Here is a 57,671-nt window from a genome sequence, read left to right as displayed (position 1 = left end):
GACTGCATCAAAAAAAGCGGTAATTGCAAATGTAATCATGTAAAAAAACAACAATATTTTCCACAAATACTGTATGTTGGTGATGGTTCATCAGACTACTGTGTATCGCATAATGTTGATTTCGTGTTTGCCAAAGACAAACTGATTCACTATTGTGAAAAACATAAGATTGAGCACTGTGCCATCAAGAGTTTTGCTAATGTAACACAAGCCTTACAACAGGCTCAGGATTGGCTAATTCCGGTCATGATAGTCAAAGAATAAGGAATACTAATGAGTACAATTGAAGATTTATCGTACTTTCTACCAGGTAACAAAAATGGCGTACTATTAATCCATGGATTAACAGGAACGCCCAATGAAATGCGGATTTTAGCTAATGGTTTAAATAAAGCTGGATTTACGGTTTATGCCATCCAGTTAGCAGGGCATTGCGGTACAGAAGAAGATCTGTGTAAAACAACTTGGCAAGATTGGTATAAAAGCGTGCAAGATGGCGCTGATTATTTAGCGCAGCATGTGGATAATATCTTTGTTGCTGGACTATCAATGGGCGCACTACTTGCACTCAAATTGGCAGTAGACAGACCTGAACAAATCAAAGGAGTTGGCGTGTTAGCGCCCACATTTTGTTACGATGGTTGGAGTATGCCATTTTGGGCAAAAAAATTGTTTTTCTTACTTGTTTACTTTAAAAAATTGGGTATTTTTCAAAAACAAGTTTTCATTGAACAACCGCCTTATGGGCTTAAAGATGAACGCATTCGTGCGGTGGTCTCTGAAAGTATGTTAAGTGGTGATGCTGCATCAGCAGGCCTTGCAGGAAATCCATTCCCTGCGCTTGCCGAAATGCAGTTATTGGCAAAAGCAATGCGCAAGCAATTGCCCCAAGTAGTTTCGCCTTGTTTAATTATGCATTCAGGTAATGATGATATCGCCAATATAGAAACGAATGCCAAATTGGTCGAAAAGCAAGTATCAGGACCAACAAAGTTAGTGGTATTAAATGATAGCTATCATTTAATTACCATTGATAGCCAGCGCCGCGAAGTGATCAAGGAGTGTGCTTCTTTCTTTGATAATATAGCAGAAGGAATAAAAGCATAATGTCACCATTAGTTATTTTACTTTGGGTTAGTAACATTTGTTTCGATACTTTAGGGCAAGTCGCTTTTAAATTTGCCGCCATCGCACCCAACAATCGCGACGGTTGGTACTATTGGCTAGATTTAGCAAAAAATAAGTGGATTTGGATTGGCGTTACCTCGTATATTGCTGAATTTTTATTATGGTTAGCCTTTTTAACTTTAGTGCCTCTTTCTCAAGGGGTATTACTTGCCTCATTTAATATTATTACTATCATGCTAGTTGGCCGTATTATTTTCAAAGAATTACTAACTAGTTACCGCTTGATCGGAATGCTATTAATCACCGCCGGTGTTGTTTTTGTAGGGATGTCTTAATATGGCTAGATTTTACTTAATTGGTTTTTCTGTATTGCTCTTTTTTGACACAATTGCGCAATGTAGTTTTAAATTAACAGCGGTTGAAGCGCAACCTTTAGAGATGAGCCTTGAATGGTTAATTCGCGTATTTACTAATCCTTGGATTTATATTTCAATAGTGGGCTATATTCTGACTTTCTTCACTTGGATGACGTTATTAAAAAAAGCCCCTGTAGGTCCTGCTTTTGCGGCATCACACTTTGAAATTGTGACTGTCATGATTGTTTCGATCTGGTTATTTAATGAACCGATTACCTTATTGAAGTTAATTGGTACAATACTCATTGTTTCAGGCATTCTCTTTTTGGCGTTAGCAGAAAGCAAATTATCGAAACAAGATTCATACCATCATCAACGTTAATTTCCAATTACAATAAGGAAAGGTAGGTAAGGTTTTATACTTAAACGCCTACTTTCCTGAAAGTTTTTTACACCAATTTATACCGCTAATGCTTTTAATAATGTTAAATTAAGTTGATGTTGCTCTTGTTGCCAATTGATAAGGCTATTGGGTGATATGGTCGGTTGTTTATCAAGCGAACTGAGTAAACGTTTAAACCAATTTGCTGGCTGCCATATTGACAGTTCCCCCGTAATATCACTGCCGATAATTCTAGGTTTAATTGACGATATAGCATCAAGCAGATGATACGTTTGTAGCTTGCCTTGATCCCAATTGGTGTGAATCACCTCTTCGCTTAATACATCTTTATCAATCGATAAATAGACCGGTTGTGCGCTATGATATTGTTCGGATAAGAAGTTGGCAATAAGGTCATCTGGTGTGGCAAAATGCCTAAAAGCATGTCCTAAGCCAATTTTTTTTGCCCATGCGACATTGACATCTAGGCTCCAGTAAGTCAATTTTTTATGAAGCAGAGGTTTCCATCTATTTTCCCAAAAATGGGCTATACCAATATCATGGGAGGTAATGCCTAGCACATGTACATGACTCACAAAAGGTAAACTTGCCACATAACTAACCCATGATCCACAATGCACACCAAATAGATAGCGCATATTGTCTGGATGATTATCAAAAATCACAACTTGGATCGGATTATCTGCGGAATATTGCTTTGCTAAACGTTCAATAAGTAGTAATGAAATATGATGAAAATCACCACTGCCCATTAATACCGTGCCATGGCTTTCGGGTAAAGATTGCTGTAATACCTGTTTAAATTGGCTAAATTGTTTCTTAGTGCAACCAAAACGAATTGTATCTTGCCACTGCGTAACATCAACCGTTTGAGCATAACAAATATCACCCACGCTTCTATCAAAATTGAGAATAATAGGACAGGTCATGCTACTTTCTCCTTATCACTTTCAAAGAAACCAATCAATCTACGTAATATAATTCTGAATAATGGATTACGAATATAAACAAGATGCTTAGTAAAAGTAAATTTTGCACCTAGTGATGCTTTTACTTCAGGATCGGTCCAACCTGCAATATAATGACTAAATCCTTGCTGCAAAGCATATTCAAGATTAACAAACCAACTTACAAAATAAAGATTGAGCTCTCTTGCCTGTGGATAAACCATACCGATATACTTATCAACTAGCATATTGTTCACAACAAAACAAATATTGTACCCCACCAACTTATCATCATGGTGATAAGTCACAATATGCGCATTTTGGGTTTTGCTTTGTAACAACTGAGTAAAAAAGGGTTTAGTCAATAAGTCAAAATGGATTTCACTTTGCCGATAAACATTAAGATACAATTGATAATACTCATCTAAAACCGCTTGGTCATAAAAACACTCATCACCACTATGCAACACATTAATAGTTAATTTTTGGCGTGATTTTAGTTTTCGTCTAAAATTTTTACGCCGGCTATAAGAAAATCGTGAAAAAACCTCATCTATATTGGCAAAATCAATCGGTAGCCAAGCTAATGCCTGTCCTTCAACTTCAATAAACCCCTGTTTTTTTAATGACGTAATAAGATGCATTGAATAATCATTTTCTTTTTCGCTCAGTAAAGGCGATGCGACAGGTATATCTTTAACAATCACAAAAGGATATTGCTTAGCATAAGCCATTTTAAGATGTTGTGCTAATTGATTAGCATCCACTTTATCATTTAGTAACGCATATTCCGAAACAGTTGCACCAACAAAACAAGTATTAGGTTGTAAATAGCGCTGCCATTTATGGTAAAAAGGCAGTTTTTGAATTTTATGTCTGAAATCATCATCTGCAGTAGTAAGAAGATCAAACTTGGTAGAAAAAACAGGCACCCCATCTTCACTCAGCCATGCGGAAAATTCTTGTGGAGGATGGGCTAGAAAATTGTCTATTAATTCTTTTGGTTCTAACTGATTGATATATTTCATAACGTTAAATATAAGATTGGCTGTAACTCGTGGTCCCGCCAATAGACATTGACGGGAAAATAAAAATAAAACAATTAAAGCTCTTTTTTGGCTCGAGTAATTAATTGATCCAACAGTTCAATGCCCTGATCAATTTCTTGACGAGAGATGTGTAACGATGGTGCAAAGGTAATCACGTTTTTATAGTAACCACCAATATCAAGCACTAAGCCCATTTTGGTACCTTTCCAATCAAGATCACCTGACATACCAATATCAACCATTTTATCAACTAAGGCTTTATTAGCTGTAAAGCCATCTTCTGTACAGATTTCAGCACGAAGCGCTAAGCCTAAGCCATCAACTTCACCAATTTCTTTGTGTTTCTTCTCAAGTGTTTTTAAACCTTCGAGGAAATAAGCACCGCTTTCCATGACCATTTTTTCGTAATCAGTTTCAGAAGTCATTTTTAATACTTCAAGACCAACTGCTGTACCAAGTGGATTTGAGGCAAAAGTTGAGTGAGTTGAACCAACTGGGAATACTTGTGGATTAATTAATTCTTCACGTGCCCATAAACCACCTAGCGGATTAAGGCCATTAGTTAATGCTTTAGCAAAAACCACAACATCAGGTTTGACATCAAAGTGTTCAATTGACCAAAGTTTACCAGTACGGTAAAAGCCCATTTGGATTTCATCAACGACTAATAAAATACCATACTGATCTAACACTTTTTTAAGACCTTTAAAGTAATTACGAGGAGGCACAATATAACCGCCTGTTGCTTGTAAAGGTTCGGCATAAAACGCTGCATATTCCGCTTGTCCAACTTTTGGATCCCAAACACCGTGGTATTCGGTTTCAAATAAACGGGCAAATTCAGCCACCAAATGTTCACCATATTCTTCTGCTGTCATGCCTTTCGGACGACGGAAAGGATATGGGAATGGAACAAACATAGCACGATCGCCAAAATGACCATAGCGACGACGATAACGATAACTTGATGTAATGGATGATGCCCCTAAAGTACGGCCATGGTATCCACCTTGGAAAGCAAACATTAACGATTTACCGCCAGATGCATTACGAACCAATTTTAAAGAGTCTTCAATACATTGTGAACCACCCACATTGAAATGTACTCGTCCTTCATAACCAAAGCGTTTTTCCATGCCTTGGGCAATTGTTTTGGCTAATTCAATTTTAGTTGGATGCAAATATTGGCTAGCGCACTGTGGTAAGGTATCGATTTGCTTTTTAAGCACATTATTTAAACGTTCATTAGCATAACCAAAGTTACACGCAGAATACCACATTTGTAAGTCAAGGAAAGCTTTGCCTTCTTTGTCATACATGTAACTACCTTCACAACCATCAAAGATTTTTGGAGGTTCAACATAATGCACGGTATCGCCAAAAGAACAATATTTAGCTTCATCCGCTAACAATGTCGCATCATCAGGACGACTGTTAATCATTTCTATAGTTGGTTTACTCATAATTATCTCACTAATCCATATTCAAACACGATAAAATGTGGCATTATTATTCAAGAAATTGGTTTGTTACAATGTACAATTAATGTATAGATTGTGTGACGATAAGCGAAACAGCAAAATAAACGATAATAAAGTTTGTGTGACTAGCGACAGGAGATCACTTTTTATATATGGGTATAAAAAATGAAAAAAACAGCTTGTGCACTTTCTATTTTGTCAATCATTGTTTTAGGTGTCGCCAAAAGTGCGTTAGCTGATCCCTTGTCCATTGGTGCAGGTGTTGGTTGGGAACATTCACCTTATAAAAGTTACAGTGCTCGTTATTCCCCTATCCCTCATATTGATTATGATAATGGGCGATTTTTTATCGATGATTTATCGGCTGGGATTTATGTTTATCATGCCGATGATCAAAGTATTTCAATTGGTGCGCGCTACTTATCTAATGAATTTAAACCACACAATTCAGATAATCGCCAATTAAAACAACTTGATAGCCGTCACGCAACATTACTGACAGAAATAGAATATACCCTTGTAACCAACTGGGGTGGGTTTTCTAGTAGCGTTGGGACTGATATGCTAAATAAAAGTAAGAGTATTTTAATCAATGCTGATTATACTGTCCCATATATACAAGACAATTTAATTATCGCACCTACTATCGGTATAAATTGGGTCAACAGCAAACATAATGATTATTATTATGGTGTTTCCCATAAAGAATCAGCTCGATCAGGATTACCATATTTTAGTGCTGAAAACTCATTGACACCTTATGCTGAAATAGTAGCACAATACTCATTAACCAAAAACATGGCGACTTTTGGCGGTGTTCATATCGATAAATTAACCGGCGATGCGGCCGATAGCCCAATGGTTAGCAATAGTACTGTAACTTCGATTTATATGGGGGTATCTTATAACTTTTAATGAACCTATACTCATATTCAATAACAAATATCACGACTCATTCACTATAAGTGGTGACTTGTTGAAACAAAATAAAATCTTTATCACAAAAAATCAGGAAATAGAAAAGTATGCTTTGGTTTAAAAATGCCATCATTTATCAACTTAATAATGATACATTACTTAATAAAGATGCGATTGAAAAAGCAATAAAATCTCATCCTTTTACTCCCTGTGGTAATTTAGATATCACCAAAATGGGGTGGGTGTCGCCTTATCATGATAATAATGACAATGATTTTATTGTTGATATGCAAGGGCATTTATTATTACGCATCAAAAAAGAAACCAAAATCTTACCCGCTCCCGTAATTAAACAAGCGTTATTAGAGAAAATTGATAAGCAAGAACAAGCGCTGAGCAGAAAACTGACTAAAAACGAAAAAGCCACCTTAAAAGACGAAGTCATGATTGATCTAATGCCAAGAGCATTTAGTAAATATAATCACTATTGGTTATGGATCGATACACATAATAAACGTATTATTGTTGACTGTAGTAGCTTTAAACAAGCAGAAGATATCTTAGCTATTTTACGTAAAGAGCTTGGTTCACTTGCTTTAACGCCTTTATCAATTGATAAACCACTGGAGCAGGTCATGACCACATGGGCTAAAGAAAACTTGACATTCCCGCCATTTTTATTGGGTGACCAAGCCGAACTTAAAGATCCGCTAGAGGGTAATGGGATTATTAGTTGTAAAAATCAAGAAATCACCAGCGATGAAATGCGTGTTCATTTTGATTCTGGAAAATGGATCACTAAAATTAAAATTATTGATGAAAGAGGCGTCAGCTTTATCGTCAATAATGACTTAACATTTAAACGAATTAAATTTGATACGGTTATTTTAGACGAAAATGAAGATATCGGTTCAGATGAATTAGATCAAAGACTAGAAGCTGACTTCTTTATTATGGCTAATACATTAGCTAATACCATTCATGACTTTTACTTAACAATTAACAAAATCATCTGATAAAATTATTTAAATATTTTTTTATTGCAATAGCAATAATTATAGATTTGCCTATTATCTATGCTATACTAGGCACCAGATTATGGGTAACATAATTATATAAAAATAAGTCATAGTTCTTTTTATTTGAAGTAAATTTTAAACAATAAAGAAACTAAACATCGTCTATAACAACATATAAGTTGAGGCAATAAAATGAAAAAAACTACTATAGCTCTAGCAATTGCAGTTGCAAGTTTAACCGCTACTGCCGCTAACGCAGCATATGAAGACAACACTTTTTACGTTGGTGCTAAATTAGGCTGGTCAGAACTTTATAAACTAGATGCCAATAAAGTCCGTATATCAGATCGTTTTGGCATCAGCACTGCAGATCGTAGCAATGTTGCTGGCGGTGCTTTCCTTGGTTTCCAAGCAAACCCTTATTTAGGTTTTGAATTAGGATACGACTGGTTAGGATCTGCTAAATATAAAAGATCTTACCATTATGCAGGAAGAAGTTCTGATGTAGGTGATAGTAAAGTTTCCGCACAAGGCGTATCTTTAACTGGTAAATTAAGCTACCCTATCATTGACAATCTAGATATTTATGGTCGTGCAGGTGGTATGGTCACTATTTCTAAATGGAAAAACAGTGGTTTGGTCAAAAAGTATGATGCCCTTAATCATGGCACAAGAACCGAGCTATCTCCTGTTTATGCATTAGGTCTTGACTATCGTTTCGACGAAGACTTCTCTACTCGTTTAGAATACCAATATGTTGACCGTATTCATACTAAAACTAAGGCATCTCCTGATGCAGGAACTGTAAGTTTAGGTATTACTTATCGTTTAGGTGCCCCAGCTGTTCCAGCACCAGTTGAACTAAAAACGCAAGAAAACCGTTATGTATTAAATGAAGATGTGCTATTTGCTTATGCAAAAGCTGACTTAAAAGCTGAAGGCCGTCAAGCATTAGATAACTTACTTACAAACCTAGTTAAAATCAAACCGACTGAAAGCACTGTTGTAGTAATTGGTCATACTGACCGTATCGGTTCAGTTAGTTATAACCAAAAGCTATCAGAACAACGTGCTAACTCAGTCATGAAATACTTAATATCTAAAGGTGTTCCTGCTGACCTAATCAGTGCACGTGGTATGGGTAAATCTCAACCAGTTACTGGTACTAAATGTAATGCACTTCGTGGTGCTAACTTAAAAGCATGTTTAGCTCCAGATCGTCGTGTTGAAATTGAAGTTAAAGCACGTAACATTCAAGAAGTTCAAGTAACTGATTTAACAAATTAATTTTTGTTTTTTAAGTTGTTCATTAAGACCCGGTTAACAGCCGGGTTTTTTTATCTCTCTTTTTTGTTAACAACTAAATATATATCACCTTAGATCTACAAATTATCCACAAAAGGGATTATAATGCTTTACGGTATTGTTAGTAAGAAAAATTGAAGGAGTTGCCGTGCCTACCGCTATTTGGCAAGATTGCCTTTCTCAATTACAAGAAAAAATCCCAACAACGGAATTCAATTTATGGATTCGTCCGTTGCAAGCGGAAATGGTCGATAATAAACTCTATATTTATGCACCGAATAGATTTGTCTTAGATTGGGTAAAAAACAAATATTTAACGACTATATCCCAATTATTAAACCAACTTTTTAATGATGATTCTTTAAAATTATTTCTTGAAGTTGGTTCAACGGTATCTAGCGATAAAAAATTACAAAGTAGCCAACGCAAAACAGAAGTGGTACCTGCATGGAAAACAACAAAAGAAACAAATAGCAATCATGTCTACCATTCAGGCATTAATCATAAACACACTTTTAATAGCTTTGTTGAAGGTAAATCCAACCAACTTGCGGTTGCTGCGGCAAAACAAGTAGCTGAAAACCCAGGAAAAGCTTATAACCCATTGTTTTTATATGGTTCTACCGGTTTGGGTAAAACCCATTTATTACATGCGGTTGGCAATCAAATAATGGCAGAAAAAGCCAATGCCAAAGTTGTCTACATGCATTCAGAACGCTTTGTGCAAGATATGGTAAAAGCGCTACAAAATAATGCTATTGAAGAGTTTAAGAATTACTATCGTTCAGTTGATGCCTTGCTTATTGATGATATTCAATTTTTTGCCAATAAAGAGCGATCGCAAGAAGAATTTTTTCATACGTTCAATTCATTATTAGAAGGCAATCAGCAAATTATTTTAACCTCAGATCGCTATCCTAAAGAAATAAATGGCGTTGAAGATCGCTTAAAATCGCGTTTTGGTTGGGGATTAACCATTGCAATTGAACCCCCCGAACTGGAAACGCGGGTTGCAATTTTAATGAAAAAAGCCGAAGAAAATCATATTAAGCTACCTGAAGAAGTTGCTTTTTTTATTGCTAAGCGATTACGTTCCAATGTTCGTGAGTTAGAGGGGGCACTTAATCGAGTCATTGCTAATGCTAATTTTACTGGCAAAGCCATTACCATTGATTTTGTTAAAGATGCCTTAAAAGATTTACTGGCTTTACAAGAAAAGCTGGTTACCATTGAAAACATTCAAAAAACGGTGGCCGAATACTATAAAATTAAAGTATCAGATTTACTTTCTAAACGTCGTTCTCGTTCTGTTGCAAGACCAAGGCAAATGGCAATGGCACTTGCCAAAGAACTCACTAACAAAAGCCTTCCTGAAATTGGTGATGGCTTTGGTGGAAGAGATCATACAACGGTATTACATGCATGTAGAAAGATTGCAGAATTAAAAGAAGAAAGTAATAATATTAAAGAAGATTACTCCAATTTAATTCGAACTTTATCAACTTAAAAAAGAATCAATACTATGAAATTTATTATAGATCGTGAAAAACTGATTAAACCATTACAACTTGTCAGTGCGCCATTGAGTAGCCGCCCTACACTACCTATTTTGGGTAATTTACTATTACAGGTGAGCGATAACACGCTATCAATGACGGGAACTGATCTTGAAATAGAAATGATATCGCATTTACCATTAGTTGAACCAAGCGAACCAGGTGCAACAACGGTGCCCGCTAGGAAATTTCTTGATATCTGTCGAAACCTACCTAATAATGCCCAAATTTCGATAAGCGTTGATGATAATCGACTGATGATTCAATCAGGTCGTAGTAAATTTTCTTTATCCACACTGCCCGCTAGCGATTTTCCTAATTTAGAGAATTGGCAAAGTGAGGTTGATCTTTCCATTCCACAAAAAACCATTAAACGCTTGATTGATGCAGTGCAATTTTCAATGGCTAACCAAGATGTCAGATATTACTTAAATGGCATGTTATTTGAAATTGAAGATGGTTTATTAAAATCAGTTGCAACAGATGGACATCGATTAGCTTTATGTGCACAGCCTATTGAGCAAGATACTAAAACTTCTTGTTCGGTCATTTTACCAAGAAAAGGAGTACTTGAGCTTGCTAAACTGGTTAGTGATAACGACGAATTAATCAATATGCAAATTGGTAATAATAATTTGCGTGTTAATCTTGGTGATTTCACTTTCACATCAAAACTCATTGATGGAAGATTCCCTGACTACAAACGCGTATTACCACGCAACCCCGATAAACCACTTGAAGTATCTTGCGAAGAACTGAGAAACGCCCTATCACGTGTTGCGATCTTATCCAACGAAAAATTCCGTGGTATTCGACTTTATGTCCATAACAATCAGATAAAAATCACCGCAAATAACCCGGAACAGGAAGAGGCAGAAGAAGTTATTGACGTAAAATATCAATCAGCAGAGCTTGAAATCGGCTTCAATGTAACCTATTTACTTGATATATTAAATACATTGAAATGTGATAGCGTACAACTGCTCTTAACTGATGCAACATCAAGTGTACAAATAGAAGATATCAATAATCAGACCGCTACTTATGTTGTTATGCCAATGCGCTTATAATCAAATCTCATTTAATTGTCCGGCTTCGGCCGGCATCATTCAAGGCATATGACTCTTTCAAAAATCAACATTCATCATTTCCGTAATATTGATCATGCACAACTGTCTTTATCGCCACATTTCAACTTCATTGTTGGCGATAATGGCAGTGGAAAAACGAGCTTACTTGAAGCTATTTATATGCTTGGGCATGGTCGCGCTTTTAGACATACTCAGTCAAATCGAATTATTCAGCATGAACAACCAGAGCTTGTATTATTTAGTGAAATAAAAAATACCCATCAACAAGTCCATTCCATTGGTCTTGCAAAGTCACGTAATAGCGAAAATAAAATCAAAATCGACGGGGACGAAGGTTTTCGACTCGCCGATTTAGCCAAATTATTACCTATACAGTTAATTACACCTGAAGGGTTTGATTTATTGAGTGGTGGTCCCAAATATCGTCGCGCATTTATTGATTGGGGATGCTTCCATCATTATCCAGAATTTGTTCAGTTATGGAATAATTTAAAACGCTTATTTAAACAGCGCAATGCATTATTAAAGCAATCCAACAGTTATAATCAATTATTACCTTGGGATAAAGAACTTGCCCCCATTGCTGAAAAAATTAGCCACATTAGAGCAGATTATTCGCAACAGATTTTTCCTGAAATTATAAAAACTTGCCATGACTTTTTACCCGAATATCAGCTTAATTGCCAATATTATCAAGGTTGGGAACATGGCGCTAACTATGCTGAGATATTATATAAACAATATGATCGAGACAAACTCCTTAACTACACATCAGTCGGTCCACATAAAGCGGATATTCGATTACGTGTCAACAATATTCCGGTTGAAGATTTGTTATCACGTGGTCAATTAAAGCTATTAATGTGTGCTTTACGCCTATCTCAAGGTGAATATTACTCAAAGCAAAGTACCCAAGCCTGTGTTTACTTGATTGATGATTTTGCCTCTGAACTCGATAACAATAAACGAGAGCTATTAGCCAAACGTTTAAAATTAGCTAATTCACAAGTATTTATTACCGCAGTTAACCAAGCGCAAATTACCCATATGATCGATGAAAATGATAAGATTTTTCACATAAAATCTGGTATAATTTCGTAAATTTATAGAATGATATAAACAATAAAATAAGTCGAGAAATCCATGTCTAATTCTTATGATTCTTCCAGCATTAAAGTACTCAAAGGGCTTGATGCTGTCCGTAAACGTCCAGGTATGTATATTGGTGATACTGATGATGGAACAGGACTTCACCATATGGTTTTTGAAGTGGTCGATAATGCCATTGATGAAGCATTAGCCGGTTATTGTCACCATATCGAAGTGACGATTCACCCCGATAATTCTGTTTCTGTCCGTGACGATGGTCGCGGTATTCCAACCGGCATTCATGAGGAAGAAGGTATCTCAGCGGCTGAAGTTATTATGACCGTGCTACATGCAGGTGGTAAATTTGATGATAATTCTTACAAAGTATCCGGTGGCTTACACGGTGTTGGTGTTTCGGTTGTAAATGCCCTATCGGATAAATTAGAATTAGTGATTTATCGTGATGGTAAAATTCATCAACAAATTTATCACTTAGGTGTACCACAAGCACCACTCAAAGTGATTGACGAAACCACTGAATCAGGTACCTATGTTCGCTTCTGGCCAAGTCCTGAAACTTTTACCAATATTGAGTTTGTTTATGAAATTTTAGCAAAACGACTACGTGAACTCTCGTTCTTAAACTCAGGTGTATCTATCAGATTACTTGATGAACGAACTGGCAAAAGCGAACATTATCATTACGAAGGTGGTATCCAAGCTTTTGTTGAATATTTAAATAAAAATAAAAATCCTATTCATCCAAAAATATTTTATTTCAGCACAGAAAAAGACGATATTGGCGTCGAAGTGGCACTGCAGTGGAACGATGGCTATCAAGAAAATATCTATTGTTTTACTAACAACATCCCCCAACGAGACGGCGGTACACACTTAGCTGGTTTCCGTGGCGCAATGACGCGCACATTAAACAACTATATGGAAAACGAAGGATACAGCAAAAAAGCGAAAATCAGCGCTACAGGTGATGATGCGCGTGAAGGTCTAATTGCTGTTGTATCAGTTAAAGTCCCTGATCCTAAATTCTCATCACAAACCAAAGACAAATTAGTCTCGTCAGAAGTTAAATCGGCGGTTGAATCTGTCATGGGTGAAAAATTAACCGAGTATCTCCTTGAAAACCCAAGTGATGCCAAGATTGTCGTCGGCAAAATCATTGACGCAGCAAGAGCACGAGAAGCCGCTCGCAAAGCGCGAGAAATGACACGCCGTAAAGGCGCTTTAGATTTAGGTGGATTACCAGGTAAACTTGCCGATTGCCAAGAAAAAGACCCAGCGCTATCTGAACTCTACTTAGTGGAAGGGGACTCTGCGGGGGGCTCGGCAAAACAGGGGCGCAACCGCAAAAATCAGGCAATTTTACCGCTTAAAGGTAAGATTTTAAATGTCGAAAAAGCCCGTTTTGATAAAATGCTTTCATCGCAAGAAGTGGGAACGTTAATTACTGCGTTAGGCTGTGGTATTGGCCGTGATGAATATAATCCAGATAAAATGCGTTACCATAGCATTATTATCATGACCGATGCCGATGTCGATGGTTCACATATTCGTACTCTATTACTAACGTTCTTTTATCGCCAAATGCCAGAAATCATAGAACGTGGCTATGTTTATATCGCGCAGCCACCTTTATATAAAGTCAAAAAAGGCAAGCAAGAACAATATATCAAAGATGATGAAGCAATGACACAGTTTCAAATTGCTTTAGCCCTTGAGGATGCCTCTTTACATGTCAATGACCATGCACCCGCACTTGCAGGCGAAGCGTTAGAAAAACTAATTGCCGAATATCAAAAAGTCGAAAAACTGATTACCAAAATGGAGCGTCGCTATCCGAAAGCGCTACTTTCTGAATTGGTTTATCATGACGTATTAAACGAAAGTATTTTACAAAATCAACAGCAGGCTGAAAATTGGGCAAAAACCATTGTTGAAAAACTATCGAATAAAGAGCAACATGGTAGCAGCTATCTTTATTCGGCTGAATATAATGAAAAAGCACAACTGTATGTGCCAATTATCAAAATAAGAACCCATGGTGTTGATACAAATTATCCATTAGATCAGGTCTTTATCCATAGCAATGAATACCGTAATATCTGCCACCTTGGTGCACAATTAAAAGATTTACTGGAAGATAGTGCCTTTATTCAACGCGGTGAACGTAAACAACCAGTTAATTCTTTTGAAGAAGCTGTTGATTGGTTAATTAAAGAGTCTCGTCGTGGCTTAACTATTCAGCGTTATAAAGGTCTTGGCGAAATGAATCCAGAACAATTATGGGAAACCACTATGGATCCAACCAGTCGCCGTATGTTACAAGTCACCATCAAAGACGCCATTGAAGCAGATCAATTGTTTACAACCCTTATGGGCGACGAAGTTGAACCTCGACGATTATTCATTGAAGAAAATGCCCTTAAAGCAGCTAATTTAGATTTCTAAATATTACTGCTATAAAAAACAAGCAGAAAAACCAGACGTATGTCTGGTTTTTTTATCGAATAAAGGTATAACTAACGCTAAAAAAATATAACTATCACCTACATTATACTTTTGCTGAAAAAACTAAAATTTTTGTCAAAAAGTTTCAGGTAACTATGTGTTTGAGTATAATAATTAATATTTGGGGGAACTTGTTTTTATTTTGGGAAAGCGCTTTTGCTGTCCATTTGCAAAAACATAAACTTGCATGCTCTGCCAGCTCAAGGCCCCACTTAATGCGCAGTAGATTTGGTTCTTGGATGGATTGTTCTTTATTTGCACCATAAGCTTCGCACACTACTAAGGATTAAGGACTAGGCATCAAATACTAAGGAGTGGTGCAAAGCCCATAGTAATGAGTGTTATGCGGCAAAGTACTGTGGTTACGAATATAACCGCCGCCCATGAACACAGTGAACTGGTAGTCACCTCCAGCAGAGTCACTTGTCCAGTAGAAGTGGTTCTCAAAGCCCGCGCGGGTGTAAATCCCCGTATCTCCCCACTCCGCGGCAAAACCAGCCCCTATTTGACGCTGGTAATGATTACCAGTTGAGAGTGGTGTGGCGCTAATAACCCCTCTGCAATGGAGACCTGCGCTAGGACCACGACAGGCTGAATTAGTTAGGTCCTTAACCTGTACCATACGATAACCCAAACTACTACACCAAGATTCTTGATTTTGAAAAGTATCGAATTTACGTCCACGGTTGACAAACCACTTCTGTAACACAAATCCATATCTTACGATCTCTTCACCACTTCTATTTTTACCCACTAATTCAAAGGTATGAGGTAAGATAGGCGCGGTAATGCTACTAGGATGAGAGCTGTTTATTCGAGATCCTCCTGCATGTGGACCTTTTAGCGTAACGCGAAATTCTGCATCTCCATCGCTATTAAATATTGGTCTTCTCGCCACGGTGACCGCAATTCCATCATATTTAGGTGGCACCTCCCATGTCAAGTCGCTTTCTTCTCCGATTATGATTAAATCAAAATATAATCCATCAGCCCCCGTAGTTGGAAAATTAAGCGCGTATGATGCCGGATTGGTTGATTGGACTAAGAATCCATAATCTGGATTCCATATATCAGCGGGGCCGGCGTACTCGTCTGTGCCATATTTAATAACTGGCCTTACGAATTTGATGACTTCTAATGGTAACGACGGTAGTATTATGGCATCACTCCGATTGCTTACTCGCCTACTGTTAGCAGGTAATGCTGTCCCCCCCCATGAATACGACAATAATAACGATACCAACACCAGCGAGACTTTTCGGAATAATTTCGATAATAATTTATGAGATAACTTCGAAGATATAATCGAAATTCGTGTAAAAACTCGTCTAATGGGATTATTGGGTAAATTTAATGCATAGGTTTTCTGATGCTTGATATAGTAGTACATTACGGTTCACCTGCAAAGCATTTAATTGTTTTATTTAAACTTTTTACATATCCGTTTATTAAATGAGCTACTCCTTGAAATTGGCGAAATTATAACCTTTTAGAAAAAACTTAGCTAGTTCTTTGCCGAGTTTTGGTAAAAATTATTTAAGTGTGACTTTGATTAAGTTTCATGAAAAGCTTCAATGGATTGAAATATTTACTCTTTTATCAAAAATAAAATCAACTACATAACTAAAGTCCTTTAGAAAATACCTTAATGTTTAAGCAAAAAATAGACCTAAAAACACGATAACCCCCACATAATTATTATTCATAAACGCGCTAAAACATCTGTTTCGAACTCGATTTTTTATTAGCCATTGTTGGTAAATAAATAGTACTATAACCAGAAATAGAGCAATATAGAATATTTGTGATAATTGGTTGATTAAGCCAATAAATAATAAGCCAACACCCGAAACTATCTGCAATAATCCAATGATTAATTTATCATAACGTCCAAATAAGATAGCGGTGGATTTGATACCTATTTTTACATCGTCATTGCGATCGACCATGGCATATTCAGTGTCATAAGCAATTGTCCAACAAATGTTAGTAAAGAAAAGTAACCAGCAAGTTAAGGGAAACTGCTCAATGGTTGCTGCATATACCATCGGAATGCTCCAACTAAATGCAATGCCTAATATGATTTGCGGTAAATGCGTATAACGTTTCATGAAAGGATAAATCAGTGCGGTTAATAACGCAAAACAGGCAATCAACCATGACAGTTTATTTAAATTTAACAATAAGCAAAGTGCTATAAGCAATAATATAAATAAGGTCCATAATGCATTTTTTTCGGTCAATGCACCACGAGCAAGGGGGCGATTTTGTGTCCGTTCCACATGAGCATCAAAATGGCGATCGGCATAATCATTCACTACACAACCTGCCGAGCGCATTACAAATACACCGAGTATAAAAATAATTGTTATATAGGTAGAAGGATGACCGACAAGCCAAATAGCCCAAAGTGTAGGCCAGAGTAAAAGCAATGTACCAATGGGTTTATCTAAGCGCATGAGTTGTAAATAAGCTAACATCAATATTATTTACCTTGAAAAAGCATAGGATGGATTATACCGATTACGATAAAAGCTGCAATGTTACGATATGCAAGTTATCACCCATTACCGAATAAAAGAGTCATTTTTTGTGCTATAAGTATGCGCAATATGCAAATTAATGCATTTGTAAATATTGCTCAGCAATCACGGCTAAAGCTCGATAAAATGCGCTAATTTTGTTGTTCTTTAACTCTTTTAAATAAGCTGAAGACCAAATCATTAAGTGTTCATCAATAAGTTGTTTTGCCGCTGTATAATTATTATTTTCAAGCAATATGGCATAGGCCATTAGCATTAACCCAAATTGATCGTCGGGTTCGTTCATTCCTGTATTGAGCGTCAAACCATGTTGTTGCAAAAATCGGTGATAGCATGCTTGTGATTCACCTAACAATAGGTGTTCTGTATCTAGGTAAAATGAACCCCATGGTGGTGCTGGCATTGTTCCTTGCCCTTCAAATAGTAATGAAAATTGATAATCAAGATCGGGATTACCAATTTGATTCGCTAATATATTACACTGCTCATAAATAAGGGGGAGATTGGGCCACTTTGCTAGATGGTCAATATGTAATAATGCCTGCATTAATGGTGCAGTCACTTTACTATTGGGTGGATAATAAAAAAAAGCACCAAGTAGTTTTGCTAATGTGATAGAAGCGATTTTATTCAAAAAATATCTCCTCAAAACTATGTCATTTGTTAACTGTTCTAAAACCGTAAAAAAACACCAGTGGTAAGTTGCGCATATTGCTTATACCTCCTCAGGATTGAGCACTTTACCTAAAGTATCGCCAGACGCCTTGGCTTGTGCATGGGGCTTTATCACTATATTGGGTTTAGTCAGTTGCGAGCTCGGTAGTGGTGCAATATCACATTCATCGCCATAGTGCTGACGTAGTTTTTCAATTTCGTCAAAATCTAACGCTCTTTGAGGGCATGATTCAACACAAACAGGTTTTAATCCCTCGGCAACACGTTCATAGCAACCATCACATTTTGACATGACCTTTTTTTGATGATCAAATTGTGGTGCGCCATAAGGGCAATGGGTTTCACAATGTCGGCAACCGATGCAAATATCTTGATTAACAACAACTAAGCCGTCTTGTGATCGTTTATTCATTGCGCCTGTTGGGCAACCTTGCACACAAGCTGGCTCTTGGCAATGGTTACAGGAGATGGATAAATAGTAGGTAAAGGTATCGTTTTGCCACAGGCCATCAACTTGCTGCCAACTACCCCCTCCATATTCATAAACACGACGAAAATGAACACCTAATGCATTATCTTTTTCGTCTTTACAACTGAGTTGGCAGGTTTTGCAACCAGTACATTTTGAAGAATCAATATAAAATCCATATTGCATTTTTATTATTCGCTCTTTAATTTATAAAGCTCAATCCACCACCGATAATGGTTTAACTTCAACCAGATTGGTATGCTGTGGATTCGATTTTGCAAGCACCGTTGGGCGCAATGATGTTAAACGATTAATACAACCGCCAATATCAATCCCTGCCGCATTGGTTTTTGCCCACATCCCTTGCGGAATGGCAATCACACCCGGTAATATCCTTGGTGTGAGTTTAGCGGGAATATACAGCCGACCTCGGTCGTTATAAACCTCAACTAACTGACCATGTTTTATTTGTCTTTGCTCGGCATCAAATGGATTAATCCAAATACTGTTAGCGACAGCTTCGCGCAATTGCGGTAAATTACTGTAAGTGGAATGGCATTGCCCTTTGGTATGGAAACCAATCAGTTGTAGTGGGTATTTTGTGCGTTTGGGTTTATCTTCACTGCCTTCAATCGCCGGTAAATACGCCGGAATGGGGTAGAGTATATCTTCTGGATCAAGTTCCCATTCATTGGCTATGTTAGCTAGCGCTTCAGAATAGATCTCAATTTTCCCCGATGGTGTATTTAATGGGTTTTTAATTGGATCATCTCTAAAGGCTTTCAATCCAATTTGTGTATCACTATCAGCAAGTTTACGATCGATTACCCCCATACCGTCAGTATTGGCAAAAGGGGGTAAATGCGGTTCATGTTTTCGCAACTGCTCATAACAATACGCTATCCATTCATCTTGACTACGACCTTCGGTAAATTTATCTTTTACGCCCATTTTCTCGGAAAGTTCGGTTAACACATCATACGCTGCTCGGTTTTCCCAAAGTGGTTTAATTGCTCGTTGCATGCGGATAAGGTAGCTATACGCGCCAGATGAATAAGAATTATTAATCAAATCAGTATTTTCAACTGATGAAACGTCGGGTAACAGTAAATCGGCATATTTGGCTGATGCGGTCATATGCGTATCCCAAACAAGAATAAATTCACATTTAGACTCATCTTGTAAAATCTGATGGGTACAATTGAGGTCTGAATGCTGATTTCCCATTACATTACCGGCATAATTCCAGATAAATTTGATACCAACATCCAACTTATCTTTACCTTTAAGATAAGCATTTTGGGCGGTCATACTTGGACCATCTACAATTGCTTTTGTCCACAAAAAGAAAGGAATACTCGTTTTTATCGGATTGGGAAGTTTAAAGCTAGGTATTGGATAAACAACACTGCCACCCCACGTTCCTATATTGGTACCTGGCTTACCAAATTGACCGGTTATAATGGGTAAAATCATAATAGCGCGAGCGGTATGTTCACCATTTTGCCAACGCTGTACACCATAACCTTGCGAAATCCAAGCAGCTTTAGCATTAATAATATCCATCGCCAATGAGCGAATTTGTGCAGCGGCAATACCGGTTTTTTTAGCTGCCCATTCTGGGGTTTTAGGTGTTCTATCATAGCCTAAGCCTAAAAGGTAAGATTTATAATCACTATAAGGTGGTGCACTATCAGGCAAGGAATCGGCACTCCAACCGATACAATATTGATTAAGCATGTTTTCATCAATGCGATCTTGCTCAAGTAATGTATAGCCAATTGCGGCGACTAATGCAGCATCGGTACCGGGAACAATTGGGATCCACTCAGCATTATATGCCACCACGCTTTCGCTACGACGCGGATCAATAATAATCACCCGTGCCTTGCTCTGTTCTAATGCCTGAAAAAGCTCTGTAACTTGCCCTCCACCTGACATTCGGGTTTCGGCAATATTATGCCCAAACATCACAACTAAATCGGAATGCTTTATTTGATCAAGTAAAGATTCCTTAGCATTACCAAAAATATAAGGTCGAATAGCCGAAATCTGTCCACTTGAATAATCACCATGATAATTTAAAAAACCTCCAATTGTACTTAAAAAACGTTGGCACGCATTACGCCCTGAAAGATTAGCACCGGTTGTTCCTGAACCATATTGGTAATAAATCGCCTCGTTGCCATACCGATTAATAGTATATTTCAATTTATCTGCCAGTAAATTAATCGCCTCACTCCACGAAATACGTTTAAATTTACCTTCACCACGTTGACCAATGCGTATCATAGGATATTTTAAACGATCCGGATCATAAGTTCGCCAACGAACAGCGCGACCGCGAAGACAAGGACGGATTTGGTGCAAACCAAAAACGGCATCATTTACCCCATCTTCTGGTGCTATTTTAGTAATAACATCGTTTTTAACATGAACTTTTAAAGGACAGCGGCTACCACAGTTAACTAAACAGGCACTATAAACAATTTTTTCTTCATCGGTGGGATTTGAAATTGTATTATTAGCATTAGTACTTGGTTCAACGTAGGAAAAAGGTAATTGTATATTATTAGTCAGGGCAGCTACATCATCAATTGTTATCGGTTTTTGTAAAAAATCGCATTTGCTTGTTTTATTCTTTAATTTACTCACATCATTCCCTAATGTTGATATGAAATTATGTTGATAATAATACTAAAAGATGAATAAACAAACTAAAAACGAAAACTGTCATTAAATTAATTAAAATTCAATGGAGCGATGATTAAGTAGCTAGATTAGCAATAGACAATGCTCATATTGTTATCAACCACATTACAAATATTTTGGATATCATATCTTGAAAAAAATAAGGTACTATTTCAATCGTTGGTTAACAAGTCACTAGCAATTTAAATGAAAACTGAGTTTTTGATTAAGATTTGGTAAAGTTCTACTTTATAAGGTGCCATAAAATAATCTCACTGTAGGAATTACCCCTTAAAAAATCGTATTATTTAACTTACCTAGTTAATGGCTGATATCACTACTTGATGAAGTTCCTTTATCATTGACCTTGGTCTTATTATTCAAAGGTTGGTATAATAGCCGTCATTTATTCGAATAAATAGAAACATTATGTCGCAATCCACTTATAATGCCGTTGATATTGAAGTATTAAAAGGGCTTGATCCTGTTCGTCATCGCCCCGGAATGTACACTGACACAAGTCGCCCAAACCATTTAGGGCAGGAAGTCATTGATAACAGTGTCGACGAAGCCATCGCTGGTTATGCTCGTCAAATCAAGGTCACACTTTATGAAGATAATTCATTAGAAGTCATTGATAATGGGCGAGGAATGCCTGTTGATATTCACCCAGAAGAAGGTGTGCCAGCAATTGAGCTATTACTTTGCCGTTTACATGCTGGTGGTAAATTTTCCAACAAGAATTACCAATTTTCCGGTGGATTGCATGGGGTGGGTATTTCGGTGGTTAATGCGTTATCAAAACGCGTTGAAGTGACCGTTCATCGTGATGGTCAAGTGTATGAAATAGCTTTTGAAAACGGCAATAAGGTTGAGGATCTGCATGTTATAGGTACATGTGGGCGCCGTAATACAGGTACCAAAGTGCATTTTTGGCCAGACGAAAAATATTTTGATTCGCCCAGATTTTCTGTTCCACGTTTGGCTCATCTTCTTAAAGCCAAAGCGGTGCTTTGCCCAGGTCTTGAAATTATTTTTAAAGATAAAATTAACAAAACCGAACAAATCTGGTGTTATCAAGATGGTCTAAAAGACTATTTAATGGAGTCTGTCAGTGGTTACTCACTATTACCGGAAACCCCTTTTACTGGTAGCCATGTTGGTGAAACTGAAGCTGTAGAATGGGCTCTACTTTGGATGCCTGAAGGCGGCGAGTTATTAACCGAAAGTTACGTTAACTTAATCCCAACGGTACAAGGTGGTACGCATGTTAATGGCTTACGTCAAGGATTGTTAGAGGCGATACGTGAGTTTTGTGAGTTTCGCAATTTGTTACCGCGTGGCTTAAAACTAACGGCTGATGATATTTGGGAACGTTGTGCCTATGTTATTTCAGTCAAAATGCAAGAACCTCAATTTGCAGGTCAAACCAAAGAGCGCTTATCATCGCGTCAAAGTGCGGCATTTGTTTCAGCTATTGTGAAAGATGCGTTTAGTCTTTGGTTAAATCAACATGTACAAATAGCTGAACTACTAGCCGAAATGGTGATTTCTAGCGCGCAAAAGCGCTTAAAAGCGTCAAAAAAAGTTATCCGTAAAAAATTAACTAGTGGCCCTGCGTTACCGGGTAAGTTGGCCGATTGTTCATCGCAAGACTTAAGTCGTACTGAACTTTTTTTAGTGGAAGGGGATTCTGCCGGTGGCTCAGCCAAACAAGCTCGAGACCGTGAATTCCAAGCAATAATGCCGCTTAAAGGTAAAATTCTAAATACTTGGGAAGTGTCATCTGACGAAGTATTAGGATCACAAGAAATTCATGATATTTCAGTGGCAATTGGCATTGATCCCGATAGCGATGATTTGAGCCAATTACGTTATGGAAAAATTTGTATTTTAGCCGATGCTGACTCGGATGGATTACATATAGCTACTTTACTTTGTGCGTTATTTGTTCGTCATTTCCGCGCGATGGTTGAGCATGGGCATGTGTTTGTTGCAATGCCTCCTCTTTATCGTATCGATTTAGGCAAAGAGATCCATTACGCTCTCGATGAAGAAGAAAAAGAAGGTATTTTAGAGCAACTGAAGCGTAAAAAAGGCAAACCAAATGTACAGCGTTTTAAAGGTCTAGGGGAAATGAACCCGCTGCAACTACGCGAAACAACGATGGATCCTAATACGCGTCGTTTAGTGCAACTATCGCTTGATGATACTGAGCAAACAATGGCATTAATGGATATGCTACTTGCGAAAAAACGCTCAGAAGATCGCCGTGAATGGCTACAGGAAAAAGGCGATCAAGTTGAACTTGATGTCTAATAAACAGAATGATTTAGAGGAACAATAATGAGTGAGATAACTCATGACGGAGTAGAAGTCCAGTCGCTACGTACCTTTACCGAAAGCGCCTATTTAAACTACTCAATGTATGTCATTATGGATCGTGCGCTACCGTTTATTGGTGACGGTCTTAAGCCCGTGCAACGACGTATTGTCTATGCCATGTCAGAACTAGGTTTAAATGCACAAGCAAAATTTAAAAAATCAGCACGTACCGTAGGGGATGTGCTTGGTAAATATCATCCTCATGGTGATAGTGCTTGCTATGAAGCGATGGTACTGATGGCACAACCATTTTCATATCGTTATCCATTAGTTGATGGACAAGGTAACTGGGGGGCGCAAGATGATCCTAAATCATTTGCCGCCATGCGTTATACCGAATCACGCTTATCAAAATATGCTGAATTATTATTAGCTGAATTAGGGCAAGGAACGGTTGATTATACGCCTAACTTTGATGGTACACTGCAAGAGCCTAAAATGCTGCCAGCCAGATTGCCAAATATTTTATTAAATGGCACAACGGGGATTGCAGTTGGTATGGCAACTGATATTCCTCCACATAATATTCGTGAAGTGGCGAATGCGGCAATGATGTTGGCTGATAACCCAAATGCAACTTTAAGCGAAGTAATGGCTCACATACAAGGGCCTGATTTCCCAACGGAAGCTGAGATTATTACGCCGGCAGAAGACATTGCGAAAATTTATAAAACTGGGCGTGGCTCAATCCGTATGCGTGCAGTTTGGAAAAAAGAAGATGGAGATATTGTAATTACTGATCTCCCTCATCAAGTGTCGGGCGCTAAAATTTTAGAGCAAATTGCCTCTCAGATGCGCGCTAAAAAACTGCCGTTGATTGAAGATTTACGCGATGAGTCGGATCATGAAAATCCAACTCGTTTGGTGATTGTGCCACGTTCAAATCGAGTCGATTTAGAGCAAGTAATGAATCATTTATTTGCAACAACCGATCTTGAAAAAAGTTACCGCGTTAATATGAATATGATTGGGCTTGATAATCGCCCATCAGTCAAAGGTTTGGTTGAAATTCTTACTGAATGGCTAGCGTATCGCAAAAATACGGTCACTCGTCGCCTAAATTATCGTTTAGATAAAATTTTAAAAAGGCTACATATCCTTGATGGTTTATTAATTGCATTTTTAAATATTGATGAAGTGATCGAAATTATTCGTAACGAAGATGAACCAAAGCAGGAGTTAATCAGCCGTTTTGCATTAACCGATATTCAAGCCGAAGCAATTTTAGAATTAAAACTGCGTCATTTAGCCAAACTTGAAGAAGTGCGTATTAAAGGTGAACAACGTGATCTGGCAAAAGAGCGCGATCACTTACAAGCCTTATTATCTTCACCGAAAAAACTCAGTAATTTAATTAAAAAAGAGTTACAAGAAGATGCTGAAAAATATGGCGATAAGCGCCGCTCTCCGATTGTTGAGCGCAGTGAAGCAAAAGCAATTAGTGAACAAGCATTAACGCCATCTGAACCTGTGACTGTGATTTTATCGGAAATGGGTTGGGTAAGAACGGCAAAAGGTCATGATATTGATCCAGTTGGTTTAAGTTATAAAGCGGGCGATAGTTTTAAAGTTGCAGCTAAAGGTAAAAGTAACCAACCCGTTATTTTTATTGATTCAACCGGCCGTAGTTACGCAATAGAGCCAAATACATTACCATCTGCTCGAAGCCAAGGTGAACCATTAACCGGTAAATTGGCTCTTCCTGCTGGGGCAACGGTTGAACATGTGCTGATGAATCAAAATGAGAATCAAAAATTCCTACTTGCATCCAGTGCAGGTTATGGTTTTATTTGTCAATTCAGTGATTTAATTGCTCGCAACCGTAATGGTAAGGCGATTATTAATTTGCCAAATAATGCAAAAATACTTGTTCCTTTGGAAATCCTATCGGAAGAGAGTTTACTTCTAGCAATTACCCAAGTGGGTCGAATGCTCATTTTTCCGGTAAAAGATTTACCACAACTTGCCAAAGGTAAAGGAAATAAAATTGTGTCGCTCTCTGGTGCTGATGATAGTCTTTCTTATATGATATTAATTAACTCAGAAGCATCAGTGACTTTGTACGCAGGAAAACGCAAACTGACACTCAAACCTGCTGATTTACAAAAATTTAGAGCAGAGCGAGCACGCAAAGGTGCAACATTACCACGAGGTTTACAGAAGATAGATAAAATTGAGGTGAATGAATAATATGTCTTTTATCTGGGCAATAATTACGGGCTTTGTATTAAGTATTGTATTAAAAACAGGATGGGGGTTTATCCTTGGGCTATTTATTGGTCCAATGCTTTATCAAGCATTTTGCAATAAATTGACAGAACAAAAAACTAAAGCAAATCCAGAACTTTACTTAACGGTTGTTTTTGAAGTCCTTGGTCATTTAAGTAAAGCAAAAGGTGTTGTCACTCAAGATGACATCAATCTTGCTAGCCAATTTATGGACAGATTACAACTGGATCGAAATAGTCGAAAACTAGCACAAGACTCATTTAATCGAGGCAAAGCAAGTGACTACCCACTCCGATCTCGTTTGGCGGAGTTATATGCACAATATCGTTATCGACGCAATGTGTTAAATATTTTTTGTGAACAACTGATCCAAGCAGCATTAGTTGATGGCATTTTAGATGAAAAAGAGCAACAAATTCTTTTTATTGTGGCTGAAGAATTTAATATTCCACGTCAACAAATGGCAATATATGTTCAAATGATGATGGGTAGTTACCATTTTCGCCAAAATGGTTATCACAACCAACAAAATCAGCGAGGACAATATCAACATGGTAATCATTATGGTGGTTATCAAGGGCGATCAACACAGACCGATCTGCAAAATGCTTACAAAATTTTGGGTATTGACTCCTCTGCGGAAATCTCAGAAATCAAAAGGGCTTATCGTAAGTTGATGAACGAACACCATCCAGACAAATTAGTATCTAAAGGTTTACCGAAAGAAATGCTAGAGGCAGCCAAAAAACGCGCGCAAGAGATTCAAGCTGCTTATGATCTTATTAAATCAGCTCGTGGTTTTAAATAGAGACTATCATTATGATGCATTGGCGATCGATTCTGCGCATTATTGGGCTATTAATTTCCCTGTTATCAATATTTATGCTACTACCGGCGCTGATTGCCTTAATCTATCGTGATGGTGCAGGCGCAATCTTTGTTCGATCATTTTTTGCAGCATTGTTATTAGGCTGCTTATTATGGCTACCTAATCGCCACCATCGTCATGAACTGAGCACGCGTGAAGGCTTTTTTATTGTCGTACTATTTTGGGTTGTGCTTGGTACAATCGGAGCCTTTCCTTTTATTTTTGATACACATATTAATTTAAATTTAACCAATGCCTTTTTTGAATCATTCTCAAGCTTAACCACAACGGGCGCGACAACAATTGTTAAGTTAGATCACCTTCCTAAAGCTTTACTTTTTTACCGTCAATTACTGCAATGGCTGGGTGGTATGGGGATTATTGTTTTGGCTGTTGCCATCTTACCATTATTGGGGGTAGGGGGTATGCAGCTTTATCGTGCGGAAATCCCTGGTCCACAAAAAGATAGTAAAATGCGTCCTCGCATTGCCGAAACTGCAAAAACGCTTTGGTCAATTTATATTTTGCTAACAACACTTTGTGCCATTTGCCTATGGGTGGCTGGTATGAATGTATTTGATGCTGTATCACATAGCTTTTCAACGATATCAATGGGGGGATTTTCAACTCACGATGATAACCTTGCTTATTTTAATAGCGCTACAATCAATTACATTGTCACCCTCTTTTTAATTTTATCGGGTTGTAATTTTGCACTACATTTTGCCGCATTAAGCGGATTTTCAATTAAGGTTTACTGGCGAGATCAAGAATTTAGAACGTTCGTTTTTATTTTGGCTGCTTTAATTGCAATTTGTGCATTTGGCATTTATGTTTATCAACCAGAAAGAAAATTAAGTATCGATAAAATAGTACTGCAAGTTGTATCGATAACAGCAACGGTTGGTTTTACCGTTGATGATATTAACACATGGCCTTCATCATTACCCATTTTTTTACTGTGTGCTTCATTTATTGGTGGTTGTGCGGGGTCCACTGGTGGTGGTTTAAAAGTGGTTCGAGTCCTGCTTTTGTTTATGCAAGGCTCGCGTGAATTAAAGCGGTTAATTCATCCAAATGCTATTTATACCTTAAAATTAAACAATCGTGTGGTTCCTGAGCGCATTATCGAGGCCGTTTGGGGATTCTTTTCGGCCTATGCGTTAGTTTTTTTAGTCAGCTTATTTGTTATTATGGCAACCGGTATTGATGCGACTGATTCTTTTTACATTGTAGCCTCATCACTGAATAATTTAGGGGTTGGTCTTGGTAGTGTAAGCGATAATTTTGCGAGTGTTAGTGATGTAGTAAAATGGGTTATGGTGGTCGATATGCTATTTGGGCGCTTAGAAATATTTACTTTGCTGGTTTTATTTACGCCAACATTTTGGCAAAGCTAACTTTATATTCAAACATATACTTTTCTGAAAGTTTTTGACAACACCCACAATTTTTATAAATATTTTATTGATTATTTGCTCAATTACAGACAGAATTACAACGCAGCATGTGCTGTATTTATAAGAGGTAATCACCTGACATATGGAATGGATCATGGATCCTACAATTTGGATTGGCTTATCCACTCTGGTTGTACTTGAAATCGTCCTTGGTATTGATAACATTGTTTTTATTGCCATTCTTGCCGAGAAACTACCTCCCCAACAACGTGACAAAGCACGCATAACAGGCTTGGCCTTTGCATTAATTACACGAATATTGCTATTAATGTTTACAGGTTGGTTAGTCACCCTCACCACACCGCTATTTTCAATATCGGAAATCAGCTTTAATGCGCGCCAACTGATTATGTTAATTGGGGGTATATTTTTGCTATTCAAAGCTACCATGGAGCTTAATGAACGCCTTGAAGGCGCTACAAACGAAGATGGCAAACCTAAAAAAACCTCTCACTTTTGGACTGTTGTTGCTCAAATAGTCGTACTTGATGCGGTGTTCTCGCTCGATTCAGTCATTACGGCGGTGGGAATGGTTGAACATATTCCTGTGATGATTATTGCGGTATGTATTGCTATCGGTATTATGATGGTTGCGAGTAAACCACTGGCTAATTTTGTTAACGCTCATCCAACTATTGTTATCCTCTGTTTGAGTTTTTTATTGATGATCGGTTTTAGTCTGGTTGCCGAAGGATTTGATTTTATGATTCCGAAAGGCTATTTATATGCGGCTATTGGCTTTTCAATCATGATTGAGTTTTTCAATCAATTAGCTATTTTTAACCGTCGTAAAGCATTAAATAAAAAACCATTACGAGAACGCACAGCCGAAGCAATTTTACATCTATTAAAAGGTGATGCAGAAGAAGATCCCGATAATCACACCATTGATGTAGCATCAGATACTAATAAAAAATCGCCGGTATTTAATCATCAAGAACTGAGTATGGTTGAACGAGTTCTTGGACTGGCACAACGTTCAGTCAGCAGTATTATGACATCTCGACTTGACGTTGATATGGTCAATATTAATGACGATCGTGATGCTATTATAAAAGAGATTTTTGAAAACCCACATTCACGTTTAGTTGTTACCGATAATGTTTCAATTGATGAACCACTAGGAATCATCCAAGTTAATGATCTATTAAAAGATATACTACAAAGTAAAGAGCCTATTGATATTCACTCACTTATCAAACAACCCCTGATCTTCCCTGAGACTGTATCGTTACTAGTTGCATTAGATCAATTTAAAAAAGCCAAAACCCATTTTGCTTTTGTGGTGGACGAATTTGGCTCAATGCAAGGGGTTGTTTCGGTGACAGACATTATTGAAACCATTGCTGGCGATTTTCCAACTGAAGAAGAGGAAATTGATGCTAAACATGATATTCAATCTCTCGATGAAAATAGCTGGATGGCAAATGGCTATATTCCTGTTGAAGAGTTGGTGCGCTTTGTGCCAATTGCCATTGATGATAAGCGCGAGTATCACACCCTAGCAGGGCTATTAATGGAAAAAGCTCAGCATTTACTCAATGTTGGTGAAACCTTACAAATTGGCGATTACTTATTTGAAGTCACTGAAATAGAAAGCCATAGAATTCTTAAAGTAAAAATAACGTTAAACAAAGTTGATTCTGTCACATTATAGTATAGCGTAGCGAAATAACTAGAATAACGCTTGACCAAAAGAAATAACTAGCAATAATAATGCTGTAAAATTTCTGTTTATTTGAAGATGTAGGGCAATAGCTCTTCATCTTTTTTATTTTTACCTATGGGTAAAAATAGATAGCACTCTTTATAAATTTTTATTCTTGCTTATCAATCTAAATTAGGCCTTAACTTATGAATGCAATATGCGAAAAACTATTTCAATTGAAAGAGAAAAAAACAACTATCGGCACTGAGATTATCTCTGGTTGTACCACTTTTCTAACAATGGTTTATATCATTTTTGTCAATCCATCTATCTTATCTGCAACCGGAATGGATACTTCTGCTGTTTTTGTTTTAACTTGTGTGGTTACTGCCTTTGCGACAATTTTAATGGGGCTATTTGCCAATTTACCAATTGCCTTAGCACCGGCTATGGGACTTAATGTCTTTTTCGCTTATGGAATATGTGGTGCGATGGGCTATTCTTGGCAAGTGGGTATGGGGGCCATATTTTGGGGTTCATTAATCTTTTTTGCACTATCTCTATTTAAAGTCCGTCACTGGTTAATCGAACATATCCCACAATGTTTACGTGTGGGGATTAGTGCCGGTATTGGATTATTTATTGCTTTTATGGGGTTTCAAAATATGGGCCTTGTGGTTGCTTCTCCTTCCACACTCTTAACGATGGGTAATATCTTATCGCTGAAAGTGTTATTAGGATCACTAGGCTTTTTCATCATTGTTATTTTAGCGGCTCGTAACTTTCATGCAGCAGTATTAGTTTCGATTTTAGTGGTTACATTACTGGCGCTATGGCTTGATCCTAATATTAGTTACCAAGGTATTGTGTCTATGCCACCAAGTGTTACCAGCGTTGTTGGTCATGTTGATCTAGCTGGCTCACTTAATATCGGTATTATGGGCGTTATTTTTTCGGTAATGATTGTCAGCTTATTTGACTCATCAGGCACTATTTTAGCATTAACCGATAAAGCTGGCATTAGTGACGAAAAAGGTCGATTTCCTAAAATGCGCCAAGCGCTATTAATTGATAGCTTTAGCTCTTCTTTAGGTGGATTATTTGGCACATCCTCAGTGTTAACCTATATCGAAAGTTCAGCCGGTATTTCAGTGGGGGGGCGCACAGGGTTAACAGCGGTTGTTGTCGGTCTATTATTCTTAATCGTGACTTTTTTATCGCCTCTTGCCCATTTAGTACCAAGTTATGCAACATCTGGCGCACTTATCTTTGTTGGAATTTTAATGGTTTCAAGCTTAGTGAAAGTTAACTGGTCTGACTTAACAGAGGCAACACCTGCTTTTATTACCGCAATTATGATGCCATTTGCCTTTGCCATTACTGAAGGTGTCGCACTTGGTTTTATCTCTTATGTGGTATTAAAAACCTTTACGGGTAAATTTAAGCAATTAAATCTATGTGTGATTATTTTTGCTTTACTATTCGCTTTAAAATTTATTTTTATCGATCATCACTAAAAACAATCCCCCCCATTGTTACTTGCGGTGGGGGATGAATATAGCTTTTAGCAAAACAGCTAGCACATGCATTGATATATTCATGCATCAGTTTTAAATTTAAAATTTACCGATTTTCCTTATTAAAATTGCGCCCATTTTCTATCAATAATTAATACCAAGATCAAGCACTTATTGATAGCAAAAACTTGACATTATTGCCCCTGGGGTCTAGAATCTTGCGACCCAAAACTTATATACATAGGTTTTGGTCTACAGTTATTAATTACGTATCTAAACAGCAATTTTAAATTTATTTTAATTAATCAGGAGCTTATTAATGGCAACAATTAATCAGCTGGTACGCAAACCAAGAGCACTAAAGGAAGCAAAAAGTAACGTTCCTGCCCTTGAAGCATGCCCGCAAAAACGCGGTGTTTGTACTCGTGTTTACACAACTACACCGAAAAAACCAAACTCAGCATTACGTAAAGTTTGTCGTGTACGTTTAACTAACGGTTTTGAAGTTACTTCTTACATCGGTGGTGAAGGTCATAACCTACAAGAACATAGCGTGATTTTAATCCGTGGTGGTCGTGTTAAAGACTTACCGGGTGTTCGTTATCACACTGTTCGTGGTGCATTAGATTGCGCAGGTGTTAAAGATCGCAAACAAAGCCGTTCTAAATACGGTGTTAAACGACCTAAAGCTTAATGGAACTCCGTTAAGTAAGGCCAAACTATTATAATTCCATTTAACTCATTTGAGTTTTGGGTAAACCTGAAAAATTTATAACATATAAACGGAGTATTCCAATGCCACGTCGTCATGTTGTCGGTCAAAGAAAAATTCTTCCTGATCCGAAGTTCGGTTCAGAGTTACTGGCGAAATTTGTAAATATTTTAATGATAGATGGTAAAAAATCTATCGCAGAATCAATCGTATATTCAGCTCTTGATAAATTAGCTGAGCGTAGTGGAAAAGACCACTTAGCAGCTTTCGAAGTTGCATTAGATAACGTAAGACCAACTGTAGAAGTTAAGTCTCGTCGCGTTGGTGGTTCTACATACCAAGTTCCAGTTGAAGTGCGTCCAGTTCGTCGTAATGCACTTGCAATGCGTTGGATTGTAGATGCTGCACGTAAACGTGGCGATAAATCAATGGCTTTACGCCTAGCGAATGAACTTATGGATGCTTTTGAAAATAAAGGTACCGCTGTGAAAAAACGCGAAGATGTTCATCGTATGGCTGAAGCTAATAGAGCGTTTGCACACTATCGTTGGTAATATTCACACTTGTCTTTGTATAAGTGACTTGAATTAGGACTGATAGCCCTTATCTGCTATCAGTCAACCAAAATGATGTTTTATTAAGCAAACGATTCTAAACAGAGGATTAATATGGCTCGTACAACCCCTATAGCACGCTATCGTAATATCGGTATCAGTGCACATATTGACGCAGGTAAAACAACCACGACTGAACGTATTTTGTTTTATACTGGTGTAAGTCACAAAATTGGTGAAGTTCATGATGGCGCAGCTACCATGGACTGGATGGAACAAGAACAAGAACGTGGTATTACTATCACATCTGCTGCAACAACTGCATTCTGGTCTGGTATGGGTCAACAATTTGAACCACACCGTATCAACATCATCGACACCCCGGGACACGTTGACTTTACAATCGAAGTTGAACGTTCTATGCGTGTTCTTGATGGTGCAGTAATGGTTTATTGTGCAGTTGGTGGTGTTCAACCACAATCTGAAACTGTATGGCGTCAAGCAAACAAATATAAAGTTCCACGTATTGCATTTGTCAACAAAATGGACCGTATGGGTGCTAACTTCTTACGTGTTGTTGATCAAATCAAAACTCGTTTAGCAGCAGTTCCTGTTCCTTTAGTTTTACCTATCGGTGCAGAAGAAGGATTCACTGGAGTTGTTGATTTACTTAAACGTAAAGCAATTAACTGGAATGATGCCGATCAAGGTGTAACATTCACTTATGAAGATGTACCAGCCGAGATGGTTGACCAAGTTGAAGAATGGCGTTCTTTCTTAATTGAAACCGCTGCTGAAGCAAGTGAAGAGTTAATGGAAAAATACCTTGGTGGTGAAGAGTTAACTGAAGAAGAAGTGAAAGCAGCATTACGTGAACGCGTACTTGCTAATGAAATTATCTTAGTCACTTGTGGTAGTGCCTTTAAAAATAAAGGCGTACAGTTCATGCTTGATGCGGTTATTGAATATTTACCAGCACCAACTGATGTACCTGCAATCAAAGGTGAATTACCAAATGGTGAAGATGCTGAACGTCATTCAAGTGATGATGAACCATTCTCATCATTAGCATTTAAAATTGCAACAGACCCATTTGTGGGTAACTTAACATTCTTCCGTGTTTACTCTGGTGTGGTTAACTCTGGTGATACTGTTCTTAACTCTGTTAAAGATAAAAAAGAACGTTTTGGTCGTATCGTTCAGATGCACGCTAACAAACGTGAAGAAATTAAAGAAGTTCGCGCTGGAGACATCGCTGCTGCAATCGGTCTTAAAGATGTAACTACAGGTGATACGCTTTGTGCTGAAAGTGCACCAATCATTCTTGAGAGAATGGAATTTCCAGAGCCAGTAATTTCGGTTGCTGTTGAACCAAAAACCAAAGCTGACCAAGAAAAAATGGGTCTTGCTTTAGGTCGACTAGCACAAGAAGATCCTTCATTCCGTGTTCACACCGATGAAGAATCAGGTCAAACCATTATTTCTGGTATGGGTGAGCTTCACTTAGAAATCATCGTTGACCGTATGAAACGTGAATTTAAAGTGGAAGCAAATGTAGGTAAACCTCAAGTTGCTTACCGTGAAACAATTCGCAATGAAGTAGAACAAGAAGGTAAATTTGTTCGTCAGTCTGGTGGTCGTGGTCAATATGGTCATGTATGGTTAAAAATCAAACCATTGGAAGCAGGTGGTGAAGGCTACAAATTCAACAATGAAATCGTTGGTGGTGTGGTTCCTAAAGAATACATTCCTGCAGTTGATAAAGGCTGTCAAGAACAGATGAAAAACGGTGTTCTTGCTGGTTACCCAATTGTTGATGTTGAAGTTACTATCTTTGATGGTTCTTACCATGATGTTGACTCATCAGAAATGGCATTTAAAATTGCCGGTTCAATGGCATTTAAAGATGGCTTCATGAAAGCTAAACCTGTGCTTTTAGAACCGATTATGAAAGTAGAAGTTGAAACTCCAGAAGATTATATGGGTGATGTTATCGGTGACTTAAACCGTCGTCGCGGTATGATCGAAGGAATGGAAGATACTGCAACTGGTAAAACAGTCAAAGCACAAGTTCCACTTTCAGAAATGTTTGGTTATGCAACAGACCTTCGTTCGCAAACACAAGGTCGTGCTTCTTACTCTATGGAGTTCTTGAAGTACAATGAAGCACCAACAAATATTGCAACAGCAATTATTGAAGCTCGTAAAGCGAAATAATTTTTATCTAAATAAAGTAACACTTCCCTTCGTTTATTAAGGGAAGTGATTTAATAAAGGAACATTAAGATGTCTAAAGAAAAATTTGAACGTACAAAACCCCACGTTAACGTTGGTACAATCGGCCACGTTGACCATGGTAAAACAACTTTAACTGCGGCAATTACTTCTGTACTAGCTAAAAAATTTGGCGGTCAAGCACGTGCATTCGATCAAATCGATAATGCACCAGAAGAAAAAGCACGTGGTATCACCATTAACACTTCACACGTTGAATACGATACACCAACTCGTCACTACGCACACGTAGACTGCCCGGGCCATGCTGACTATGTTAAAAACATGATCACAGGTGCGGCACAAATGGATGGTGCTATCTTAGTAGTAGCAGCAACTGATGGTCCTATGCCACAAACTCGTGAGCACATTCTTTTAGGTCGTCAAGTAGGTGTTCCTTACATCATCGTATTTTTAAACAAATGTGATATGGTTGATGACGAAGAGTTATTAGAATTAGTAGAAATGGAAGTCCGTGAACTTCTATCTCAATATGATTTCCCAGGTGATGATACACCAGTTATTCGTGGTTCAGCGCTTAAAGCGTTAGAAGGCGAAGCAGCATGGGAAGACAAAATTGTTGAATTAGCTGAAGCATTAGACAGCTACATTCCAGAACCAGAGCGTGATATTGATAAACCATTCCTATTACCAATTGAAGATGTATTCTCAATTTCTGGTCGTGGTACAGTAGTAACAGGTCGTGTTGAACGCGGTGTTATCAAAGTTGGTGAAGAAGTTGAAATCGTGGGTATCAAACCGACAACTAAAACAACGTGTACTGGTGTTGAAATGTTCCGTAAATTACTTGACGAAGGTCGTGCGGGTGAAAACGTTGGTGTATTACTACGTGGTACAAAACGTGAAGAAATCGAACGTGGTCAAGTACTTGCAAAACCAGGTTCAATTACTCCACATACTGATTTTGAATCAGAAGTGTATATCTTAAGCAAAGATGAAGGTGGTCGTCATACTCCATTCTTTAAAGGTTACCGTCCACAGTTCTACTTCCGTACAACTGACGTAACAGGTACTATCGAATTACCAGAAGGCGTAGAAATGGTAATGCCTGGTGATAACATCAAAATGACAGTATCATTAATTCACCCAATTGCGATGGCAGAAGGTTTACGTTTTGCGATTCGTGAAGGTGGTCGTACTGTTGGTGCAGGTGTTGTTGCTAAAGTTATTAAGTAATTTAACTTGCTATCATAAAGAGCAACTATTGATGCTCTTTATTATCAGTAAAAAAGGTGCACGCTGTGCGCCTTTTTTATTTTCTCATCAATAAGCTCATCTATTTTTAAATTAGCTAGCTCAATTATTACTTTGTTCAAGTCTTGTGAAATGTCCATATTTCTGACCTACCACTAAAAAATCTATCAATATGACTGCTGAGTTATCTGTCCTTACATTGAGTTCGTTGATTGATGATCAAAAGTAATTTTATAACTTAAAATTATGCATAATCTTGCTATTAATGAATTTAATTCATGAGACTATCAACTCATACCTTATTTCTCTCAGCGAATATAGCGTTTATAATAAACTCAGCAATAGTGGGTTATCGGCTTATTAGAAGTATAAAGTTTATTCAAATTCATTTATTAGAAAGAGAGGCGGTTATGGAATATCTACAACTTGGCAATTCTAATATTCAAGTATCTCGTATTTGTTTAGGGTGTATGAGTTTTGGTGATCCTGCCAGTAAAATGCATGCATGGACACTTAATCCTGATGAAAGTGAAGCAATTATCAAACATGCGTTAGATTTAGGCATTAATTTTATTGATACAGCTAACACCTATTCAGCTGGTACAAGCGAAGAATATTTAGGGCGAGCAATTAAAAAAAACATACCCCGCGAAAAAGTGGTCCTTGCAACTAAAGTCTATTTTAATGAGGGGCATCTTTCCAAAGCGGCTATTGAAAGAGAAATCAATGGTTCGCTTAAACGGCTTGGCACGGACTATATAGATTTATATATCATTCATCGTTTTGACTATACAACACCAATAGAAGAGACAATGGAGGCATTACATAATCTTGTCAAGGCAGGCAAAGTGAGAGCATTAGGCGCTTCGGCTATGTATGGATATCAATTTCATAATATGCAACTCACAGCTATCGAAAACGGTTGGACGCCTTTTGTGTCGATGCAAAATCACTATAACTTACTGTATCGAGAAGATGAGCGTGAGTTAATTCCTATCTGCCGACAATTCAATGTTTCACTAACTCCCTACAGCGCTTTGGCTGCTGGTAGACTTGCTCGGTTAGCGTGGCAAACCAATACATTGCGTAGTAAAACCGATCAGGTTGCTATTGCCAAATATGATAGCACCCAAAAAACGGATACCAATATTGTGCAAAGAGTCAATGAACTTGCCGAAAAATATGGCGTGACTATGACACAAATAGCATTAGCTTGGCAATTTGCTAAAGGTATCACCTCACCAATTATTGGCGCTACTAAAACCGAGTATTTAGATGATGCTGCTGGTTCACTGAAGGTCTCATTATCGAAAGAAGATATCACATATTTAGAAGAGCAATATATGCCACATCGTATTGTTGGTGCAATTTGATTTGTGAGATGGGAGGAAAGTTGTGCTTTTGCAAAAAGTAGATATAAAAAATATAATTAAATCAATATATTTATTAATTTTTCCCAACAATGGGCTATTTTTTTGATTAAATAGATTTGGTTGGTTTGGTTTCTAACATTTTCGCCTTTTGGCGAGGATCAATGGTTCTTATATTCGAGTTGGGGATTTTTATGTAAAATCCTCCAACTTTACTCGCATAAACCATGATACTCGCTTCTTCGGGATCACCTTTGCTTTGCTCTGATATGTAAATTTTTCCCAAAATTTGTGCTCGGTCTTGTAAATAATGCGAGTAATTACTACACATTATTAGCATAAAAGCATCACTATTCAGCACCAACTTGCGAAGTCATTTTTATCTCTCGATTATCGGTAATTTCTAAATTCGATAGCACCACTAATTGAGGAAAGTTAGGTCTTAAAAATTGCGATAACATCGGTCTTAATGCATGATTAACTAATAATACCGGTGGAGCGCCGATGGCATCTTGTTGATTAATGGCTTGTCTGATTTGTTCAATAATGTGTTCGGCAAGTCCCGGTTCAAAATTGCTGGTATTTTGCAGTGCTTGTAATAACAAACGTTCTAAATTGATATTTAATCCTATGACATTAATTGGATCAGAGCCAGGGAACCATTGTTGTGTAATCACTCTGCCTAAAGCTATTCTTACCATACTAAGTAGCTGATAAGCATCATTTTGAGTTGGCGCATGCTCACAGATTGTTTCAATAATAGTTCGCATATCTCGAATTGACACTTTTTCGGCGATTAAATTTTGCAGTATTTTATGAAAAGTAGTTAATGTCACAACGCCTGGAATAAAGTCTTCTACTAATTTTGGAATATCCTGTTTTATTCTATCGAGTAGTTCTTGGGTTTCTAAGCGTCCTAATAAGTCACTGGCAAATTGTTGTAATAAATGGTTGAAGTGTGTTGCGATCATAGTACTGGTATCCACAACGGTATAACCTAATATTTGTGCATTTTCTTTATCGCTTGCATCTATCCATACTGCTGGTAACCCAAAGGCTGGCTCGGTTGTTGGCGTGCCTTCAATCATTTCGATGACATTGCCGGGATTAATGGCTAGCCATTTATTATTCACAATTTCACCTTTGCCAATTTCACCGCCTTTGATAAATATTTTATATTGATAAGGTGCTAACGAAAGATTGTCTCTTATATGCACCTGAGGGGGTAAAAAACCCAATGTTTGCGCAAATTTTTTGCGTAAACTACGAATTCGCCCTAACAACTCTCCATTTTGAGTTTGATCGACCATTGGTATTAATCCATAACCAACTTCCATGGCTAATATATCTTCAATATTGACATCAGACCATGTCGCTTCAATATTGGCTGGCGTGGTTGCTTGCACATTAGCTTGTTTAGGCGCGGCTGTCTGTTCTGTTTTTTTCTGTTTAGTTAGCCACCAAGAGATAATGGATAAGATAGCAGTAAAGAGTAAAAAAACTAAATTTGGCATGCCCGGAATTAGCCCAAGTAAACCAATTACAACAGCGGTTAAAATTAATACTTGCGGATTGTTAAAAAGCTGGGTAATCATTTGATTACTAATGTTATCTTGCGATGTAACTCGCGTAACAATAACCCCTGCTGCTGTTGAAATAATCAGGGACGGTATTTGTGCAACCAAGCCATCACCAATGGTCAGTAACACATAGGTTTTACTTGCATCAGATAGCGCCATATCATGTTGCACAACCCCAACGAGCAAGCCGCCAATAATGGTAATGGCCATTATTAATAATCCGGCAATTGCATCACCACGTACAAATTTACTGGCACCATCCATCGAACCATAAAAATCTGCTTCTTGGGATACTTCGGCTCGACGTGCTTTGGCTTCATCTTCACCAATTAAGCCGGCATTGAGATCGGCGTCAATGGCCATTTGTTTGCCTGGCATGCCGTCTAATGCAAAGCGTGCACCCACTTCAGCTATTCTACCTGCCCCTTTGGTGATAACCATAAAGTTGATGATAACCAAAATGATAAATACGACGATACCAATAGCAAAATTACCGCCTACTAAAAAGTGTCCAAAAGCTTCAATCACCCGTCCAGCCGCAGCGCTACCGGTGTGACCTTTTAGTAAAACGACTCGTGTTGAGGCAACGTTTAATGATAATCTTAATAACGTTGCAAATAATAAGACGGTTGGAAATGCTGCAAAATCAAGCACTCGTTTAGTAAATAATGCCACAATTAATATAATAATTGATAACGCAATATTAAACGTAAAAAACAGATCCAAAATAAAGGCAGGAAGTGGTAATACCATCATTGAAAGAATCAATAAGATTAGCATTGGACCTGCCAATATCTGATAATGGCCATTTTTTAACGTATTAAGCGATAATAATGTAAGTAGTTTAGATTTAATCATAAGATGAGTAATTGCCTTTATTTATTTACGGATAATGACTCAGGAATGGGTAAATTATCGGGTGCGATTGGTTTATTGCCACCATATTTATGCCAATGTTTTAATTGATATACCCAAGCTAAAATTTGTGCAACTGCGGTATATAATTCTGTTGGAATCGTTTCACCTATTTCACCATGGCGGTATAACGCTCTAGCTAAAGGTGGTGCTTCTAATAGCGGTATATTATATTCAGTGGCAATTTCTCTAATGCGTAGCGCAATGTTATCTGTTCCTTTTGCCAGTAATTTTGGTGCAATCATGGTTTTTTCATCATATTGTAAAGCAACCGCATAATGGGTTGGATTGGTCACAATGACATTGGCTTTTGGCACATCTTTCATCATTCGACGTCTGGCAATCGCTTGTTGCATTTGGCGAATACGCCCTTTAATTTGCGGGTTTCCTTCTTGTTCTTTAAACTCATCTTTAATTTCTTGTTTTGACATTTTCAATTTTTTCAAATTGCTCCATATTTGATAAAAAATATCAAAACCAACCATGGGTATTAACGATATAACGCTTAACATTCCACAAAAAATCACTAACTGTATGGCTTTAGCTAATGCATTATTTAAATACATATGGGGTAACGCAAGCAGGTCAGAAAAATGGTGCATTAAAAACCACGCTGATGCGATAGAAATTAAAATAACTTTAAGTAGACTTTTTAGTAATTCAGAAAAGATTTTAGTACTAAATAATCTGCCAAAACCAGCGATAGGATTTAATTTATTAAAGTTGGGTTTAATTGATTGCAGACTAAATAGTAGTCCTCCCACACAAAGTGGTGCGAATATGGCAATAATAACTAAACCAAAAAAAATTGGCACAATTGACCAAAAGCCATGGGTTAACAAGTTAATTAAATTAAAGACGATCAATTTATCATCGCTTGTTTTATACGAAAACATCATTGCTGATTTTATGATGGTGATTAACTGGTTAACTAAATGTGACCCCATTAATCCAAACAAAGAGATGCCTATTAATAAGATTATCAACGAAGTTAACTCGCGAGATCGAGGGATCTGTCCCTTTTCTCTAGCCTTTTTTATTTTGCTATCGGTGGGATGTTCGCTTTTATCTAGATCATTATCGTCAGCCATGAGGAATCAAATAAAATTTCATCGTTTAATTAGAGTTTACACGCCTAACAGTATGACCTAATTACTCACAAATTATTGGCTTAATAAGAGGGCATTTTTGGCGGTATTTATCGCCTTTACCATCAACAAATATTAATTCTCCGTTAAACTTTGGCTCGTTTTGATGAGATTACATCGGCTTGTTGGTAGCCATTATTGGTATAAACAACTGGACTGTTTATGCCTTTAAGATAGTTAATTGATTGCTGGGTAATATTCATGCGATTTTGGATGATTAATCCATTATCACGATTTATATTAGCTAATAATTTTGTTGTGTCTGTGATAGATAGCCAATGCGCTGCAATGGTTGGATTGTCGTTATAGGGGGGATGAATACCTAATTGTTTACTTAATGTTACGCGTTTTTCATCCAGTAACTTTAATTGAATCAATAACTGGCTTTTTTTATTAATAATTTCATTTAACTGATTTGTTGAACTATTATCAATTAATATTTGTTGTTCTGTTTGTAGAATTCCTGAGAGTGTTTGTAACATTTCGGTTATTTGGTTTAGGATGTCATCGAGCTCTAACATTTATATATCCCTGTAATTCTGACTTATTCTAAATATGTTGCAGTAATTGATTAATTAATTTATCTGCAATTTTATGGGTATCAATAACTAATGTACCGTTGGTAATGGCTTGTTTTATTTTATCAATTTTTTCTATATCAATATCTTTATCAGTTGAATGCAACAGATTCATTGAGTTTTGAGTGATACTCACGGTAGTGCTTGCATTAGTACTGTTTTGGGTTGGTACAGATGCTGTTTGATTTTTTTGTTGTTCATTCACTACATCACGGTTAAGTAGTCCTGATATGCTTGTCACGGATTTTGTTGCATCGATACTCATAAAATACCTTTAATCAAATTGACGATTTAAGTGATTTGTTTAGTTTTATTATCGGCAATAATAAAAAAATCATTAATATTATTTGTTGAAAATAATAACCCCTTGGTGAGTCAATGTTCCTTCAACAATATTGTTAGAATTTAGTTTAACTCTAATGTTATCATTTAATACACCATTGCTAAGAGTCTTGCCATTCGTTTCTATTTGATAACCTTCACCATTAATTATCACCTTGGTTATTTGTCCTGCTTTTACCAGCCAATTTTTTTGAAGCATTGTGGTTTTGATTGACTCATCAAGATTAATATTGCGTAAAGCTATATGATTAAGTACGTCAGCTTCATTTAAAATGACAGCGGAAGGTAGCTTATCTAACCAACCTGATTGTATACGTATGTGATCTTTGTTGATGATAGTACCAGCGCTTATTGCTTGCTTAGCTACAATATAGTTCCCCATCACAGCCACATTAATCTGGATAAATTTTTTCTGATTATCACATTGAGCACAAATGGTCATGTTGCCCCACTGTTTTTTTTTATTTAATAACGAAAGTATAGGCGTATTGCAACTTAATTGTGGTTTGGCGGTCAGGTAAGTAATCGAAATATCATCTACTTTATGGCTAAATTGCTGAGAGATTAAATTGTAAATCTGCTTATCAAAAGAACTTGCCACAACAGGATACCCGCTAAATAGTATAAAAATAGCGAGTATTAATTTTGCGATTTTAATCATGTTTATCTGTTTCAAATTATGCATAAACTGATTGTACTTTATGATTGCATAAAACAAATCTTGAAATAAGGGCTATTTTTATCGTTATTTACTCAATGACTTTTTTTTTATTCGCTTAAAATCCTCACTATCAAAAAAAGTGAGATGATTTTATGTTTGATAAATTGGATACATGGGTTAATTTTCACCAGCAAGCATTAAATATACGAGAAATGCGACAAAATATATTAGCCGCAAATATTGCAAACAGCGATACGCCTAACTATCAGGCGCGAGATATTGATTTTAATGCTGAGTTAAGTAAGGCGCTTAATAAGCACAGTAACATTAATCACGTTGGACTTAATATTACCTCAGATCATCATATTCAGGTAAAAGCGCCTGTCACACTTAATCAAAATGTACTTTATCGTATTCCGTATCAGGCATCAGCTGATGGTAATACGGTAGAAATGGATCAAGAGCGTACAGCCTTTATTGACAATAGCATTCATTACCAAAGTAATTTAACGTTTTTAGGTGAGCAATTTAAAAATGTTATGTCGGTATTACAGCAAGGATAATAAAGATGAGTTTTTCAATTTTTGCAATTTCAGGGTCAGCATTAATGGCGCAAACCCAACGCATGAATGTCAGTGCCAGTAATTTAGCTAATGCTGATAGCGTAACAAGTACCTCTGGAGAAGCTTATCGAGCCAAGCAAGTTATTTTTCAAGTGGATGATAATGGTCAAACCAATTCAATTGCGGGCGTTAAAGTGTCGCAAGTGGTTGAAGATCCCTCGCCAATGAATTTGGTTTATCAACCCCATCATCCGTTGGCTGATGCTAAAGGCTACATTCAAAAACCGAATGTTGATGTGGTTGCCGAAATGGTCAATACGATTTCAGCTTCACGTAGTTATCAGGCGAATGTCGAAGTGATTAATACGGCAAAAAGTTTAATGCTAAAAACACTGACATTAGGCCAGTAATAAGGAGAAGCTTATGGGCGTGAGTAATGTTGCTGTTTCAGCATCAGGGGTAAAAAATCCGCAAACGATTCAAAAAAATTCATCAGATGGTAATTCAAGTAGGGAGCTGCAAGATAATTTTTTAACACTACTTATTGCTCAGATGAAAAACCAAGATCCGACCAATCCAATGGATAATAGTCAGTTAACATCACAACTGGCACAAATTAATACCTTAGCTGGTATCGAAAGACTAAATACAACATTGGGAATGGTTTCAGGACAGATCGATGACAGCTTATCAGTTAATGCGAGCAACATGATCGGCAAGGGTGTCATGGTGCCTGGCGATAAAATTTTAGTCGCTACCTCTGAACTAGAAAGCTCAGATGCAGGTAAAGAAACGGTTACTACTCCATTTGGCTTTGAGTTAGTGCGAGATGCCGATTCAGTGATTATCACCATTCAAGATGCAAATGGTAATGTGGTGCGAGAAGTTGATTTGGGTGCAATCCCTGCTGGCGTAAGTTCCTTTACTTGGGATGGTGTGCTAAATGATGGGACAATTGCGCCTGATGGTAGTTATACCTTTTCAGTCAATGCAAGTTCAGATGGGCAAAAAGTATCATCCACATCATTAGCCTATTCAGTGGTCTATGGTGTTATCAATAGTAAAGTTAATAATAAAGTATTACTCGATTTAGGAATACTTGGTTCAATTGGTATTGACGAAGTACGTCAAATTCTTTAAAGAGGATAAAATTCAGATGGGATTTTCTCAAGCAGTGAGTGGCATGAATGCTGCATCAAAGCAGTTAGATGTGATCGGTAATAATATTGCCAACTCAGCAACGGTGGGTTTTAAAAGCGCCAGCATTTCATTTGCCGATATCTATGCCGGTTCAAAAGTCGGTATGGGGGTAAAAGTAGCTGCGGTTATGCAAAATTTTAATGATGGAACCGCCACAACCACTAACAACAGTCTAGATGTGGCAATCTCAGGTAATGGATTTTTTCGTTTAGTGGATAGTAATGGACAAGCTTACTATACTCGTAACGGACAATTTCAATTAGATGCTGAGCGAAATATTATTTCTGCTGATGGTCTTTACCTGACTGGCTATCTTGCAACTGGTACGCCGCCTCAAGTGCAGCAAGGTGCAGCACCTGGTCCATTAAAAATTTCGCAAGAAATGTTAAATGCATCAGCAACAACCAAGGCTTCTTTGCAAACAAACTTAAATGCCAATAGTAAAGTGCCTGCTAAACAACCGGTCAATGCCCTTGATGCCGATACATTTAATTATTCTACAACCATTACCACCTATGACTCGCTTGGTAATCAACGAAATGTTCAACTCTTTTATGTTAAAACTGGCGATAACCAATGGGATGTTCATTATCTTGATAGTAGTGATCCTAATGGAAGTTTACAAAAAGTGGGACAAATGGAATTTGACTCTTCCGGTAAATTAATTAGTGATCCTGAAATGACCATTAATATTAATGGGTTAAATGGATCTGCCGACAATACTTTTATTTTATCATTAGCCAATAGTTCTCAGCAAAACATGGGTAAAGAAGTAGGTAGTATCAAAACGCCAATTATTAATGGTTATGCACCAGGTAATTTAGTAGGTTATAGCATTAATGATGATGGTTCTATTTATGGCGTTTATTCTAACCAACAAACGATGTTATTAGGTCAAATTGCCATGGCTGATTTTGCTAATGTTAACGGTCTAGAATCAGCAGGGAATAATAATTGGCGTTCGACAATTAAGTCTGGCACAGAAGTATTGGGTGTGGCAAATTCTGGTACATTTGGCGCATTAGCCAGTGGCGCACTTGAATCTTCAAATGTTGATATGAGTCAAGAGTTAGTGAATATGATAGTTGCTCAGCGCAATTACCAATCTAATTCACAAACCATTAAAACCCAGGACCAAATTTTAAATACATTAGTTAATTTGCGCTAATTTAAAGGTTATTTATGGATCGTGTTATTTATACAGCAATGTCAGCAGCTAGCCAGACACTAAATCGGCAGTCAGTGACAAGTAATAACCTAGCTAATGTATCTACAGTGGGGTTTCGTGCACAGTTAACGGCAATGAAAGCAGTTCCTGTTGTGGGCAATGATATACCGACACGGACTATGGTAACAGCAACAACGCCCACGTTTGACTCAACGATGGGTGCATTTAACTATACGGGTAGAAATTTAGATGTTGCTTTGACCGAAGATCACTGGTTGGCGGTGCAATTAGCTGATGGTAGCGAAGCTTATACACGTAATGGTGCTATTGATATTGACGAAAATGGTACGCTTAATATACAAGGCTATCCATTAATTGGTGATAGTGGCGTTTTAACTGTGCCCCAACGATCTCAAATCACTATTAGCAGCGATGGAACACTTTCTGCATTGGGTGCGGGCAATAAACCAACCACCATTGCCCAAGTGGGTAAAATAAAAAAAGTACATCTTGAGCGTAACGAGATTGTCCGTGGTGATAGTGGTTTTTTTCAACTAACTGACCAAGTACGTAATGAACGAGGTGCAGTTATGCCAGATAATCCAAAAGCTAAACTTATGTCCGGTGTGTTAGAAGGAAGTAATGTTAATCCTGTTACTGCTATGGTGGATTTAATTAGCCATGCTCGCCAGTTTGAAATGCAGATGAAAGAAATTATAACCGCAGATGAAAATGCACAAAAAGCGAACCAAATTTTGTCGCTGACTTAAATTTATCAATATATTAAGTAGGAATAACTATGATTAAATCATTATGGATTGCCAAAACGGGCTTAACGGCGCAACAAATGAACATGGATATTATTTCAAATAATTTAGCGAATGTGAGTACCAGTGGGTTTAAAAGACAAAGAGCTGTATTTGAAGATTTATTGTATCAAACAGTTCGCCAACCCGGCGCGCAGTCTTCTGAGCAAACCACATTACCGTCAGGTTTACAGATTGGTACCGGCGTTCGTCCGGTTGCGACAGAACGTATTCATAGCCAAGGCAATTTAGAGGCAACAGATAACAGTAGTGATATTGCTATTAACGGACAAGGTTTTTTCCAAGTTTTATTGCCCGATGGCACACAAGCTTATACTCGTAGTGGCGCTTTTCAAGTTAATCAAAATGGGCAATTGGTGACTGCGGCGGGATATGAAATTCAACCAGCTATTACTATTCCATCCAACGCAATCAAAATGACTGTCGCGCGTGATGGTGTAGTGAATGTGACATTAGCGAATCAATCAACACAAGTTCAAGTTGGTCAACTTACTTTACATACTTTCATTAATGATGCGGGTCTTGAAAGCGTGGGCGAAAACCTTTATTTAGAAACCGAAAGTTCAGGTTCTCCGACCGAAAATACCCCCGGATTAAATGGTGCAGGATTGCTATATCAAGGTTATACCGAAACGTCTAATGTCAATGTTGCTGAAGAGCTGGTAAATATGATTCAAGTACAACGCGCTTACGAAATTAATAGCAAGGCGATTTCAACATCCGATCAAATGCTACAACGTTTAAATCAGCTTTAACATTAACAATATGATAAGTCTATTGAGATATTTTTATATTCCAATTGCCTTCTTTTTGTTTAGTTGCTTATTTAGTTGCGCACAATTACCTAAGCAAGCTTTAGTTGAAGGCAAAACGAGCATTGTTCCGCAAATGCCCACCATTGTAAATACTAGCGGCTCTATTTATCAAGCCGCTCAGCCAAGCAGTTTTGGGTATCAACCCATGTTTGAAGATCGCCGTCCGCGTAATATTGGTGATGTATTGACCATTGTTTTACAGGAAAACGTCAGTGCCAGCAAAAGCTCATCTGTGAATGCAGGGCGTAATGGCTCGGTTAATTTAGGTATAAAAAAGCTGCCTACGTTTCTCGATGGATTAGTTGGCAGAGGCAAAGCTGAAACGGATATTGCAGGTGGCAATGATTTTAAAGGGGCCGGTGGCGCTAATGCTAAAAACACGTTTAGTGGTACTATCACCGTCACCGTTCAAGATGTCATGATTAATGGTAATTTAAAGGTGATCGGTGAAAAACAGATTGCGATTAATCAAGGCACCGAATTTATCCGCTTTTCTGGCGTGGTAAACCCTAGAACAATAAGTGGTAATAACACCGTTATTTCAACACAGGTTGCTGATGCTCGTATTGAATATGTCGGTAATGGATATATTGACGAAGCACAAACAATGGGTTGGTTACAACGCCTATTTTTAAATCTTTCACCATTTTAATGAGCCTGATTATGATAAGAAAATTGCGCCTCTTTTTTGGCTTTATCTTTATGATGATATTGTTCATACCTAATGGACATGCTGAACGTATTCGTGATTTAGTGACTATTGAAGGTGTAAGAGACAATGCTTTAGTTGGTTATGGTATTGTTGTTGGGCTTGATGGCACAGGCGATCAAACCTCGCAAACACCTTTTACTATTCAAAGTATTACCAACATGTTATCTCAGCTAGGTATTACTGTACCGTCAGGCAGTAATATGCAATTAAAAAATGTTGCCGCGGTCATGGTAACTGCCAAATTACCTTCTTATTCGCGTGTTGGGCAACAACTTGATGTGGTTGTGTCTTCGCTTGGTAATGCAAAAAGCTTGCGTGGTGGCACATTGATCATGACCCCATTAAAAGGGGTCGATAATCAAGTGTATGCTATTGCTCAAGGTAACCTTTTTGTTGGAGGAGCGGGCGCCAGCAGTAAAGGAAGTAGTGTTAGTGTTAATCAAACAGCAGGAGCCACCATTCCAAATGGCGCAACGATTGAACGTCAGTTAGCTACTCGTTTAGATGAACAAGACATTATCCATTTGCATCTTAACCAATTTGACTTTACTCGAGCTTTAAAAATATCGGAAGCAATTAATAAATTACAAAAAAATAGTGCAGTTGCCTTAGATGGCACAACGGTTTCTCTAAAAATGCCAAAAGAAAGCCACGCACGTGTACAATTTTTATCTAAAATACAAAATTTAGAAATAGGTCGCACGCCAATTTCTGCCAAAGTTGTTATCAATACGCGAACAGGCGTTGTTGTGATGAATCAAAAAGTGCAGCTAGATAATTGTGCTGTAGCGCATGGTAATTTATCTGTTGTGGTGAATAATAAATTAAAAGTCAGTCAACCCAATACACCATTAGCCGGTGGTACAACAGTGGTAACACCTGATACACAAGTAAGTATTGAGCAAGAAGGTGGGGCATTACATAATTTAGCCGCAGGCGCTGACTTAAAACGTGTTATTAAATCACTGAACTTGTTAGGTGCAAACCCGACCGAATTAATGTCGATTCTTGAGGCACTAAAATCAGCGGGTTGTTTACATGCTACGCTTGAAACTATTTAAAGAATATTGCTTATGAATACTAAAATTGGTCAATCATTCAACCGTTTTGCCTATGATTTATCGGGTCTTAACCAACTAAAGCGTAGTGCAATAAATGGTTCATCTGAAGGTGTTAAACAAGTTGCTAAGCAATTTGAATCATTATTTATTAATATGATGATGCAATCAATGCGTAAAGCTGTACCTGAAAGTGGTTTATTTGGTCAGTCTGCTTCACAGCTATTTACTTCAATGTTTGATCAACAAATTGCACAGCAGGCAGCGGGTAAAGGGTTTGGATTAGCCCAGATGCTCACCAAACAGTTAACTAACAAGGTTTCACCATCAATTAATATTAACTCACAAGCTAATTCATCACAGGCTAATTCAAATAAAACTGAGCAAAATCTTCATTTAGCTCAGTCTTTATTTAGTAATGCACCCTCTAATTTATCGCCTCAAGCATGGGGGCAAATGCTTTACCAAAGTCATAAAGCAAATCAAACCAATCCAACTAATCAATTATCTTTAAATACACCAATAAAAGAGGGTAAAGACGATCATATCGTTAAATTTGTAAAAGATTGGTTAGAGCCAGCTAAGCAGGCAGCTAAACATTCAGGTATTGCTTATGAAGTGATTATTGCACAAGCTGCATTAGAAACAGGCTGGGGACAAAAACAGATCAAAACCACCAATAATCAAGTAAGCCACAATTATTTTGGTATCAAAGCCAATGCGTCATGGCAAGGGGATTCTACTCGCTTAATCACACAAGAATTGGTTAATAATAAAATGACTAAAATTGAGGATAATTTTAGAGTCTATAATAGTAAACAACAAGCGTTAACCGACTATCTTAATTTATTAACCAAAAATCCACGTTATCGTGCTGTTGTTAACGCACCAGATGCCAGAACAGCTGCCAAAGAATTACAAGCAGCACATTATGCAACTGATCCAAATTATAGTGATAAACTTATACAGATCATCAATCGTATCGAACAAATTACCCAAAATAATCAACCAACAATGGCATCAGGGTTTAGAAAAATTGCGTTTAATTGATGCCTAGGATGACTAGGCATTAAATACCATGCAAAATATATTCCTATTTAAACACCGCATGACCAAACCGTAATCAAAATTCACCAAATTCTATAGAACTTTTTTATTGTATTTAGCTCAGTAGCCATTAATATTCCTGATACGATTTGATTTTCTTAGGAAAAATATTCTAAAAATTGATTTTAAAAACAAGCAACTATGGATTCAATCAGAGACAAAGTAATAAAAGATTATTCAGGAAAAGTGTTTATTTTATTCATTTTTTTATGAGCATAAATAACATTGCTTAAGTACAATTAGGTTACAACACTTTATTTGTAGGAATTACTCACGTTAATTATAGTGATAAATATACATAAAAAACTAAACTGATGCCTGAACCTTTATAACGAGCTAAAGAAAGCTTAGTTAAAGCTGTTTGTTCCTTTAGTCAGTGAGAAGGAACGTTATAAAAGCATCAATTATGGAATTAAACGTCTGGTTAAAATCGAAAAGTCCATTGAAGATAAATTAAGACGGCAAGCTCAACACAATAATAAAACCTATCTATGCTACATCGCCATGAAAGTCCCTATCGCTTTCAGCTTTCCCTGTTGTGCGTTGGCAGGCGGGGTTCGTGAATTGCTGATTGATATGATGGTGATCACATGTATTAACGAATAGTTACTGCAAAGCTTCGACAAATCACGAAACGGTATAGACTCCTGAATATTTTTTACAAAAACTAATCTATTTTTAATTTGTTTAAGGAGAGTGATAAATTTCGAATAAAGCAAAAACTCATTAAGTCTATTTATTTTAAACGAATGGTAAAGCCAAAAAAGAGGATGCCTACTTTTAATTCAGGTATGCAATACGAAAAGGTTTACTTTTACTAGAACCAAGAAAAACTTCATAAAATAATTATATTAAATCCAGTTAAACGGTTTTGGATAAAACATCTTATACATTTTCGAATAGAGAAAAATAAATTTTAACTGTATTAAAAGTATTTTTAATTAATCTACTATTTTTAATTTGGATGTAAGGTTGATGACTTTTAACCATTTCAATATAAGCTGTATTTAAGATAGCCACATTGTTCACTTTCTTTTATAATGTTGTTCTATTTTTTAACCTATGTTTGGCTTAAAAAGAGTAATTAGCATGAAAATTTTAGCTGGCTGTTCTGCTTTATCTGCATTTCGTATTAGTAAAATCCTATCTGTTTGCCGTGAACAATCCATTCCTGTTATTGATATTGAAGCACAATATATTCATTTTGTTGATTTGGCTGATAAATTGACGGACGAACAACAGTTAACGCTAGATAAATTATTGCAATACGGTCCTAAAACCGCACAAATCGATATCAAAGAGACATCCAGCCAGCAACTTTTTTTAGTTACTCCAAGAGCTGGAACGATTTCGCCTTGGTCGTCAAAAGCGACCGACATTGCGCATAATTGTGGCTTGTCGCAGATTCGCCGTATTGAGCGGGGAATCGCTTATTATGTGCAAGTGAGTTCGCCATTAATCAATTCACAAAAAAATGATTTTTTATCATTGATTCACGATCGCATGATGGAAGCTGTTTTTAGTCGTGTTGAGCAAGCCGAGCAGCTATTCTACGTTGAGTCTCCAACGCCTGTGACAACCGTTGATTTATTAGGCCAAGGGCGCAAGGCGTTAGAAGAGGCTAACCTAAAATTAGGTTTAGCGTTAGCATCTGATGAGATTGATTATTTAGTTGAAAATTTTAAAAAATTAAATCGTAATCCGACAGATATTGAACTTTATATGTTTGCGCAAGCCAACTCAGAGCATTGTCGCCATAAGATTTTTAATGCTGATTGGATTATTGATGGGGTAAAGCAGCCTAAATCACTGTTTAAGATGATCAAAAATACTTTTGAACACACTCCTGATTATGTTTCGTCTGCTTATAAGGATAATGCCGCTGTAATGGATGGCTCAATCGTTGGGCGCTTTTTTGCAGATAATGAGAATAAAACCTACGGTTATCATCAAGAATATGCGGATATTTTAATGAAAGTGGAAACGCATAATCATCCAACCGCCATATCGCCTTGGCCGGGTGCGGCAACTGGGAGTGGTGGTGAGATTCGTGACGAGGGTGCAACAGGGCGCGGGGCTAAACCGAAAGCGGGATTGGTTGGGTTTTCGGTTTCTAATTTGCGTATTCCTAACTTTGAACAGCCTTGGGAATACGATTTTGGTAAGCCTGATCGTATTGTCAGTGCGTTTGATATTATGATGGAGGGTCCTTTAGGGGGAGCGGCGTTTAATAATGAATTTGGTCGTCCAGCTTTATTAGGCTATTTTCGCACTTATGAAGAGCGAGTAAATAGCCATAATGGCGAAGAAGTGAGAGGTTATCATAAACCGATTATGTTAGCGGGTGGTATGGGTAATATTCGCCGTGAACATATTCAAAAAGGTAAGTTTCCGGCTGGCGCTAAGTTGATTGTGTTAGGTGGTCCTGCGATGAATATTGGCTTAGGCGGTGGGGCGGCGTCGTCTATGGCGTCGGGCCAGTCTGATGCTGATTTGGATTTTGCTTCTGTTCAGCGCGATAACCCTGAAATGGAGCGCCGTTGTCAAGAAGTTATCGATCGTTGCTGGCAATTAGGCGAAGATAACCCTATCTTATTTATTCATGATGTGGGTGCCGGTGGGTTATCTAATGCGATGCCTGAGCTGGTTAGTGACGGGGGCTGTGGTGGTCAATTTGAGCTCCGAAAAATACTCAGTGATGAGCCGGGTATGTCCCCGCTAGAAATCTGGTGTAATGAATCGCAAGAACGTTATGTGCTTGCTATCCATTCCGATAAATTAGCATTGTTTGACGAGCTCTGTCAGCGTGAACGAGCGCCTTATGCCGTTATTGGTGAGGCAACAGCGAATAAAGCTGTTACTTTGCATGATGATCATTTTAATAATAATCCAATTAATTTGCCATTGGATGTACTTCTTGGTAAAACGCCTAAAATGCAACGCGATGTAAAAACACATCAGGCGCATGGTGATAATTTTTCAACTGCTGACATTAATTTATATGATGCAGTCAAACGGGTTTTACATTTGCCAACGGTTGCCGAAAAGACCTTTTTAATTACCATTGGCGATCGCTCTGTGACGGGGATGGTATCGCGCGATCAAATGGTCGGTCCTTGGCAAGTACCTGTTGCCGATTGTGCTGTTACCACCGCAAGTTTTGATAGTTATTATGGCGAAGCTATGTCCATTGGGGAGCGCGCGCCAGTTGCACTAATTAACTTTGCTGCCTCGGCAAGACTTGCTGTTGGTGAGGCGATTACCAATATTGCCGCAACGAATATTGGCGATATCAAACGCATTAAGCTTTCAGCTAACTGGATGGCCGCTGCTGGCCATCCGGGTGAAGATGCTGGGCTTTATCAGGCCGTTAAAGCAATAGGTGAAGATCTATGCCCAGCATTGGGACTTGCAATTCCAGTTGGTAAAGATTCGATGTCGATGAAAACCACATGGCAACAAGATGGCGAACAGAAAACAGTGACGTCGCCGTTATCGTTGGTGATTTCAGCATTTGCACGCGTTGAAGATGTGCGTAAAACCGTGACACCACAATTGCGTACCGATCAAGATAATACATTATTGTTGGTTGATTTATCAAACGGTCATCAAGCATTAGGCGCAACTGCGCTGGCGCAAGTTTATCGTCATTTAGGTCAACAAACTGCGGATGTACATAACTCTAAAGATCTGCTTAATTTTTATCAAGCCATTCAAGCTTTAGTCAGTCAAAATGCTCTGCTTGCTTATCATGATCGTTCCGATGGGGGGCTGTTTGTTACATTAGCCGAGATGGCTTTTGCTGGGCATTGTGGTGTTGATGTTGATATTTCTCAATTAGGCCATGATGTGATTGCTTCGCTATTTAATGAGGAGCTTGGCGCTGTTATTCAGGTGGCCAATAGTTGTTTAGATGATGTGATGGCTTGCTTTAAGCAGTTTGGCTTATCCCATACGGTTCATGCTTTGGGTCGTGCTAAAGCAGGACAACAATTTATTGTGCGTAATAAATCTGCTGTGGTTTATAGTGAGTCGCGCTCAATGTTAAGAACATGGTGGGCCGAAACAACTTGGCAGATGCAGCGGTTACGTGATAATCCTGAGTGTGCCGATCAAGAACATCAAGCGAAACAAAATGAAGATGATCCAGGCTTAAATGTGCACTTAACTTTCGATCCACAAACGGACATTGCTGCGCCTTATATTGCTAAAGGTGCAAAACCTAAAGTTGCCATTTTACGTGAACAAGGGGTTAATTCGCATGTCGAAATGGCCGCTGCATTTGATAGAGCTGGCTTTGAAGCCATTGATGTGCATATGACCGATTTACTTTCAGGTCGTATTACGCTTGATCCATTTAGTACACTGGTTGCTTGTGGTGGCTTTTCTTATGGCGATGTGCTAGGCGCGGGTGAAGGTTGGGCTAAATCGATTTTATTTAACCAAAAGGTGCGCGATGAATTTGAACGATTCTTTCATCGCAAAGATACGTTATCGTTAGGGGTTTGTAACGGTTGTCAGATGATGTCGAATCTGAAAGATCTGATTCCTGGTGCTAACTTGTGGCCTCGTTTTGTGCGTAATTTGTCAGAACGTTTTGAAGCGCGCTTTAGCTTAGTGCAAATTCAATCAAGCCCTTCGTTGCTATTTACTGATATGGCGGGATCACATATGCCAATTGCGGTTTCACACGGGGAAGGACGTGTTGAGGTTAGTGATGATGCGCATCTAACCAATTTAGAATCATCAGGATTAATTGCGGCATGTTATATTGACCATTATGGTAAAGTAACACAGCAGTATCCTGCCAATCCAAATGGTTCGCCAAACGGTATTACAGCAGTGACATCTGAAGATGGGCGAGCAACTATTATGATGCCACATCCAGAGCGGGTATTTAGAACTGTAACAAATTCTTGGTACCCAGATAATTGGGGCGAAGATAGCCCATGGATGCGAATGTTCCGTAATGCTCGTAAGCAGCTAGGTTAAAAAATATATCGCCGATAATAATGTCGGCGATATATTTATCTATTGATCGATTAAGCTGTAACCGATTGCTTTTGCCTTTCAATCAGTGGTTGTGCTAAAACATGATCCATTTTTCGCAATAGTGTGTCTGTTTCTTCCCAGTTAATGCATGCATCAGTAACCGACACACCATATTTGAAGTCCTCTGGTGGTTGTTCAGAAGATTGGTTGCCTTCAAATAAATTACTTTCAATCATCACGCCAATAATTGAATTATTACCATGTTTGATTTGTTCAATAATTGAGTTGGCAACAATCGGTTGATTGCGATAATCTTTGTTGGAATTGGCATGGCTACAGTCAATCATTAAGTTAGGTAATAATCCTGCTTTTTGCATTTGAATTTCACATAATGCGACATTTTCAGCATCAAAGTTAGGTGATTTACCACCACGCAAAATAACATGGCCATGTGGATTCCCCACAGTTTGTAAAACGGTCACTTGCCCTTGTTGATTAATGCCTACAAAACGATGAGGCATAGAGGCTGATTTCATGGCGTTAATGGCAACATCCAAACTACCATCTGTGCCATTTTTAAAACCGACAGGCATCGAAAGCCCTGAGGCCATTTCTCGATGGGTTTGTGATTCAGTGGTTCTTGCGCCAATTGCTGACCAGCTAATTAAATCGGCAATATATTGTGGTGTGTTGGGATCTAACGCTTCGGTTGCAATAGGTAAGCCAATTTCAGCAATATCGAGCAGTAATTTACGTGCTTTTTTTAGTCCATGCTCAATATCAAATGAGCTATCCATATGAGGATCGTTAATCAAACCTTTCCAACCAACAGTGGTTCTTGGTTTTTCAAAATAAACACGCATGACAATAAATAAGTGATCTTTAACTTCGTCTGAGAGTTTTTTTAATTTATGCGCATATTCAAGTGCTGCAATAGGATCATGAATAGAGCAAGGACCACAGACGATAAGTAATCGGTGATCTCGCCTTTCTAAAATATCCACAACGGTTTGGCGGGATGAGGCTATTTGATTTTTTAAATCTTCAGAAAGAGGATAAAGCTGTTTGATTTCTTCAGGGGTGATTAACATGTGTTCGTCTCGGATTCGAACATTATTTAGGGTATCTTTTAACATTTTTATTTTCCTTGTTAAAATCATTTATATTTTATATGTAAAATATTAATTACACAAACGCTTATTATGTAAACACAAAATTACATAATAGTAAATGAAATTTTCACTTATTAATCAGAATTTATGAGGAATGTTTTTGTTTTGTGGTTTTAGTAAATTTATATTTACATTTTAATCGTGTAGAGCTTTATGTGTTGATTTAATCTGATAATAATGATTAAGCTAGGTTACCCTAGCTTAATGATAATTAAGGTCAATGCTAAATTTGGATAGAGCTAAATTAGAGCTGAAGTGCTATTATTTATTAGCTTTGTTGTCCAATAATAGTCTAAATTTACCATCATTTTGTTTTTCTAGGCGGAATTTCCTTATCCATCTAAAATATGTATAGAATGTTGGGTCAGAAGTCAACTTACTGGTAAATTTAATGCGATAAGTTGTATTTGCTTGCAAAGGGTATTCAATTTTCAAGCATTCGCCAGAACGAATGTTATCTCCTTTCCAATTATCTTTTTCCCATTCCTCTAGGAAGCCCTTTTCTGACAGAGTTGTTTCTGTAATATAAATAGTATCAATGGGAATTGATTGGTTTGCCATAATTTGGTTTGTAGGTATGCTGATACATAGTTGATTGTCATTATTTAATGTTATATCTGGTGTAGCAGTAACAACTTCAGTTTTGTAGTGTGGGTAGCAGCCTGTTAGTGATATTAACGGAATAATAATTAATAATATAATTGCGAAGTTCTTTTTCATAAGGTTATTTATTGTTGTGATAAAGTTATGTTTGTTATTTAAATTGGTTTAATATGTTGTTTGTTTAATACTCTAACAATTGTAATGAGCCATCGTCTTGTTTTTTTAGTATCAATCTTTTATCTAATCTTTTAACTATATTCCAACCTTCGCTGTTTTGTTGCTTTGCTTTAATAAATACATAGTAACGTACATCGGTTTTAAATTGATAATCAAGATTTAAGCATTCACCAGGGTGAACTTGGTATTGCATTTTTACGCCTGTATCAGTCATTCCACTATAATATCTTGTGCGATCATACGTAGGGCCATCTTTTATTTTCTCACTGATACTTATAAACCTAATATTAAACAACCTATTTTGGGAGTATTTTCCCTTGGGGATGCTGATACATAGCTGATTGTTATTTAATTCTACATCAGGTCGTTCTCGTACTGGTTGGCGAAATAGCAGACAGCATCCTGTTGTTGTTGATAATATTAAAATCATTATTAGTATTTGAATGAGGTTTTTTTTCATGCAAATGATCCTTTACTTTTTTATTCCTTTCTAGGGCGTGTTGATCTTTCGTGATTATTTTTTAGACGGCATGATGTGAGTTATAATAATTCTGCAAAAAACAACCATAACTCGA

At 37.6% G+C, this 57,671-nt stretch carries 49 protein-coding genes (1 of these 49 running past the window's edge); 32 read left to right on the top strand and 17 right to left on the bottom strand.

Annotated features, from left to right (window positions below; genetic code table 11):
- The 4 genes in view from GQ593_RS07585 to GQ593_RS07570 are tightly spaced (at most 9 nt apart) and all read left to right on the top strand, a layout consistent with a single transcriptional unit that may run on beyond the window.
- Positions 1-264, top strand: partial view of an MtnX-like HAD-IB family phosphatase gene (locus GQ593_RS07585; protein ID WP_202115416.1) — the end only. It extends 435 nt beyond the left edge of the window; 264 of the gene's 699 nt are visible here — the last part of the coding sequence; the start codon falls outside the window, past its left edge; its stop codon occupies positions 262-264.
- Between the two features lie 9 nt (positions 265-273).
- Positions 274-1,107: an alpha/beta hydrolase gene (locus tag GQ593_RS07580; protein WP_091348302.1), complete on the top strand. Its 834-nt coding sequence runs from the start codon at positions 274-276 to the stop codon at positions 1,105-1,107.
- Positions 1,107-1,463 carry an EamA family transporter gene (locus GQ593_RS07575; RefSeq protein WP_091348305.1) on the top strand — a complete coding sequence of 119 codons (357 nt, stop codon included), beginning with the start codon at positions 1,107-1,109 and terminating at the stop codon, positions 1,461-1,463. Before GQ593_RS07580 ends, GQ593_RS07575 begins: the two co-directional genes overlap by 1 nt.
- Before the next feature lies 1 nt (position 1,464).
- Positions 1,465-1,866 carry a DMT family transporter gene (locus GQ593_RS07570; protein ID WP_160431491.1) on the top strand — a complete coding sequence of 134 codons (402 nt, stop codon included), beginning with the start codon at positions 1,465-1,467 and terminating at the stop codon, positions 1,864-1,866.
- A 77-nt stretch (positions 1,867-1,943) separates the two neighbouring features.
- Here the strand turns inward: GQ593_RS07570 and GQ593_RS07565 are convergent, their stop codons facing one another.
- From GQ593_RS07565 to GQ593_RS07555, 3 genes are all read right to left on the bottom strand, one after another.
- Positions 1,944-2,816, bottom strand: coding sequence for an arginase family protein (locus GQ593_RS07565; protein ID WP_160431490.1), 873 nt, complete (start codon positions 2,814-2,816; stop codon positions 1,944-1,946).
- A complete protein-coding gene (locus GQ593_RS07560) occupies positions 2,813-3,862 on the bottom strand; it encodes a GNAT family N-acetyltransferase (RefSeq protein WP_160431489.1) in 1,050 nt (349 codons plus the stop codon). The genes GQ593_RS07565 and GQ593_RS07560 overlap by 4 nt, the downstream gene beginning before the upstream one ends.
- Before the next feature lie 74 nt (positions 3,863-3,936).
- A complete protein-coding gene (locus GQ593_RS07555; protein ID WP_160431488.1) occupies positions 3,937-5,346 on the bottom strand; it encodes an aspartate aminotransferase family protein in 1,410 nt (469 codons plus the stop codon).
- 183 nt (positions 5,347-5,529) lie between these two features.
- On the opposite strand from GQ593_RS07555, the gene GQ593_RS07550 reads away from it, so the two are divergent.
- The 7 genes from GQ593_RS07550 to gyrB all read left to right on the top strand — a co-directional run bounded on the left by GQ593_RS07550 (position 5,530) and on the right by gyrB (position 14,808).
- The gene (locus GQ593_RS07550; protein ID WP_160431487.1) at positions 5,530-6,279 is read left to right on the top strand and encodes a MipA/OmpV family protein; all 750 of its coding nucleotides are present in this window, start codon (positions 5,530-5,532) and stop codon (positions 6,277-6,279) included.
- A gap of 110 nt (positions 6,280-6,389) precedes the next feature.
- Positions 6,390-7,298: a recombination-associated protein RdgC gene (locus tag GQ593_RS07545; protein WP_160431486.1), complete on the top strand. Its 909-nt coding sequence runs from the start codon at positions 6,390-6,392 to the stop codon at positions 7,296-7,298.
- A 195-nt stretch (positions 7,299-7,493) separates the two neighbouring features.
- Positions 7,494-8,588 carry a porin OmpA gene (gene ompA / locus GQ593_RS07540; protein WP_160431485.1) on the top strand — a complete coding sequence of 365 codons (1,095 nt, stop codon included), beginning with the start codon at positions 7,494-7,496 and terminating at the stop codon, positions 8,586-8,588.
- A 166-nt stretch (positions 8,589-8,754) separates the two neighbouring features.
- Positions 8,755-10,113, top strand: coding sequence for a chromosomal replication initiator protein DnaA (gene dnaA, locus GQ593_RS07535; protein WP_160431484.1), 1,359 nt, complete (start codon positions 8,755-8,757; stop codon positions 10,111-10,113).
- A gap of 15 nt (positions 10,114-10,128) precedes the next feature.
- Positions 10,129-11,232 (top strand): DNA polymerase III subunit beta, encoded by a 1,104-nt coding sequence (gene dnaN / locus GQ593_RS07530; protein WP_160431483.1) that lies wholly within the window; start codon positions 10,129-10,131, stop codon positions 11,230-11,232.
- Positions 11,233-11,280: 48 nt separating this feature from the next.
- Positions 11,281-12,354, top strand: coding sequence for a DNA replication/repair protein RecF (gene recF / locus GQ593_RS07525; protein WP_160431482.1), 1,074 nt, complete (start codon positions 11,281-11,283; stop codon positions 12,352-12,354).
- Positions 12,355-12,396: 42 nt separating this feature from the next.
- Positions 12,397-14,808, top strand: coding sequence for a DNA topoisomerase (ATP-hydrolyzing) subunit B (gene gyrB, locus GQ593_RS07520; protein ID WP_160431481.1), 2,412 nt, complete (start codon positions 12,397-12,399; stop codon positions 14,806-14,808).
- Positions 14,809-15,175: 367 nt separating this feature from the next.
- Here the strand turns inward: gyrB and GQ593_RS07515 are convergent, their stop codons facing one another.
- From GQ593_RS07515 to GQ593_RS07495, 5 genes are all read right to left on the bottom strand, one after another.
- Positions 15,176-16,258 carry a hypothetical protein gene (locus tag GQ593_RS07515; protein WP_160431480.1) on the bottom strand — a complete coding sequence of 361 codons (1,083 nt, stop codon included), beginning with the start codon at positions 16,256-16,258 and terminating at the stop codon, positions 15,176-15,178.
- Positions 16,259-16,520: 262 nt separating this feature from the next.
- Positions 16,521-17,348 (bottom strand): 4-hydroxybenzoate octaprenyltransferase, encoded by an 828-nt coding sequence (gene ubiA, locus GQ593_RS07510; protein WP_160431479.1) that lies wholly within the window; start codon positions 17,346-17,348, stop codon positions 16,521-16,523.
- A 139-nt stretch (positions 17,349-17,487) separates the two neighbouring features.
- Positions 17,488-18,045, bottom strand: coding sequence for a TorD/DmsD family molecular chaperone (locus GQ593_RS07505; protein WP_160431478.1), 558 nt, complete (start codon positions 18,043-18,045; stop codon positions 17,488-17,490).
- A gap of 81 nt (positions 18,046-18,126) precedes the next feature.
- Positions 18,127-18,741 carry a DMSO/selenate family reductase complex B subunit gene (locus tag GQ593_RS07500; protein ID WP_160431477.1) on the bottom strand — a complete coding sequence of 205 codons (615 nt, stop codon included), beginning with the start codon at positions 18,739-18,741 and terminating at the stop codon, positions 18,127-18,129.
- A 30-nt stretch (positions 18,742-18,771) separates the two neighbouring features.
- Positions 18,772-21,210, bottom strand: coding sequence for a DMSO/selenate family reductase complex A subunit (locus tag GQ593_RS07495; protein ID WP_160431476.1), 2,439 nt, complete (start codon positions 21,208-21,210; stop codon positions 18,772-18,774).
- A gap of 465 nt (positions 21,211-21,675) precedes the next feature.
- Here GQ593_RS07495 and parE point away from each other — a divergent pair, with 465 nt between their 5' ends.
- From parE to GQ593_RS07440, 11 genes are all read left to right on the top strand, one after another.
- Complete coding sequence (gene parE, locus GQ593_RS07490; RefSeq protein WP_160431475.1) at positions 21,676-23,565, top strand: DNA topoisomerase IV subunit B; 1,890 nt, start codon at positions 21,676-21,678, stop codon at positions 23,563-23,565.
- A 27-nt stretch (positions 23,566-23,592) separates the two neighbouring features.
- The gene (parC, locus tag GQ593_RS07485; protein ID WP_160431474.1) at positions 23,593-25,821 is read left to right on the top strand and encodes a DNA topoisomerase IV subunit A; all 2,229 of its coding nucleotides are present in this window, start codon (positions 23,593-23,595) and stop codon (positions 25,819-25,821) included.
- A gap of 1 nt (position 25,822) precedes the next feature.
- Positions 25,823-26,668, top strand: a complete 846-nt coding sequence (gene djlA / locus GQ593_RS07480; RefSeq protein ID WP_160431473.1) for a co-chaperone DjlA — start codon at positions 25,823-25,825, stop codon at positions 26,666-26,668.
- Between the two features lie 14 nt (positions 26,669-26,682).
- Complete coding sequence (locus GQ593_RS07475; RefSeq protein WP_160431498.1) at positions 26,683-28,128, top strand: TrkH family potassium uptake protein; 1,446 nt, start codon at positions 26,683-26,685, stop codon at positions 28,126-28,128.
- Between the two features lie 142 nt (positions 28,129-28,270).
- Positions 28,271-29,845, top strand: a complete 1,575-nt coding sequence (locus tag GQ593_RS07470) for a TerC family protein (protein ID WP_160431472.1) — start codon at positions 28,271-28,273, stop codon at positions 29,843-29,845.
- Positions 29,846-30,042: 197 nt separating this feature from the next.
- Complete coding sequence (locus GQ593_RS07465) at positions 30,043-31,353, top strand: NCS2 family permease (protein ID WP_085247535.1); 1,311 nt, start codon at positions 30,043-30,045, stop codon at positions 31,351-31,353.
- A 319-nt stretch (positions 31,354-31,672) separates the two neighbouring features.
- Positions 31,673-32,047, top strand: coding sequence for a 30S ribosomal protein S12 (gene rpsL / locus GQ593_RS07460; RefSeq protein ID WP_034883792.1), 375 nt, complete (start codon positions 31,673-31,675; stop codon positions 32,045-32,047).
- 101 nt (positions 32,048-32,148) lie between these two features.
- On the top strand, positions 32,149-32,619 hold the full coding sequence (gene rpsG / locus GQ593_RS07455; protein WP_034915550.1) for a 30S ribosomal protein S7: 471 nt from the start codon (positions 32,149-32,151) through the stop codon (positions 32,617-32,619).
- 114 nt (positions 32,620-32,733) lie between these two features.
- The gene (gene fusA / locus GQ593_RS07450; RefSeq protein ID WP_085247534.1) at positions 32,734-34,836 is read left to right on the top strand and encodes an elongation factor G; all 2,103 of its coding nucleotides are present in this window, start codon (positions 32,734-32,736) and stop codon (positions 34,834-34,836) included.
- A 69-nt stretch (positions 34,837-34,905) separates the two neighbouring features.
- Complete coding sequence (gene tuf, locus GQ593_RS07445; RefSeq protein ID WP_065635286.1) at positions 34,906-36,090, top strand: elongation factor Tu; 1,185 nt, start codon at positions 34,906-34,908, stop codon at positions 36,088-36,090.
- A gap of 428 nt (positions 36,091-36,518) precedes the next feature.
- A complete protein-coding gene (locus GQ593_RS07440) occupies positions 36,519-37,481 on the top strand; it encodes an aldo/keto reductase (RefSeq protein ID WP_160431471.1) in 963 nt (320 codons plus the stop codon).
- A 106-nt stretch (positions 37,482-37,587) separates the two neighbouring features.
- On the opposite strand, the gene GQ593_RS07435 is transcribed toward GQ593_RS07440, so the two are convergent.
- The 6 genes from GQ593_RS07435 to flgA all read right to left on the bottom strand — a co-directional run bounded on the left by GQ593_RS07435 (position 37,588) and on the right by flgA (position 42,702).
- Entirely contained in the window at positions 37,588-37,764 is a 177-nt protein-coding gene (locus GQ593_RS07435; protein WP_160431470.1) for a hypothetical protein, read from the bottom strand.
- A 64-nt stretch (positions 37,765-37,828) separates the two neighbouring features.
- Complete coding sequence (flhA, locus tag GQ593_RS07430; protein WP_160431469.1) at positions 37,829-39,916, bottom strand: flagellar biosynthesis protein FlhA; 2,088 nt, start codon at positions 39,914-39,916, stop codon at positions 37,829-37,831.
- A 17-nt stretch (positions 39,917-39,933) separates the two neighbouring features.
- A complete protein-coding gene (flhB, locus tag GQ593_RS07425) occupies positions 39,934-41,064 on the bottom strand; it encodes a flagellar biosynthesis protein FlhB (protein ID WP_160431468.1) in 1,131 nt (376 codons plus the stop codon).
- A gap of 143 nt (positions 41,065-41,207) precedes the next feature.
- Positions 41,208-41,642 carry a flagella synthesis protein FlgN gene (locus tag GQ593_RS07420; RefSeq protein ID WP_160431467.1) on the bottom strand — a complete coding sequence of 145 codons (435 nt, stop codon included), beginning with the start codon at positions 41,640-41,642 and terminating at the stop codon, positions 41,208-41,210.
- Between the two features lie 28 nt (positions 41,643-41,670).
- Entirely contained in the window at positions 41,671-41,964 is a 294-nt protein-coding gene (gene flgM / locus GQ593_RS07415; RefSeq protein WP_085247571.1) for a flagellar biosynthesis anti-sigma factor FlgM, read from the bottom strand.
- 78 nt (positions 41,965-42,042) lie between these two features.
- On the bottom strand, positions 42,043-42,702 hold the full coding sequence (flgA, locus tag GQ593_RS07410; protein WP_160431466.1) for a flagellar basal body P-ring formation chaperone FlgA: 660 nt from the start codon (positions 42,700-42,702) through the stop codon (positions 42,043-42,045).
- Positions 42,703-42,854: 152 nt separating this feature from the next.
- Here flgA and flgB point away from each other — a divergent pair, with 152 nt between their 5' ends.
- The 10 genes from flgB to purL all read left to right on the top strand — a co-directional run bounded on the left by flgB (position 42,855) and on the right by purL (position 55,144).
- The gene (gene flgB, locus GQ593_RS07405) at positions 42,855-43,265 is read left to right on the top strand and encodes a flagellar basal body rod protein FlgB (RefSeq protein WP_160431465.1); all 411 of its coding nucleotides are present in this window, start codon (positions 42,855-42,857) and stop codon (positions 43,263-43,265) included.
- A gap of 5 nt (positions 43,266-43,270) precedes the next feature.
- Positions 43,271-43,675, top strand: coding sequence for a flagellar basal body rod protein FlgC (gene flgC, locus GQ593_RS07400; protein WP_160431464.1), 405 nt, complete (start codon positions 43,271-43,273; stop codon positions 43,673-43,675).
- Positions 43,676-43,688: 13 nt separating this feature from the next.
- A complete protein-coding gene (locus tag GQ593_RS07395; protein ID WP_085247567.1) occupies positions 43,689-44,405 on the top strand; it encodes a flagellar hook assembly protein FlgD in 717 nt (238 codons plus the stop codon).
- 16 nt (positions 44,406-44,421) lie between these two features.
- Entirely contained in the window at positions 44,422-45,633 is a 1,212-nt protein-coding gene (gene flgE, locus GQ593_RS07390) for a flagellar hook protein FlgE (RefSeq protein ID WP_160431463.1), read from the top strand.
- Positions 45,634-45,647: 14 nt separating this feature from the next.
- Positions 45,648-46,403: a flagellar basal body rod protein FlgF gene (locus tag GQ593_RS07385; protein ID WP_160431462.1), complete on the top strand. Its 756-nt coding sequence runs from the start codon at positions 45,648-45,650 to the stop codon at positions 46,401-46,403.
- Positions 46,404-46,432: 29 nt separating this feature from the next.
- Positions 46,433-47,215 carry a flagellar basal-body rod protein FlgG gene (gene flgG, locus GQ593_RS07380; protein ID WP_085247564.1) on the top strand — a complete coding sequence of 261 codons (783 nt, stop codon included), beginning with the start codon at positions 46,433-46,435 and terminating at the stop codon, positions 47,213-47,215.
- A gap of 10 nt (positions 47,216-47,225) precedes the next feature.
- A complete protein-coding gene (locus tag GQ593_RS07375; RefSeq protein ID WP_160431461.1) occupies positions 47,226-47,927 on the top strand; it encodes a flagellar basal body L-ring protein FlgH in 702 nt (233 codons plus the stop codon).
- Between the two features lie 14 nt (positions 47,928-47,941).
- Positions 47,942-49,048 carry a flagellar basal body P-ring protein FlgI gene (locus GQ593_RS07370; RefSeq protein WP_442903598.1) on the top strand — a complete coding sequence of 369 codons (1,107 nt, stop codon included), beginning with the start codon at positions 47,942-47,944 and terminating at the stop codon, positions 49,046-49,048.
- A 12-nt stretch (positions 49,049-49,060) separates the two neighbouring features.
- Complete coding sequence (flgJ, locus tag GQ593_RS07365; RefSeq protein ID WP_160431459.1) at positions 49,061-50,095, top strand: flagellar assembly peptidoglycan hydrolase FlgJ; 1,035 nt, start codon at positions 49,061-49,063, stop codon at positions 50,093-50,095.
- Positions 50,096-51,241: 1,146 nt separating this feature from the next.
- Positions 51,242-55,144, top strand: coding sequence for a phosphoribosylformylglycinamidine synthase (gene purL / locus GQ593_RS07360; RefSeq protein ID WP_160431458.1), 3,903 nt, complete (start codon positions 51,242-51,244; stop codon positions 55,142-55,144).
- A 50-nt stretch (positions 55,145-55,194) separates the two neighbouring features.
- Here the strand turns inward: purL and GQ593_RS07355 are convergent, their stop codons facing one another.
- From GQ593_RS07355 to GQ593_RS07345, 3 genes are all read right to left on the bottom strand, one after another.
- Positions 55,195-56,280 carry a 3-deoxy-7-phosphoheptulonate synthase gene (locus GQ593_RS07355; RefSeq protein WP_160431457.1) on the bottom strand — a complete coding sequence of 362 codons (1,086 nt, stop codon included), beginning with the start codon at positions 56,278-56,280 and terminating at the stop codon, positions 55,195-55,197.
- Positions 56,281-56,577: 297 nt separating this feature from the next.
- Positions 56,578-57,036 carry a putative T6SS immunity periplasmic lipoprotein gene (locus GQ593_RS07350; RefSeq protein ID WP_160431456.1) on the bottom strand — a complete coding sequence of 153 codons (459 nt, stop codon included), beginning with the start codon at positions 57,034-57,036 and terminating at the stop codon, positions 56,578-56,580.
- Positions 57,037-57,100: 64 nt separating this feature from the next.
- Positions 57,101-57,556, bottom strand: coding sequence for a putative T6SS immunity periplasmic lipoprotein (locus GQ593_RS07345; protein ID WP_160431455.1), 456 nt, complete (start codon positions 57,554-57,556; stop codon positions 57,101-57,103).
- Positions 57,557-57,671: the final 115 nt, after the last annotated feature.

This window comes from Gilliamella sp. Pas-s25 (genome assembly GCF_009795885.1).
Lineage (GTDB): Bacteria > Pseudomonadota > Gammaproteobacteria > Enterobacterales > Orbaceae > Gilliamella.
Note: the sequence above shows the minus strand (reverse complement) of the source record. Positions and strands in the feature narration are given on the sequence as shown.

What these genes read in the sequence shown, in the direction of transcription:
- GQ593_RS07470 (WP_160431472.1), top strand. Translation starts at nt 28,271, where the DNA reads ATGGAATGGATCATGGATCCTACAATTTGGATTGGCTTATCCACTCTG.
- parC (WP_160431474.1), top strand. Translation starts at nt 23,593, where the DNA reads ATGAGTGAGATAACTCATGACGGAGTAGAAGTCCAGTCGCTACGTACC.
- flgM (WP_085247571.1), bottom strand. Translation starts at nt 41,964, where the DNA reads ATGAGTATCGATGCAACAAAATCCGTGACAAGCATATCAGGACTACTT.
- GQ593_RS07385 (WP_160431462.1), top strand. Translation starts at nt 45,648, where the DNA reads ATGGATCGTGTTATTTATACAGCAATGTCAGCAGCTAGCCAGACACTA.
- GQ593_RS07575 (WP_091348305.1), top strand. Translation starts at nt 1,107, where the DNA reads ATGTCACCATTAGTTATTTTACTTTGGGTTAGTAACATTTGTTTCGAT.
- ompA (WP_160431485.1), top strand. Translation starts at nt 7,494, where the DNA reads ATGAAAAAAACTACTATAGCTCTAGCAATTGCAGTTGCAAGTTTAACC.
- rpsL (WP_034883792.1), top strand. Translation starts at nt 31,673, where the DNA reads ATGGCAACAATTAATCAGCTGGTACGCAAACCAAGAGCACTAAAGGAA.
- dnaN (WP_160431483.1), top strand. Translation starts at nt 10,129, where the DNA reads ATGAAATTTATTATAGATCGTGAAAAACTGATTAAACCATTACAACTT.
- fusA (WP_085247534.1), top strand. Translation starts at nt 32,734, where the DNA reads ATGGCTCGTACAACCCCTATAGCACGCTATCGTAATATCGGTATCAGT.
- tuf (WP_065635286.1), top strand. Translation starts at nt 34,906, where the DNA reads ATGTCTAAAGAAAAATTTGAACGTACAAAACCCCACGTTAACGTTGGT.
- flhA (WP_160431469.1), bottom strand. Translation starts at nt 39,916, where the DNA reads ATGATTAAATCTAAACTACTTACATTATTATCGCTTAATACGTTAAAA.
- flgC (WP_160431464.1), top strand. Translation starts at nt 43,271, where the DNA reads ATGAGTTTTTCAATTTTTGCAATTTCAGGGTCAGCATTAATGGCGCAA.
- GQ593_RS07375 (WP_160431461.1), top strand. Translation starts at nt 47,226, where the DNA reads ATGATAAGTCTATTGAGATATTTTTATATTCCAATTGCCTTCTTTTTG.
- flgJ (WP_160431459.1), top strand. Translation starts at nt 49,061, where the DNA reads ATGAATACTAAAATTGGTCAATCATTCAACCGTTTTGCCTATGATTTA.
- GQ593_RS07420 (WP_160431467.1), bottom strand. Translation starts at nt 41,642, where the DNA reads ATGTTAGAGCTCGATGACATCCTAAACCAAATAACCGAAATGTTACAA.
- GQ593_RS07555 (WP_160431488.1), bottom strand. Translation starts at nt 5,346, where the DNA reads ATGAGTAAACCAACTATAGAAATGATTAACAGTCGTCCTGATGATGCG.
- GQ593_RS07550 (WP_160431487.1), top strand. Translation starts at nt 5,530, where the DNA reads ATGAAAAAAACAGCTTGTGCACTTTCTATTTTGTCAATCATTGTTTTA.
- flhB (WP_160431468.1), bottom strand. Translation starts at nt 41,064, where the DNA reads ATGGCTGACGATAATGATCTAGATAAAAGCGAACATCCCACCGATAGC.
- purL (WP_160431458.1), top strand. Translation starts at nt 51,242, where the DNA reads ATGAAAATTTTAGCTGGCTGTTCTGCTTTATCTGCATTTCGTATTAGT.
- recF (WP_160431482.1), top strand. Translation starts at nt 11,281, where the DNA reads ATGACTCTTTCAAAAATCAACATTCATCATTTCCGTAATATTGATCAT.
- GQ593_RS07560 (WP_160431489.1), bottom strand. Translation starts at nt 3,862, where the DNA reads ATGAAATATATCAATCAGTTAGAACCAAAAGAATTAATAGACAATTTT.
- GQ593_RS07350 (WP_160431456.1), bottom strand. Translation starts at nt 57,036, where the DNA reads ATGAAAAAGAACTTCGCAATTATATTATTAATTATTATTCCGTTAATA.
- GQ593_RS07345 (WP_160431455.1), bottom strand. Translation starts at nt 57,556, where the DNA reads ATGAAAAAAAACCTCATTCAAATACTAATAATGATTTTAATATTATCA.
- flgB (WP_160431465.1), top strand. Translation starts at nt 42,855, where the DNA reads ATGTTTGATAAATTGGATACATGGGTTAATTTTCACCAGCAAGCATTA.
- ubiA (WP_160431479.1), bottom strand. Translation starts at nt 17,348, where the DNA reads ATGTTAGCTTATTTACAACTCATGCGCTTAGATAAACCCATTGGTACA.
- GQ593_RS07515 (WP_160431480.1), bottom strand. Translation starts at nt 16,258, where the DNA reads ATGTACTACTATATCAAGCATCAGAAAACCTATGCATTAAATTTACCC.
- GQ593_RS07475 (WP_160431498.1), top strand. Translation starts at nt 26,683, where the DNA reads ATGCATTGGCGATCGATTCTGCGCATTATTGGGCTATTAATTTCCCTG.
- rpsG (WP_034915550.1), top strand. Translation starts at nt 32,149, where the DNA reads ATGCCACGTCGTCATGTTGTCGGTCAAAGAAAAATTCTTCCTGATCCG.
- GQ593_RS07580 (WP_091348302.1), top strand. Translation starts at nt 274, where the DNA reads ATGAGTACAATTGAAGATTTATCGTACTTTCTACCAGGTAACAAAAAT.
- flgA (WP_160431466.1), bottom strand. Translation starts at nt 42,702, where the DNA reads ATGATTAAAATCGCAAAATTAATACTCGCTATTTTTATACTATTTAGC.
- GQ593_RS07465 (WP_085247535.1), top strand. Translation starts at nt 30,043, where the DNA reads ATGAATGCAATATGCGAAAAACTATTTCAATTGAAAGAGAAAAAAACA.
- parE (WP_160431475.1), top strand. Translation starts at nt 21,676, where the DNA reads ATGTCGCAATCCACTTATAATGCCGTTGATATTGAAGTATTAAAAGGG.
- djlA (WP_160431473.1), top strand. Translation starts at nt 25,823, where the DNA reads ATGTCTTTTATCTGGGCAATAATTACGGGCTTTGTATTAAGTATTGTA.
- GQ593_RS07570 (WP_160431491.1), top strand. Translation starts at nt 1,465, where the DNA reads ATGGCTAGATTTTACTTAATTGGTTTTTCTGTATTGCTCTTTTTTGAC.
- flgE (WP_160431463.1), top strand. Translation starts at nt 44,422, where the DNA reads ATGGGATTTTCTCAAGCAGTGAGTGGCATGAATGCTGCATCAAAGCAG.
- GQ593_RS07355 (WP_160431457.1), bottom strand. Translation starts at nt 56,280, where the DNA reads ATGTTAAAAGATACCCTAAATAATGTTCGAATCCGAGACGAACACATG.
- GQ593_RS07500 (WP_160431477.1), bottom strand. Translation starts at nt 18,741, where the DNA reads ATGCAATATGGATTTTATATTGATTCTTCAAAATGTACTGGTTGCAAA.
- GQ593_RS07545 (WP_160431486.1), top strand. Translation starts at nt 6,390, where the DNA reads ATGCTTTGGTTTAAAAATGCCATCATTTATCAACTTAATAATGATACA.
- flgG (WP_085247564.1), top strand. Translation starts at nt 46,433, where the DNA reads ATGATTAAATCATTATGGATTGCCAAAACGGGCTTAACGGCGCAACAA.
- gyrB (WP_160431481.1), top strand. Translation starts at nt 12,397, where the DNA reads ATGTCTAATTCTTATGATTCTTCCAGCATTAAAGTACTCAAAGGGCTT.
- GQ593_RS07395 (WP_085247567.1), top strand. Translation starts at nt 43,689, where the DNA reads ATGGGCGTGAGTAATGTTGCTGTTTCAGCATCAGGGGTAAAAAATCCG.
- GQ593_RS07565 (WP_160431490.1), bottom strand. Translation starts at nt 2,816, where the DNA reads ATGACCTGTCCTATTATTCTCAATTTTGATAGAAGCGTGGGTGATATT.
- GQ593_RS07440 (WP_160431471.1), top strand. Translation starts at nt 36,519, where the DNA reads ATGGAATATCTACAACTTGGCAATTCTAATATTCAAGTATCTCGTATT.